At 56.4% G+C, this 57,671-nt stretch carries 52 protein-coding genes and 1 tRNA gene (1 of these 53 running past the window's edge); 46 read left to right on the top strand and 7 right to left on the bottom strand.

The features are described from left to right. Positions 1-71 precede the first annotated feature (71 nt). A complete protein-coding gene (locus tag ACZRMS_RS20255; RefSeq protein WP_463996778.1) occupies positions 72-713 on the top strand; it encodes a hypothetical protein in 642 nt (213 codons plus the stop codon). Positions 714-746: 33 nt separating this feature from the next. On the opposite strand, the gene ACZRMS_RS20260 is transcribed toward ACZRMS_RS20255, so the two are convergent. Continuing rightward, the gene (locus ACZRMS_RS20260; protein ID WP_463996779.1) at positions 747-1,664 is read right to left on the bottom strand and encodes a hypothetical protein; all 918 of its coding nucleotides are present in this window, start codon (positions 1,662-1,664) and stop codon (positions 747-749) included. A 1,274-nt stretch (positions 1,665-2,938) separates the two neighbouring features. Further along, a tRNA-Leu gene (locus ACZRMS_RS20265) sits at positions 2,939-3,023 on the bottom strand. Between the two features lie 106 nt (positions 3,024-3,129). Between ACZRMS_RS20265 and queA the strand changes: the two genes are divergently transcribed. The 6 genes from queA to ACZRMS_RS20295 all read left to right on the top strand — a co-directional run bounded on the left by queA (position 3,130) and on the right by ACZRMS_RS20295 (position 9,208). After that, a complete protein-coding gene (gene queA / locus ACZRMS_RS20270) occupies positions 3,130-4,191 on the top strand; it encodes a tRNA preQ1(34) S-adenosylmethionine ribosyltransferase-isomerase QueA (RefSeq protein WP_463996780.1) in 1,062 nt (353 codons plus the stop codon). A gap of 11 nt (positions 4,192-4,202) precedes the next feature. Next, positions 4,203-5,318, top strand: a complete 1,116-nt coding sequence (tgt, locus tag ACZRMS_RS20275; protein ID WP_261742376.1) for a tRNA guanosine(34) transglycosylase Tgt — start codon at positions 4,203-4,205, stop codon at positions 5,316-5,318. Positions 5,319-5,360: 42 nt separating this feature from the next. Continuing rightward, positions 5,361-5,699: a preprotein translocase subunit YajC gene (yajC, locus tag ACZRMS_RS20280; protein ID WP_048359121.1), complete on the top strand. Its 339-nt coding sequence runs from the start codon at positions 5,361-5,363 to the stop codon at positions 5,697-5,699. 67 nt (positions 5,700-5,766) lie between these two features. Beyond that, the gene (gene secD, locus ACZRMS_RS20285) at positions 5,767-7,635 is read left to right on the top strand and encodes a protein translocase subunit SecD (protein ID WP_463996781.1); all 1,869 of its coding nucleotides are present in this window, start codon (positions 5,767-5,769) and stop codon (positions 7,633-7,635) included. A 9-nt stretch (positions 7,636-7,644) separates the two neighbouring features. Further along, the gene (secF, locus tag ACZRMS_RS20290; protein ID WP_463996782.1) at positions 7,645-8,559 is read left to right on the top strand and encodes a protein translocase subunit SecF; all 915 of its coding nucleotides are present in this window, start codon (positions 7,645-7,647) and stop codon (positions 8,557-8,559) included. A 121-nt stretch (positions 8,560-8,680) separates the two neighbouring features. Beyond that, positions 8,681-9,208, top strand: a complete 528-nt coding sequence (locus ACZRMS_RS20295) for a glycine zipper 2TM domain-containing protein (protein ID WP_463996783.1) — start codon at positions 8,681-8,683, stop codon at positions 9,206-9,208. Positions 9,209-9,365: 157 nt separating this feature from the next. On the opposite strand, the gene suhB is transcribed toward ACZRMS_RS20295, so the two are convergent. Then, a complete protein-coding gene (gene suhB, locus ACZRMS_RS20300) occupies positions 9,366-10,181 on the bottom strand; it encodes a type III secretion system regulator SuhB (protein WP_048359117.1) in 816 nt (271 codons plus the stop codon). 144 nt (positions 10,182-10,325) lie between these two features. Here suhB and trmJ point away from each other — a divergent pair, with 144 nt between their 5' ends. The 21 genes from trmJ (at position 10,326) to ACZRMS_RS20405 (ending at position 29,053) form a co-directional block, all read left to right on the top strand. Further along, positions 10,326-11,096, top strand: a complete 771-nt coding sequence (gene trmJ, locus ACZRMS_RS20305) for a tRNA (cytosine(32)/uridine(32)-2'-O)-methyltransferase TrmJ (protein ID WP_463996784.1) — start codon at positions 10,326-10,328, stop codon at positions 11,094-11,096. Between the two features lie 2 nt (positions 11,097-11,098). Then, positions 11,099-11,875 carry a serine O-acetyltransferase gene (cysE, locus tag ACZRMS_RS20310; protein ID WP_463996785.1) on the top strand — a complete coding sequence of 259 codons (777 nt, stop codon included), beginning with the start codon at positions 11,099-11,101 and terminating at the stop codon, positions 11,873-11,875. Positions 11,876-12,065: 190 nt separating this feature from the next. Further along, entirely contained in the window at positions 12,066-12,557 is a 492-nt protein-coding gene (gene iscR / locus ACZRMS_RS20315) for a Fe-S cluster assembly transcriptional regulator IscR (protein WP_048359114.1), read from the top strand. A 49-nt stretch (positions 12,558-12,606) separates the two neighbouring features. Next, positions 12,607-13,821, top strand: a complete 1,215-nt coding sequence (locus tag ACZRMS_RS20320) for an IscS subfamily cysteine desulfurase (RefSeq protein WP_048359113.1) — start codon at positions 12,607-12,609, stop codon at positions 13,819-13,821. 96 nt (positions 13,822-13,917) lie between these two features. After that, on the top strand, positions 13,918-14,304 hold the full coding sequence (iscU, locus tag ACZRMS_RS20325) for a Fe-S cluster assembly scaffold IscU (protein WP_003443374.1): 387 nt from the start codon (positions 13,918-13,920) through the stop codon (positions 14,302-14,304). A 66-nt stretch (positions 14,305-14,370) separates the two neighbouring features. Beyond that, positions 14,371-14,694, top strand: a complete 324-nt coding sequence (gene iscA, locus ACZRMS_RS20330) for an iron-sulfur cluster assembly protein IscA (protein WP_048359112.1) — start codon at positions 14,371-14,373, stop codon at positions 14,692-14,694. A gap of 8 nt (positions 14,695-14,702) precedes the next feature. Continuing rightward, a complete protein-coding gene (gene hscB, locus ACZRMS_RS20335) occupies positions 14,703-15,224 on the top strand; it encodes a co-chaperone HscB (RefSeq protein WP_261742377.1) in 522 nt (173 codons plus the stop codon). A 50-nt stretch (positions 15,225-15,274) separates the two neighbouring features. Further along, positions 15,275-17,137 carry a Fe-S protein assembly chaperone HscA gene (gene hscA, locus ACZRMS_RS20340; protein ID WP_463996786.1) on the top strand — a complete coding sequence of 621 codons (1,863 nt, stop codon included), beginning with the start codon at positions 15,275-15,277 and terminating at the stop codon, positions 17,135-17,137. Positions 17,138-17,140: 3 nt separating this feature from the next. Beyond that, on the top strand, positions 17,141-17,482 hold the full coding sequence (gene fdx, locus ACZRMS_RS20345; RefSeq protein ID WP_003443365.1) for an ISC system 2Fe-2S type ferredoxin: 342 nt from the start codon (positions 17,141-17,143) through the stop codon (positions 17,480-17,482). 12 nt (positions 17,483-17,494) lie between these two features. Further along, positions 17,495-17,695 carry a Fe-S cluster assembly protein IscX gene (iscX, locus tag ACZRMS_RS20350; protein ID WP_048359109.1) on the top strand — a complete coding sequence of 67 codons (201 nt, stop codon included), beginning with the start codon at positions 17,495-17,497 and terminating at the stop codon, positions 17,693-17,695. Between the two features lie 94 nt (positions 17,696-17,789). Further along, on the top strand, positions 17,790-18,215 hold the full coding sequence (gene ndk, locus ACZRMS_RS20355; protein WP_003443361.1) for a nucleoside-diphosphate kinase: 426 nt from the start codon (positions 17,790-17,792) through the stop codon (positions 18,213-18,215). 28 nt (positions 18,216-18,243) lie between these two features. Beyond that, positions 18,244-19,392 carry a dual-specificity RNA methyltransferase RlmN gene (rlmN, locus tag ACZRMS_RS20360; protein ID WP_463996787.1) on the top strand — a complete coding sequence of 383 codons (1,149 nt, stop codon included), beginning with the start codon at positions 18,244-18,246 and terminating at the stop codon, positions 19,390-19,392. A 12-nt stretch (positions 19,393-19,404) separates the two neighbouring features. After that, the gene (pilW, locus tag ACZRMS_RS20365) at positions 19,405-20,163 is read left to right on the top strand and encodes a type IV pilus biogenesis/stability protein PilW (RefSeq protein WP_463996788.1); all 759 of its coding nucleotides are present in this window, start codon (positions 19,405-19,407) and stop codon (positions 20,161-20,163) included. Continuing rightward, the gene (locus ACZRMS_RS20370; protein ID WP_463996789.1) at positions 20,163-21,143 is read left to right on the top strand and encodes a RodZ domain-containing protein; all 981 of its coding nucleotides are present in this window, start codon (positions 20,163-20,165) and stop codon (positions 21,141-21,143) included. Before pilW ends, ACZRMS_RS20370 begins: the two co-directional genes overlap by 1 nt. A gap of 3 nt (positions 21,144-21,146) precedes the next feature. Further along, positions 21,147-22,256 carry a flavodoxin-dependent (E)-4-hydroxy-3-methylbut-2-enyl-diphosphate synthase gene (gene ispG, locus ACZRMS_RS20375; RefSeq protein ID WP_463996790.1) on the top strand — a complete coding sequence of 370 codons (1,110 nt, stop codon included), beginning with the start codon at positions 21,147-21,149 and terminating at the stop codon, positions 22,254-22,256. Between the two features lie 22 nt (positions 22,257-22,278). Then, a complete protein-coding gene (hisS, locus tag ACZRMS_RS20380; protein ID WP_463996791.1) occupies positions 22,279-23,568 on the top strand; it encodes a histidine--tRNA ligase in 1,290 nt (429 codons plus the stop codon). A gap of 40 nt (positions 23,569-23,608) precedes the next feature. Beyond that, positions 23,609-24,250 (top strand): tetratricopeptide repeat protein, encoded by a 642-nt coding sequence (locus ACZRMS_RS20385; RefSeq protein ID WP_463996792.1) that lies wholly within the window; start codon positions 23,609-23,611, stop codon positions 24,248-24,250. Further along, a complete protein-coding gene (gene bamB / locus ACZRMS_RS20390; RefSeq protein WP_463996840.1) occupies positions 24,243-25,394 on the top strand; it encodes an outer membrane protein assembly factor BamB in 1,152 nt (383 codons plus the stop codon). Before ACZRMS_RS20385 ends, bamB begins: the two co-directional genes overlap by 8 nt. Before the next feature lie 138 nt (positions 25,395-25,532). Continuing rightward, positions 25,533-27,002, top strand: a complete 1,470-nt coding sequence (gene der, locus ACZRMS_RS20395) for a ribosome biogenesis GTPase Der (RefSeq protein ID WP_261741065.1) — start codon at positions 25,533-25,535, stop codon at positions 27,000-27,002. Positions 27,003-27,125: 123 nt separating this feature from the next. Next, on the top strand, positions 27,126-28,274 hold the full coding sequence (locus tag ACZRMS_RS20400) for a pyridoxal phosphate-dependent aminotransferase (RefSeq protein WP_463996793.1): 1,149 nt from the start codon (positions 27,126-27,128) through the stop codon (positions 28,272-28,274). Continuing rightward, positions 28,262-29,053 carry an amidohydrolase gene (locus ACZRMS_RS20405; protein WP_463996794.1) on the top strand — a complete coding sequence of 264 codons (792 nt, stop codon included), beginning with the start codon at positions 28,262-28,264 and terminating at the stop codon, positions 29,051-29,053. Before ACZRMS_RS20400 ends, ACZRMS_RS20405 begins: the two co-directional genes overlap by 13 nt. A 224-nt stretch (positions 29,054-29,277) precedes the next feature. On the opposite strand, the gene leuA is transcribed toward ACZRMS_RS20405, so the two are convergent. Further along, the gene (leuA, locus tag ACZRMS_RS20410; RefSeq protein WP_463996795.1) at positions 29,278-30,957 is read right to left on the bottom strand and encodes a 2-isopropylmalate synthase; all 1,680 of its coding nucleotides are present in this window, start codon (positions 30,955-30,957) and stop codon (positions 29,278-29,280) included. A gap of 578 nt (positions 30,958-31,535) precedes the next feature. Between leuA and ACZRMS_RS20415 the strand changes: the two genes are divergently transcribed. The 7 genes from ACZRMS_RS20415 to ACZRMS_RS20445 all read left to right on the top strand — a co-directional run bounded on the left by ACZRMS_RS20415 (position 31,536) and on the right by ACZRMS_RS20445 (position 39,961). Then, positions 31,536-32,297 carry a fimbrial biogenesis chaperone gene (locus ACZRMS_RS20415; protein WP_463996796.1) on the top strand — a complete coding sequence of 254 codons (762 nt, stop codon included), beginning with the start codon at positions 31,536-31,538 and terminating at the stop codon, positions 32,295-32,297. A gap of 62 nt (positions 32,298-32,359) precedes the next feature. Further along, on the top strand, positions 32,360-32,884 hold the full coding sequence (locus tag ACZRMS_RS20420) for a CS1 type fimbrial major subunit (protein ID WP_463996797.1): 525 nt from the start codon (positions 32,360-32,362) through the stop codon (positions 32,882-32,884). Positions 32,885-33,031: 147 nt separating this feature from the next. Further along, positions 33,032-35,539, top strand: coding sequence for a TcfC E-set like domain-containing protein (locus ACZRMS_RS20425; RefSeq protein ID WP_463996798.1), 2,508 nt, complete (start codon positions 33,032-33,034; stop codon positions 35,537-35,539). Between the two features lie 98 nt (positions 35,540-35,637). Then, a complete protein-coding gene (locus tag ACZRMS_RS20430; protein ID WP_463996799.1) occupies positions 35,638-36,918 on the top strand; it encodes a hypothetical protein in 1,281 nt (426 codons plus the stop codon). Positions 36,919-37,015: 97 nt separating this feature from the next. Beyond that, a complete protein-coding gene (locus ACZRMS_RS20435; RefSeq protein ID WP_463996800.1) occupies positions 37,016-38,269 on the top strand; it encodes a hypothetical protein in 1,254 nt (417 codons plus the stop codon). A gap of 355 nt (positions 38,270-38,624) precedes the next feature. Continuing rightward, positions 38,625-39,443, top strand: coding sequence for a winged helix-turn-helix domain-containing protein (locus ACZRMS_RS20440; RefSeq protein WP_463996801.1), 819 nt, complete (start codon positions 38,625-38,627; stop codon positions 39,441-39,443). Next, on the top strand, positions 39,440-39,961 hold the full coding sequence (locus tag ACZRMS_RS20445; protein WP_463996802.1) for a hypothetical protein: 522 nt from the start codon (positions 39,440-39,442) through the stop codon (positions 39,959-39,961). Before ACZRMS_RS20440 ends, ACZRMS_RS20445 begins: the two co-directional genes overlap by 4 nt. Here the strand turns inward: ACZRMS_RS20445 and ACZRMS_RS20450 are convergent. Together ACZRMS_RS20450 and xseA are read right to left on the bottom strand one after the other, a co-directional pair. Beyond that, positions 39,958-40,782, bottom strand: a complete 825-nt coding sequence (locus ACZRMS_RS20450) for a peptidoglycan DD-metalloendopeptidase family protein (RefSeq protein ID WP_463996803.1) — start codon at positions 40,780-40,782, stop codon at positions 39,958-39,960. The genes ACZRMS_RS20445 and ACZRMS_RS20450 overlap by 4 nt on opposite strands. 3 nt (positions 40,783-40,785) lie before the next feature. Further along, positions 40,786-42,165, bottom strand: coding sequence for an exodeoxyribonuclease VII large subunit (gene xseA / locus ACZRMS_RS20455; RefSeq protein WP_463996804.1), 1,380 nt, complete (start codon positions 42,163-42,165; stop codon positions 40,786-40,788). Positions 42,166-42,246: 81 nt separating this feature from the next. Between xseA and ACZRMS_RS20460 the strand changes: the two genes are divergently transcribed. The 5 genes from ACZRMS_RS20460 (at position 42,247) to ACZRMS_RS20480 (ending at position 48,145) form a co-directional block, all read left to right on the top strand. Next, positions 42,247-42,993: a sulfite exporter TauE/SafE family protein gene (locus ACZRMS_RS20460; protein ID WP_463996805.1), complete on the top strand. Its 747-nt coding sequence runs from the start codon at positions 42,247-42,249 to the stop codon at positions 42,991-42,993. A gap of 172 nt (positions 42,994-43,165) precedes the next feature. Continuing rightward, positions 43,166-43,714, top strand: a complete 549-nt coding sequence (locus tag ACZRMS_RS20465) for a sugar ABC transporter ATPase (RefSeq protein WP_463996806.1) — start codon at positions 43,166-43,168, stop codon at positions 43,712-43,714. Positions 43,715-43,934: 220 nt separating this feature from the next. Beyond that, on the top strand, positions 43,935-45,404 hold the full coding sequence (gene guaB, locus ACZRMS_RS20470) for an IMP dehydrogenase (protein WP_463996807.1): 1,470 nt from the start codon (positions 43,935-43,937) through the stop codon (positions 45,402-45,404). 103 nt (positions 45,405-45,507) lie between these two features. Then, positions 45,508-47,085 (top strand): glutamine-hydrolyzing GMP synthase, encoded by a 1,578-nt coding sequence (guaA, locus tag ACZRMS_RS20475; RefSeq protein ID WP_463996808.1) that lies wholly within the window; start codon positions 45,508-45,510, stop codon positions 47,083-47,085. Positions 47,086-47,488: 403 nt separating this feature from the next. Further along, entirely contained in the window at positions 47,489-48,145 is a 657-nt protein-coding gene (locus ACZRMS_RS20480) for a trypsin-like peptidase domain-containing protein (protein ID WP_463996809.1), read from the top strand. Between the two features lie 133 nt (positions 48,146-48,278). On the opposite strand, the gene treR is transcribed toward ACZRMS_RS20480, so the two are convergent. After that, positions 48,279-48,983, bottom strand: a complete 705-nt coding sequence (treR, locus tag ACZRMS_RS20485) for a trehalose operon repressor (protein ID WP_463996810.1) — start codon at positions 48,981-48,983, stop codon at positions 48,279-48,281. Between the two features lie 207 nt (positions 48,984-49,190). Between treR and treP the strand changes: the two genes are divergently transcribed. From treP to ACZRMS_RS20515, 6 genes are all read left to right on the top strand, one after another. Then, positions 49,191-50,633 (top strand): PTS system trehalose-specific EIIBC component, encoded by a 1,443-nt coding sequence (gene treP, locus ACZRMS_RS20490; RefSeq protein WP_463996811.1) that lies wholly within the window; start codon positions 49,191-49,193, stop codon positions 50,631-50,633. Positions 50,634-50,695: 62 nt separating this feature from the next. Beyond that, positions 50,696-52,342 carry an alpha,alpha-phosphotrehalase gene (gene treC, locus ACZRMS_RS20495; protein ID WP_463996812.1) on the top strand — a complete coding sequence of 549 codons (1,647 nt, stop codon included), beginning with the start codon at positions 50,696-50,698 and terminating at the stop codon, positions 52,340-52,342. A 142-nt stretch (positions 52,343-52,484) separates the two neighbouring features. Then, positions 52,485-53,708 carry a carbohydrate porin gene (locus tag ACZRMS_RS20500; RefSeq protein WP_463996813.1) on the top strand — a complete coding sequence of 408 codons (1,224 nt, stop codon included), beginning with the start codon at positions 52,485-52,487 and terminating at the stop codon, positions 53,706-53,708. 59 nt (positions 53,709-53,767) lie between these two features. Further along, entirely contained in the window at positions 53,768-56,293 is a 2,526-nt protein-coding gene (ptsP, locus tag ACZRMS_RS20505; RefSeq protein ID WP_463996814.1) for a phosphoenolpyruvate--protein phosphotransferase, read from the top strand. Between the two features lie 2 nt (positions 56,294-56,295). After that, positions 56,296-56,571 carry a PTS transporter subunit EIIB gene (locus tag ACZRMS_RS20510; protein WP_463996815.1) on the top strand — a complete coding sequence of 92 codons (276 nt, stop codon included), beginning with the start codon at positions 56,296-56,298 and terminating at the stop codon, positions 56,569-56,571. A 184-nt stretch (positions 56,572-56,755) separates the two neighbouring features. Continuing rightward, on the top strand, positions 56,756-57,671 hold the 5' portion of the coding sequence (locus ACZRMS_RS20515) for a multicopper oxidase family protein (RefSeq protein WP_463996816.1). The gene runs 461 nt beyond the window's last position; the window shows 916 of its 1,377 coding nt (coding positions 1-916); its start codon is at positions 56,756-56,758; its stop codon lies beyond the right edge, outside the window.

Consider the following 57,671-nt stretch of genomic DNA (forward strand, 5'->3'; position numbering starts at 1 on the left):
GAAGTCATGGGAGAGGTGATGCAGGAAGCCTTGGCTATGCGGCATGATGCTCCGGCTTCAATTCAATAACCGTGTTGCACTCAGCTCCTGCAACCGCCGGATATAAACCTACTCAACAAGACTTGAAAGAGCTAGAACAAAGAAAAGCTGACTATGAATTACAAGCTCAAAAATGGAAGGCCAAGAAAGCCGTAGAAGAGCCTAAGCCAGTCGAACCTGCCATCGTAGCACCAGCCATGCCTACACCGGTTCAAACCGCACCAGAGAAGCCTGCAGAGCCTGCAAAGCAGGTTGAACAAGAACTGGTTGGACCTGCCAGTGACGACTTGATTGACGATTTGATGAAAGAGTTCGAGCCTATCACACAGGACTCATCTACACATGAGCATCAAGAGGAACTTATCGCCGCACATGTTAAAAATGTAGAAAGTGATTTCCATATATTTATTGATGAAATGATTAATAAGCATGACAATTACAAAGAAATTGAAATATTGAAATATGTTCAAGATATTTTAGAGCAAAATGGAAATGTTATAGCTGACGCGGTTCTTTACTTTGATATTGCTGAAAAGATTGACCAGTTGGATGACGTTGAGCGTGAGATATGTTCAGCTTATGTTAAAAGATTAATTGATGATGATGGTTCAGGTGCTCCAATTGATGGAGAGTTGAAGCAGACAACCAAAAGAAAATTCAAATTGAAAATGTAAAAATAAAGCCCATCAGGGCTTTTTTTATCTACGTTAAAATGGCAGTTCTTCATCGCATAACGATAAGTCAGCAGTGATATTTTTCTCTTTCTCTTTCTCTTTCTCTTTCTCTTTCTCTTTCTCTTTCTCTTTCTCTTTTGGCTCAGTCAATGGTTTTCCTCTTCTTTTTTCAAATTCAATTTCATACCCTGCTAGCTCACGTCCATTTTTAATTGGCTTTACACTTTTCAAAAAACCAATGCTTATAAGTTGCTCATGGGCTTTCTTGATGTTTTTTAAGACCTCCTTTCTATCGTACTCCTCGGAGTTCAGTCGTTTCATTATGCTTTCAATTTTAAACTCTACTGCAGCTTCGTATTTGTTTGTGAAGTAGAACATGTAAAGCATTTTTGCATAGTCGCCACTTATTTCTTTGAATTGGTCAAGTTGAAGATTAAAAATCAAGTCCGGGTCATGCTTGTAGAAATTTTCAAAAAACTTACTGAAAGTTATCTTTATCTCCTCTCTATTTTCTTCGTTTTCTTCAACGTGGGTTAATAAATGGCATTTGTATGTTTTAGGGCCGTATGAAAATTTTAAGTAGAAATCAAGCATGTTATCAAGCGACAGCTTTAATTTCTCTATGTAAACCTTTTTGTTGCTCGGGTGAACCTTGTGGAACTTCATAAATAGATTGAGGTCGATTGTGAATGAAAGTTTTTCGGATTTTATCTTTTTTTGAAGAATGTAATAAAATACGTCAAAATCAAAGCCCACTGACAAAGGGTAAAAACGCATCTCAACATTTTTATAACCATAAAGGCTGTCAATTTTTAACTCGGTTCTTTTGCGTTCGCCATTTTTAACTGATTGAAATATTGGTAAGTGAAGGATTGACTTGGCAAACGTCATGTATGCGTCTTGTGCGTAAATCTTTTTTTTGGTTTCAAGATGGTTAAATATTAACTCCATTTAGGCTCCTTTTGTTATTCTGTTAATACTATCTAATCATAGATTTTGAGTAAGTCAATAGAATAACGGACACCTAGTATTTTAATGCTACATATAACGACCACCTTATACTTCATAGAACGACCCCCTTATCACCATATAACGCCCCCCCTATCTGCATATAACGACCCCCTCAGGCACTTGAAAATTTGCTTATTCTCAACCTAAAACAGCCCCCTTAAATACTCTTAATTACTTTTAAATACTTTTACAATCAAAATCAAAAGCCAAGCCCCGTTCGGGGCGGAAAGTCAAAAGCATCTGGGAAAGGCGAACGAAGTTCGTAGATTTGAGCAGCGAAGCGAAGCAAATCATAAAACGAAGTTTTTCCAGTGCTTTACTACCGTGTGTGTGACACTTTGAAAATTATAAACCCTTTGCCCTATCGGGTTGAACTGGGAATTAAATCAAAAGCATCTGGTAGCTTCGCTTTTAGAAAAGCAACGAAATGCTCTTAAAAAATACAGCTCACGCAAATGATGTTTTTAGAGTGGTTGAGCGGTTTACGCCACCATAATATAAATTGATTGAAATAATGAGTTTTATGGTCGTTTTCGTAAGTTGTGCTTTATTTTGAAATCGAGTGGTAGGGTTTGAAAATTTTCATTCTCGGAGGTGGCCCACCCCCACGCTCTTTGGTGAAATTAAACTGGGAGCGATTTTTAAGTGTGTCGATGATTTTTATTCGGGTGGTTAGTTGCAAAATCTAATTAAGTAAAATGTGAATAGAGTTGACCGGTAAATGTGAATAAGGTCGGACTATAAATTTATTTTTGTTTTGCTATTGACAATGTTTCTTGCCGTATTTAAGCCATTATTTGATAGTCGGAAGAATTGAAATATCAATAATTTGGCATAAAGTTATAAAAAATTTTGGAGTTTTTTTTTGAAAAAGCATTTTAATGCTTGCAGAGCGAAGATGAGATTTTTGGTCGAAAAAGAGTTGTTTTTGATTTAGCACAAATTTCACTTATAGAATTTCTATGTGCTCAATTTTTATGCTTGAACAAGTTCAACCACAAAAATCGACCTTGCCTGAGGTGCGAAGGGTTTTGGAATCGCTGAAAAGATCTTGACTTTTCTGGTTTCTTGATGATTTTTCTTGGTTGGGGGTGCTGATGAAAGCCGCATTTTCCGGGGAAAAGGGTAGAGAATGGATAGATTTTTTGGATAGAAAAAGGGGTAGAAATTTCTTTCTACCCCTTCTCTAAGTCCTTGATTTACAAGGAAAATTATGGTGCCCCGAGGGAGACTCGAACTCCCACTTCTTTCGAAAACGGATTTTGAATCCGCCGCGTCTACCAATTCCGCCATCAGGGCTCAATGGCGGCGAAGTATAGAGATGAGGTTTAGGTCGGTCAACAACTTATTGGTCTATTTTTACTAAGTCCGTTAAACTCCCCGGCCCTGCTAGACGAAACCTATCATGCGCGTTGCTGACTTTACTTTCGAACTCCCTGATTCGCTCATCGCACGCCATCCTTTGGCGGAGCGCCGTAACAGTCGCCTGCTGACCCTGGACGGGGAGAGCGGCGTACTGGCACATCGTCAATTCACTGATTTGCTTGAGCATTTACGCCCGGGCGACTTGATGGTGTTTAACAATACCCGGGTGATTCCGGCTCGCCTTTTTGGTCAAAAAGCCTCGGGCGGCAAGCTGGAAATTCTGGTTGAGCGAGTGCTCGACAGTCATCGGGTGCTGGCGCATGTGCGTTCCAGCAAGTCGCCAAAACCAGGGTCGAAAATCCTGATTGATGGCGGTGGTGAAGCCGAGATGCTGGCACGCCACGATGCGCTGTTTGAACTGGCCTTTGCTGAAGAAGTTCTGCCGCTGCTGGACCGCGTCGGGCATATGCCATTGCCGCCTTATATCGATCGCCCGGACGAAGGTTCGGACCGCGAGCGTTATCAGACGGTCTACGCGGAGCGCCTGGGTGCGGTAGCCGCACCGACGGCGGGGCTGCATTTTGATGAGCCGCTGATGCAGGCCATCGCAGCCAAGGGCGTCGAAACGGCGTTTGTGACGTTGCACGTGGGCGCTGGTACGTTCCAGCCGGTGCGGGTCGAGCGCCTCGAAGATCACCATATGCACACTGAATGGCTGGAAGTCGGCCAGGATGTGGTCGATGCCGTGGCCGCGTGCCGCGCGCGCGGCGGTCGGGTGATCGCCGTGGGCACCACCAGTGTGCGTTCGCTGGAGAGTGCGGCCCGTGATGGCGTGCTCAAGCCATTCAGTGGCGACACCGATATTTTTATCTTCCCGGGCCGACCGTTTCATGTGGTCGATGCACTGGTGACCAATTTCCATTTGCCGGAATCCACGCTGTTGATGCTGGTTTCGGCGTTCGCCGGTTATCCCGAAACCATGGCGGCCTATAAGGCTGCGGTTGAGCATGGGTACCGCTTCTTTAGTTACGGTGATGCAATGTTCATCACCCGCAATCCTGCGCCGACGGCTCCTGCCCCGGCCCCAGAGGATCAAGCATGAGCAACTGTCGTATGTCCTTCGAGCTGCTGGCCACTGATGGCAAGGCTCGTCGCGGTCGCCTGACCTTCCCCCGTGGCGTGGTTGAAACCCCGGCGTTCATGCCGGTCGGTACCTACGGTACGGTCAAGGGTATGTTGCCGCGCGATATCGTCGATACCGGCGCGCAGATGATTTTGGGCAATACCTTTCACCTGTGGCTTCGTCCTGGCACTGAAGTGATCAAGAAGCACGGCGACCTGCATGACTTCATGAAGTGGCAGGGTCCGATCCTGACGGATTCGGGTGGTTTTCAGGTGTTCAGCCTGGGGGCCATGCGCAAGATCAAGGAAGAGGGCGTGACCTTTGCTTCCCCGGTTGATGGCGCCAAGGTGTTTATGGGCCCGGAAGAGTCGATGCAGGTTCAGCGTGACCTGGGTTCCGACGTTGTGATGATTTTTGACGAATGCACCCCGTACCCGGCCGATGAAGACGTTGCGCGTATCTCTATGGAGCTGTCGTTGCGCTGGGCCCAGCGTTCGAAAAATGCCCATGGTGACAACACCGCGGCGTTGTTCGGTATCGTTCAGGGCGGCATGCACCAGGAACTGCGCAAGCGTTCGCTGGACGGTCTGGACAAGATCGGCTTCGACGGCTTGGCTATCGGCGGTTTGTCGGTGGGCGAGCCCAAGCATGAAATGATCAAGGTGCTGGATTACCTGCCGGCGATGATGCCGGCTGACAAACCTCGTTACCTTATGGGGGTTGGCAAGCCAGAAGATCTGGTTGAGGGTGTGCGCCGCGGTGTGGACATGTTCGATTGCGTGATGCCAACCCGCAATGCCCGCAATGGGCATCTGTTTATTGATACCGGTGTAATCAAGATCCGCAATGCGTTCCATCGCCATGATGATTCGTCGCTGGATCCGACCTGCGACTGCTACACCTGCCAGAACTTCTCCCGCGCTTACCTGCATCATCTGGACAAGTGCGGCGAAATGCTGGGGAGCATGCTCAATACCATCCATAATTTGCGGCACTATCAGGTGCTGATGGCTGGTTTGCGCGAGGCTATTCAACAGGGTACATTGGCCACCTTTGTCGACGCCTTCTACGCCAAGCGCGGGCTTCCTGTGCCGCCTTTGGACTGAGTTTCGGACCTTTAAGAAACAATATTGCAACTGGAGTGCTTAATGAGCTTTTTCATCTCTTCCGCTTTCGCGGACGCTGCTGCACCTGCCGCTGCTGGCCCTATGGGTGGTGGTTTTGAATGGATTTTCCTGGTCGGCTTTCTGGTCATCTTCTACCTGATGATCTGGCGTCCACAGGCCAAGCGCGCCAAAGAGCAGAAAGCCCTGTTGGGTAATCTGCAAAAAGGCGACGAAGTTGTAACTACTGGTGGTATCGCCGGCAAGATCACCAAAGTATCCGATGCTTTCGTTGTAATCGAAGTGTCTGACACTGTTGAGCTGAAAATTCAGAAAGGCTCTATTGCAGCCACGTTGCCTAAAGGCACGCTGAAAGCGATCTGAAGTTTCAACTTTTAACAATCGACGGGGCGCGCAAGGCGCCCCGCGTTTTAAGCGGGCGGCGTGATTGATGCTGAACAAATACCCTCTGTGGAAATACCTACTGATCCTGGCAGTGCTGGCGATCGGTTTTATTTATTCCGCTCCCAATTTGTACCCCGATGATCCGGCTATCCAGGTGTCGGGCGCGAGCACGGCCCTGCAGGTCACTCAGGCTGATCTGGATCGTGCAACCAAGGCGCTGGCGGATGCAGGTATTGCTGTCAAGGGCGCTTCCCTGGCCCAGAATGGCAAAGGTGGTTTGCTGCGTCTGGTCAAGAAAGACGACCAGTTGCCGGCCAAGGATGTCGTGCGCAAGGCCCTGGGCGACGACTATGTCGTAGCGCTCAACCTGGCACAGACCACGCCTCAATGGTTGCGTAGTCTGGGTGCTCACCCGATGAAACTGGGTCTGGACTTGTCGGGCGGTGTGCACTTCCTGCTGGAAGTGGACATGGACAAAGCGGTTGACGCGCGGATGAAAGTCTACGAAAGCGACGTCAAAAGCCTGTTGCGTAAAGAGAAGGTGCGTTACCGCAGCCTGCCGCAGCTTAACGGTGCCATTCAGTTGGGTTTCACTGATGAAGCCGCACGGGAGCAAGCGCGTAGCCTGATTCGCAAGAGCTTCAACGATTTTGACATTACCGCTGCAGACCTGAACGGTCAGCCGGTTCTGCGTCTGGCGATGACCCCGGCCAAGCTGGCGGAAATCCGTGAATATTCCATCAAGCAAAACCTGACAACGGTCCGTAACCGGGTCAACGAGTTGGGTGTTGCCGAGCCGCTGGTTCAGCGCCAGGGTGCAAACCGCATCGTGGTTGAGCTGCCAGGCGTACAAGACACCGCCGAAGCCAAGCGTATCCTGGGCAAGACGGCCAACCTTGAGTTTCGTCTGGCCGCTGAGCCGGGCGCTTCCAAAGCCACTTCCGAAACCTTCGAGTTCCGTGAAGGCAACCGTCCAACCGCCCAGATCGAGCGTGGCCTGATCATCACTGGCGACCAGGTTACCGACGCGCAGGCGGGCTTTGACGAGCACGGCCGTCCACAAGTGAACATCAAGCTTGATGGTCATGGTGGCGAGCTGATGAGCCGTTCCACTCGCAGCAACGTTGGCCGCAGCATGGCGGTAATCTTCATCGAGCAGAAGCCGGTGACGACTTACACCAAGAAAGTGGTTGATGGTGTCGAGAAGGACGTGCCGGTTCAGACGTTCAAGGAAGAGAAAAAAATCATCAGCCTGGCGACCATCCAGTCGCCGCTGGGCAGTCAGTTCCGGATTACCGGTCTGAACGGTCAGGGTGAGGCTTCCGAGCTTGCGCTGCTGTTGCGTGCCGGTGGTCTGGCTGCGCCAATGTACTTCGCTGAAGAGCGCACCATTGGCCCGAGCCTGGGTGCTGACAACATCACCAAGGGTATCGATGCGTCGCTGTGGGGCATGCTGTTCGTGTCGATCTTCATCATCGCCATCTACCGTTTCTTCGGTGTGATCGCGACGGTGGCGCTGGCGGGCAACATGGTCTTGCTGCTGGCGCTGATGTCGGTGCTGGGCGCAACCCTGACCCTGCCGGGTATTGCCGGTATCGTTTTGACTATGGGTATGGCGGTCGATGCCAACGTACTGATCTTCTCGCGGATTCGTGAAGAGATCGCCAATGGCATGACGGTACAGCGCGCTATCAATGAAGGTTTCAGTCGTGCCTTTACGGCGATTGTCGACTCCAACCTGACAACCCTGCTGGTCGGCGGGATTCTCTTTGCCATGGGTACCGGGCCGGTTAAAGGCTTTGCGGTGACCATGTCCCTCGGGATCTTTACCTCGATGTTCACGGCCATTATGGTGACCCGCGCAATGGTCAACCTGGTGTATGGCGGTCGGGACTTCAAGAAGTTGTGGATTTAAGGGGCTGCCATGTTACGTACAATCAACTTCATGGGCGTTCGCAACGTTGCGTTCGGCGTCACTGTAGTGCTTACCGTGCTGGCTTTGTTCAGCATGTTCCACAAGGGCATGAACTACGGTCTGGACTTTACCGGGGGTACGCTTATCGAGCTGACCTACGAGAAGCCTGCAGACCTGACCAAGGTGCGTACCGAGCTGGCTACGGCCGGTTTCCACGATGCTGTGGTGCAGAGCTTCGGTGCAACCACCGACCTGCTGGTGCGTATGCCGGGCGATGATCCGTTGCTGGGTAACAAGGTAGCGGCTGCGCTGGGTCAGGCAGACACCGCCAACCCGGCCGTCATCAAGCGCGTCGAGTTCGTGGGCCCGCAAGTGGGTGAAGAGCTGCGCGACCAGGGCGGCCTCGGCATGCTGATGGCGCTGGGCGGCATCATGCTGTACCTGGCTTTCCGCTTTCAGTGGAAGTTCGCGGTCGGTGCGATCGTGTCCCTGGTTCACGACGTGATCGTGACCATGGGCATTCTGTCCTGGTTCCAGATCACCTTCGACCTGACAGTGTTGGCGGCGGTGCTGGCGATCATCGGTTACTCGCTCAACGACACCATTGTGGTATTTGACCGGGTTCGCGAGAACTTCCGGGTGCTGCGCAAGGCCAGCCTGATCGATAACATCAACATTTCGACCACGCAAACCCTGTTGCGCACCATGGCGACGTCGATTTCCACGTTGCTGGCGATTGCGGCGCTGCTGATCTTTGGTGGCGACAATCTGTGGGGCTTCTCGATTGCGCTGTTCGTGGGTGTTCTGGCAGGTACTTACTCGTCGATCTACATCGCGAACGTTGTGCTGATCTGGCTGAACCTCAGTGCAGAGGATTTGATTCCTCCTGTGGCGAGCGAGAAGGAAGTTGACGACCGTCCATAACGGCTAGTCATCTTCGAGTGTTGCCTAAAAAGGCGCGAGTATTGAACTCGCGCCTTTTTTTGTGCTCCAAGGCTGGGAGTAGCGTGGGACTGTTCCCACTTGTGATGGTCTGGAGGTTCACGTGAACAAGTCTTTGCTGGTTGGTGCTGTCCTGGGTGCTGTCGGTGTTACTGCCGGAGGTGCTTTTGCTACCTACAGCTTGGTTAAATCCCCTGATGCTGCGCAGGTGCTGGCCGTTGTGCCGGTTAACCAGCAGGTCAAGACGCCGCGTGAGGTGTGCAAGGATGTGACCGTGACGCGACAGGCGCCGGTCAAGGATCAGCATCAGATCGTCGGCAGCGTGATTGGTGCGGTGGCGGGCGGTTTGTTGGGTAATCAGATCGGCGGCGGTACCGGCAAGAAAGTTGCCACGGTAGCTGGTGCGGTCGGTGGTGGTTACGCGGGTAACAAGGTTCAGGAAGGCATGCAGGAGCGTGATACCTACACCACGACCCAGACGCGCTGTAACACGGTCAATGACATCAGCAACAAGGTTGTCGGGTACGACGTGCGTTATTCGCTCGATGGCAAGGAGGGTAAGGTGCGTATGGATCACGAGCCGGGCAATGAAATTGCCGTGGACAAGCAGGGCAAGCTGATTCTGAATTGATGTAAGTGTGGGGGCGGGCTTGCTCGCGATGCAGGCAATGCGGTATGTCAGGCAGATCGCGGTGATGCTATCGCGAGCAAGCCCGCTCCCACACTAATTAAATACTGCCCAAAAAAAAGCACCCCGAAGGGTGCTTTTTTTTGTCTGCGGCTTTCGCTTAGCGTTTCAGCGAAGGCGGCAGGTGTGGCTGGATTGCGGTCAGTACAGCTTTGAAGCACTTGGTGTTACCGGCAACGATATGGCCTTTTTCAAGGAAGTCGTGGCTGCCGGTGAAGTCGCTGACCAGGCCGCCTGCTTCTTGAATCAGCAGTGCGCCTGCAGCCATGTCCCACTCGGACAGGCCCGACTCCCAGAATGCGTCAAAACGGCCAGCGGCAACGTAAGCCAGATCCAGGCTGGCAGCGCCGGCGCGGCGGATGCCCGCAGTCTGGCCAACCAGGCTGCGGAACATGCCCAGGTAGTTGTCCAGGTTGTCCATCTGGTTGTCGCGGAACGGGAAGCCGGTACCCAGCAGGGCGCCTTCAAGGCTGGTGCGACCGCTTACGCGCAGGCGGCGACCGTTGAGTTGGGCACCACGGCCACGGCTGGCGGTGAATTCTTCCTGGCGAACCGGGTCGAGAACCACGGCGTGCTCAAGACGGCCGCGGTATTTGCAGGCGATGCTGACGGCGAAGTGTGGAACGCCGCGCAGGAAGTTGGTGGTGCCATCCAGCGGATCGATGATCCACAGGTAGTCTTCACCTTCACCGCTGCCAGGGTGCATGCCGGTTTCTTCACCAAGGATGCCGTGTGTAGGGTAAGCCTTGCGCAAGGCGTCGATGATTTTCTGTTCAGCAGCACGATCGACTTCAGAGACGTAATCCTTGGCGTCTTTTTCGTCAACCTTGATGGTATCCAGGCGCTCGATGGAGCGGAAAATCAATTCACTGGCGCTGCGGGCGGCGCGCAGCGCGATATTCAGCATGGGCTGCATGGACGTTTCACCTAAGGTTGTTAAAGAAAGCCGAATATTCTATCAGAAAACTTTGTGAGATGAAGGTTTGCGTTAGCTTTCGTAGCTTATGGCGTTTCCCTTAGGTAAGATTTGCTCCCTTTTGCTGGTCTGTGAGCGCTTCCTTTGCTGCCTAATATTCGTGTCGTTCTGGTCAATACCAGTCATCCCGGGAACATCGGTGGTGCTGCACGTGCCATGAAAAACATGGGGTTGTCGCAGCTGGTTCTGGTGGAACCGAGGGTGTTTCCGCACCATGAGGCCGACGCGAGGGCGTCCGGGGCGGGCGACATTCTTGAAAATGCGCGAGTCGTCGCCACGCTGGAAGAAGCCCTGGTCGGCTGCAATCTGGTGTTGGGCACCAGCGCCCGTGACCGTCGTATCCCCTGGCCACTGCTGGACCCGCGCGAATGTGGGCAAAAAGTGGTTGAGGAGGCAGTGCAGGGCGCTGAAATCGCATTGGTGTTTGGTCGTGAAGACTCCGGCCTGACCAATGACGAGCTGCAGCGCTGTCATTTTCACGTGCATATCCCTTCGGATCCGGAATTCAGCTCGCTGAACCTGGGTGCGGCCGTGCAGGTGCTGAGTTATGAAATTCGCATGGCCTGGCTTGCAGCTCAGGGTCAGCCGAGCAAGATCGAGAAGGAAGAAGTGGCGTCCACTAAAAGTGGCGAGCTGGCGACCACGGATGAGCTGGAGCGCTTTTATGAGCATCTGGAGCAGACGCTGGTGGCTATCGAGTTTCTTGATCCGGAAAAGCCGCGTCACCTGATGGCGCGCCTGCGTCGACTGTACGGGCGCAGCTCTGTCAGTCGCGCAGAGATGAACATCTTGCGTGGCATTCTCACCGAAACCCAAAAAGCAGCCCGTGGCGAGCTGCTCAAGCGCAAGGATTAATGATGTTCGAGCGTCTGCGTGAAGATATCCAGAGTGTGTTTCATCGTGATCCTGCGGCGCGCAATGCTTTTGAGGTGCTGACATGCTATCCGGGGATGCATGCGATCTGGATTCACCGTTTGTCGGCGCTACTGTGGCATGCCGGCTGGAAGTGGCTGGCGCGGCTGGTGTCGAATTTCGGGCGCTGGCTGACAGGGATTGAAATTCATCCGGGGGCCAAGGTGGGGCGTCGTTTCTTTATCGATCACGGCATGGGCATTGTGATTGGTGAAACCGCTGAAATCGGCGATGACGTTACCCTGTACCAGGGCGTTACCCTGGGCGGCACTAGCTGGAACAAAGGCAAGCGCCATCCGACGCTGGAAGATGGCGTTGTCGTGGGGGCGGGCGCCAAGGTGCTCGGCCCGTTCACGGTCGGCGCTGGGGCCAAGGTCGGTTCCAATGCGGTGGTGACCAAGGCAGTGCCGGCTGGCGCGACAGTTGTCGGTATTCCGGGGCGCATCATCATCAAAAGTGATGATGAAACCGAGGCCAAGCGCAAGGCGATGGCCGAGAAGATCGGTTTTGATGCCTATGGCGTCAGTGAGGATATGCCCGACCCTGTGGCGCGCGCCATCGCTCAGTTGCTGGACCACCTGCAGGCCGTCGACGGCAAGCTCGATGGTATGTGCGGGGCGCTCAAAGATCTGGGGAGCACCTACTGTGCCAAGGACTTGCCCGAGTTGCGCGAAGAAGACTTTGCCTGCGTCAAGGGCAAGGACGAAAGCGGGGTGGTCTGATCGGGGCGTAATTTTGTGGTGCGGTTTCGCATTGAGGCTGGGCAGCCCGTGTGTCACTGCGCCGCAGACCCTGCTACAATGCGCGCGCTGTTTTGCGGGTAATCCCGACTAAAGTACTAGGTCTAATAGTTGACTTAAATAGTCGGGAATAGCATACTCGCCTCCATTCCGAATTCCGTGGTACCTGTCCATGAGACTGACTACAAAAGGCCGTTACGCCGTAACTGCAATGCTTGATTTGGCGTTGCATGCACAGCACGGGCCGGTGTCCCTGGCCGATATTTCCGAGCGCCAAGGCATCTCTCTTTCCTACCTTGAGCAACTGTTCGCCAAATTGCGCCGCAGCAGTCTGGTTTCCAGCGTGCGTGGCCCGGGTGGCGGCTATCAGCTGTCGCGCGACATGCATGGCATTCAGGTAGCTCAAGTCATTGATGCCGTGAACGAGTCAGTTGACGCAACGCGTTGCCAGGGCCTTGGCGATTGCCATGCCGGCGACACGTGCCTGACCCACCACTTGTGGTGCGATCTCAGCTTGCAAATCCACGATTTTCTCAGCGGTATCAGCTTGGCTGACCTTGTCACTCGCCGTGAGGTACAAGAAGTAGCCCAGCGTCAGGATCAGCGCCGCTGTAATGGCAAGGCGCCGCACCTGGATAAGATCGAAGCGTCCGCCGTCGATTGATTGCATAAAAACGACGGTGCGCCAGCCAGCCTGATTTAGGAGATAGTCCATGAAATTGCCAATTTACCTCGATTACTCAGCCACTACCCCGGTTGATCCGCGTGTTGCTCAAAAAATGAGCGACTGCCTGTTGGTTGACGGGAACTTCGGTAACCCGGCTTCGCGTTCTCACGTGTTTGGCTGGAAGGCTGAAGAAGCGGTCGAGAATGGTCGTCGTCAGGTTGCAGACCTGGTTAATGCCGACCCGCGTGAAATTGTCTGGACCTCCGGTGCGACCGAGGCCAACAACCTGGCAATCAAAGGTGCTGCGCATTTCTATGCCACCAAGGGCAAGCACCTGATCACCGACAAGATTGAACACAAGGCCGTCCTCGACACCATGCGTCAGCTGGAGCGCGAAGGCTTTGAAGTGACCTACATCGAGCCGGGCACAGACGGCCTGGTGACGCCAGCGATGGTTGAAGCAGCCATGCGCGACGACACCATTCTGGTTTCGATCATGCACGTGAACAACGAAATCGGCACCATCAACGATATCGCTGCCATTGGTGAGCTGACTCGCTCGCGCGGCGTGTTGTTCCATGTTGATGCGGCACAGTCCACCGGCAAGGTCGAGATTGACCTGGCCAAGCTGAAAGTCGACATGATGTCGTTCTCGGCTCACAAAACCTACGGCCCTAAAGGCATTGGCGCGCTCTACGTGAGCCGCAAGCCTCGCGTACGTATCGAAGCAGCCATGCACGGCGGCGGTCACGAGCGCGGCATGCGTTCGGGCACCTTGGCTACCCACCAGATCGTGGGCATGGGCGAAGCGTTCCAGATTGCCAAAGAAGAGATGGCGGCGGAAAATATCCGTATCAAAGCGTTGAGCGATCGCTTCTTCAAGCAGGTTGAACACCTTGAAGAGCTGTACGTAAACGGCAGCATGACTGCACGCGTTCCGCACAACCTGAACCTGAGCTTCAACTACGTTGAAGGCGAGTCGCTGATCATGGCGCTCAAGGATCTGGCAGTGTCGTCCGGTTCGGCCTGTACCTCCGCTTCCCTTGAGCCGTCCTACGTTTTGCGCGCCCTGGGCCGCAATGACGAATTGGCACACAGCTCGATCCGCTTCACCTTCGGCCGTTTCACCACCGAAGAAGAAATCGATTACGCCGCGCAGAAGGTTTGCGAGGCTGTTACCAAGCTGCGCGCCTTGTCGCCGCTGTGGGACATGTACAAAGACGGCATCGACATTTCGAAAATCGAATGGGCGGCGCACTAACAATTTAAGTCGCCGTAAGTAGACGCTGTAAGCGTAGCGAACAGCAGCTTTTACAGCGTCTCAAGAGCGACTCTCTGATGAGTGAGGATTAGTACCATGGCTTACAGCGAAAAGGTCATTGACCACTACGAGAACCCGCGCAACGTCGGCAAGATGGACGCGGAAGACCCAGACGTAGGCACCGGCATGGTCGGTGCTCCGGCGTGCGGCGACGTGATGCGTTTGCAGATCAAGGTTAACGAGCAGGGCATCATCGAAGATGCCAAGTTCAAGACCTACGGTTGTGGTTCGGCAATTGCTTCCAGCTCCCTGGCAACCGAGTGGATGAAAGGCAAGACTCTGGATGAAGCAGAGACCATCAAGAACACTCAGCTGGCAGAAGAACTGGCCTTGCCGCCGGTAAAAATTCACTGCTCGGTACTCGCTGAAGACGCCATCAAGGCTGCTGTTCGCGATTACAAGCAGAAGAAAGGTTTGATCTGATCTTCGACCCCGTGCCAGCAACGGCATGAGCGTGGTGAAGATACTGGCGATATGTAAGGAGTCCTGATGGCTATCAGCATGACAGAAGCGGCGGCTCGGCATATTCGTCGTTCCCTTGATGGGCGCGGCAAAGGTGAGGGGATTCGTCTGGGTGTTCGCACCACGGGCTGTTCCGGTCTTGCCTATGTGCTTGAGTTTGTTGACGAGGTTGGCAGCGACGATCAAGTCTTTGAGAGTCATGGCGAAAAAGTGATCATCGATCCTAAAAGCCTGACTTATCTGGACGGGACCGAGCTCGATTTCGCCAAGGAAGGGTTGAACGAAGGTTTCAAGTTCAACAACCCCAACGTGCGCGGTGAATGTGGCTGCGGCGAAAGCTTCAACATCTGAGGCTATTCGTGGGTACTCCTTGTCATTTCGCACTATTTGAACTGCAGCCGGGCTTTTCGCTCGACCTCGAGCAGTTGGCTACGCGCTACCGAGAGTTGGCGCGTGGTGTTCATCCAGACCGGTTTGCTGATGCTTCCGAGCGTGAGCAGCGGCTGGCGCTAGAGCAATCCGCCAACCTCAATGAGGCCTACCAGACGCTCAAGAGCCCACCCAAGCGCGCGCGTTACTTGCTTGCGATGAATGGGCGTGAGATGCCGCTGGAAGTGACGGTGCATGATCCCGAGTTTCTGATGCAGCAGATGCAATGGCGCGAAGAACTTGAAGATTTGCAGGACAGCGCCGATATGGCAGGTATTGCAGCCTTCAAGCGTCGGCTTAAAGTCGCTCAGGATCAATTGAACGACAGCTTCGCTGCTTGCTGGGATGATGCTGCGCAACGTGAACAGGCCGAACGCCTGATGCGGCGCATGCAGTTCCTCGACAAGCTCACTTACGAAGTGCGCCAGTTAGAAGAGCGCCTCGACGATTAACCCCGTGCTGCCCTGGTTGCACGCCTGATTACAGATAAGCCCTGATTACGATGGCCCTACTGCAGATCGCCGAACCCGGCCAAAGTCCTCAACCGCACCAGCGACGTCTGGCTGTGGGGATCGACTTGGGCACTACCAATTCGCTGGTTGCTGCATTGCGCAGCGGTCTTTCCGAGCCTCTGGCTGATGCTGAAGGCAAGGTCATTTTACCGTCTGCGGTGCGTTATCACGCCGATCGCATCGAGGTGGGTGAGTCTGCTCGTCTGGCGGCTTCCAGTGATCCTTTCAATACCGTGTTGTCGGTCAAGCGCTTGATGGGTCGTGGTCTGTCCGACGTCAAGCAATTGGGCGAGCAGCTGCCTTACCGCTTTGTTGGCGGTGAGTCGCATATGCCGTTTATCGACACCGTGCAGGGCCCTAAAAGCCCGGTAGAGGTGTCGGCTGATATTTTGAAGGTATTGCGCGAACGTGCCGAGAAGGCCCTGGGCGGCGAATTGGTGGGGGCGGTGATTACCGTTCCGGCCTATTTCGATGATGCTCAGCGTCAGGCCACCAAGGATGCTGCGCGCCTTGCCGGGCTCAATGTGTTGCGTCTGCTTAATGAGCCAACGGCAGCTGCCGTGGCCTATGGCCTGGATCAGCACGCCGAAGGCGTGGTTGCTATCTATGACCTGGGTGGCGGTACGTTCGATATCTCGATCCTGCGTTTGACCGGTGGTGTGTTTGAAGTCCTGGCGACCGGCGGCGATACCGCGCTGGGTGGTGATGACTTTGACCATGCGATTGCGAGCTGGATTGTCGAGCAGGCGGGCTTGTCCGCTGATCTTGATCCGGGCACTCAGCGCGAACTGCTGCAAATTGCCTGTACGGCCAAAGAAGCTCTGACGAGCTCGTCTTCTGTATCGGTTGCCTTTGGCGACTGGCATGCAGAGCTGACCCGTGACGCCTTTGATGCCCTTATCGAGCCAATGGTTGCGCGCAGCCTCAAGGCTTGCCGTCGTGCGGTGCGCGACTCCAACGTTGAGCTGGAAGAAGTCCAGGCAGTGGTGATGGTTGGTGGGTCTACCCGAGTACCTCGCGTGCGCGAAGCTGTAGCCCAGATGTTCGGCCGTCAGCCACTGACCGATATTGACCCGGATCAAGTGGTCGCCATTGGCGCGGCGATCCAGGCTGATACCCTGGCGGGCAACAAGCGTGACGGTGGCGAACTGCTCCTGCTTGACGTTATTCCGTTGTCGCTGGGTCTTGAGACCATGGGCGGGCTGATGGAAAAGGTCATCCCGCGCAACACCACGATTCCGGTGGCGCGTGCTCAGGACTTCACCACTTATAAAGACGGTCAGACGGCCATGATGATTCATGTGCTGCAAGGCGAGCGCGAGCTGATCAGCGATTGCCGTTCCCTTGCACGCTTTGAATTGCGCGGTATCCCGCCGATGGTGGCCGGTGCTGCGAAGATTCGCGTGACCTTCCAGGTCGATGCCGATGGTTTGCTGAGTGTGTCGGCTCGCGAACTGGGATCAGGCGTTGAAGCCAATATCCAGGTCAAGCCGTCCTACGGTCTGACCGACGGCGAAATTGCCAAAATGCTCAAGGATTCGTTCCAGTACGCCAGTGACGACAAGGTCGCCCGCGTATTGCGTGAGCAGCAGGTGGATGCCCAGCGCCTGATCGAGGCCGTGCAAGCGGCCCTTGAGGTCGATGGTGAGCGTCTGCTGGACGCTGAAGAACGCATGGTTATTGAGCTGCAAATGCAGGAATTGTCCGAATTGTTAAAAGGCACCGATGGTTATGCCATCGAGCAGCAGACCAAGCGTCTGTCGCAAGTGACTGATGCCTTTGCTGCCCGTCGCATGGACTTGACCGTCAAGGCCGCCCTGGCGGGTCGCAACCTGAATGAAATCGAGGAATAACTGATGCCGCAGATCATTTTTCTGCCACACGCCGAGCATTGCCCGGACGGTATGGTTGTAGAGGCTGAGACCGGCAAGACCATTCTCGAAGTGGCCCACGATAATCACATCGAAATCGAAAGTGCCTGCGGCGGTGTTTGCGCCTGCACCACGTGTCACTGCGTGATTCGCGAGGGATTTGACTCGCTGAACGAAGCTGACGAGCTGGAAGAGGACTATCTTGATAGAGCATGGGGTCTGGAAGCCACTTCGCGCCTGAGCTGTCAGGCCCGCGTCGGCACCGAAGACATCACCGTCGAGATTCCGAAATACTCACTCAACCATGCTGCCGAAGCGCCGCACTGATAAGGAGTTGTCATGAGCCTTAAATGGGTTGATGTGCAGGAAATCGCCATACAACTGGCTGAAGCTCACCCGGATATCGATCCGCTGTCGGTGAATTTCGTCACGCTACGCAATCTGGTCATGGCGCTGCCTGAGTTCGATGACATCCCTGATCGCGGCGGAGAGAAGGTTCTCGAGGCCATCCAGGGGTTGTGGATCGAAGAAGCCGACTAAGCTTGTAATCGACGTAATTATGAAATACCCAAGAACCCGCGTATAATTCGCGGGTTTAATTTTTCGCTTAAATCACTGTTTCTGGAGTTACACCATGGCTGTTCAACGCACTTTCTCCATCATCAAGCCTGACGCTGTTGCAAAAAACGTTATCGGCGAGATCACCACTCGTTTTGAAAAAGCCGGCCTGAAGGTTGTAGCTTCCAAACTGAAGCAACTGTCCAAAGCTGAAGCTGAAGGCTTCTACGCTGAGCACAGCGCTCGTGGCTTCTTCGGCGACCTGGTTGCTTTCATGATCTCCGGTCCAGTTGTTGTTCAGGTTCTGGAAGGCGAAAACGCTATCGCTCTGAACCGCGAACTGATGGGCGCTACTAACCCTAAAGAAGCAGCTGCTGGCACTATCCGTGCTGATTTCGCTGAATCCATCGACGCTAACGCTGTTCACGGTTCCGACTCTGAAGCAGCAGCTGCTCGTGAAATCTCGTACTTTTTCGCAGCTACTGAAGTAACCACTCGCTAAGTATTGGCTCGTGAGTGAGGGTGAAGACATGATTGCAACGACTGGCAAAACAAACCTGTTGGGTCTGACTCAACCGGAGATGGAGAAATTCTTCGACTCAATCGGGGAGAAGCGTTTCCGTGCCGGTCAGGTCATGAAGTGGATTCACCACTTTGGCGTCGATGATTTCGACGCCATGACAAACGTCAGCAAGGCCTTGCGCGACAAGCTCAAGGCCATTGCTGAAGTTCGTGGGCCTGAAGTCGTCAGCGAGGACATCTCAACCGATGGCACCCGTAAGTGGGTGGTTCGTGTCGAGTCCGGCAGCTGCGTCGAGACCGTTTATATCCCCTCGGGCAAGCGTGGCACCTTGTGCGTTTCGTCCCAGGCAGGCTGTGCCCTGGACTGCAGTTTCTGCTCCACCGGCAAGCAAGGCTTCAATAGCAACCTCACCGCCGCCGAAGTGATTGGCCAGGTGTGGATTGCCAACAAATCCTTTGGTAGCGTCCCGGCAACCATCGACCGTGCCATCACCAACGTGGTGATGATGGGCATGGGCGAGCCGCTGCTCAACTTCGACAACGTTATCGCCGCCATGCATCTGATGATGGATGATTTGGGCTATGGCATCTCCAAACGCCGGGTGACCCTGTCTACCTCGGGCGTGGTGCCGATGATCGATGAGCTGGCAAAGCACATCGACGTCTCTCTGGCGTTGTCGCTGCATGCACCCAATGACGAATTGCGCAGTCAATTGGTGCCGATCAACAAGAAGTACCCGCTCAAAATGCTGCTTGAGTCCTGCCGTCGCTATATGTCGACCCTGGGCGAAAAGCGTGTGCTGACCGTTGAGTACACCATGCTCAAGGACGTGAACGACCATGTTGATCACGCCCGCGAAATGATCGAGCTGTTAAAAGACACACCGTGCAAGATCAACCTGATCCCGTTCAACCCGTTCCCGCATTCGGGCTATGAGCGTCCAAGCAATAACGCCATCCGCCGTTTCCAGGAGCTGTTGCAGCAAGCTGGCTACAACGTGACCGTGCGTACCACCCGCGGTGAGGACATTGACGCCGCTTGCGGTCAGCTGGTTGGCCAGGTAGATGATCGGACGCGCCGCAGTTCGCGTCTTATAGCGGCACGTGAACTCAGTGCCGACGCCGAATCAGCGCAAAACGCTGCCTCTGCGCCCTGAGAGAGGACATCCATGATCCTGCGCGCCGCGCTTTCTGTCGTGTTGGTCAGCCTTCTGGCTGGCTGTGTGTCATCGGGCGATTCAAGCTCGATGACTACCGACAAAGGGCGTAACGAGGCGCGTCAGGCATATGTTCAGCTGGGTCTGGGTTATCTCCAGCAGGGGATGACCGAGCAAGCCAAGGTTCCATTGCGCAAAGCCCTCGAACTCGACAAGTCTGACCCGGACACCAACGCCGCACTGGCCTTGGTGTTTCAGTCCGAAATGGAGTCCGGGTTGGCGGAGCAGGCGTTTCGCACCGCGCTTGACGGGCGGCCTGATGATGCCCGTATCCTCAACAATTACGGCAGTTTCCTGTTTGAGCAGCAGCGCTATCAGGAAGCCAGTGCCCAGTTTCAAAAAGCGGCGGCAGACACCCTTTACCCGGAACGTTCCCGGGTTTACGAGAATCTGGGGATAACCTCGCTCAAGCTCGGCCAGCGTGATGCCGGCCGTGCGCAGCTCGAAAAAGCCCTGCGCCTGAACCGTCAGCAGCCCCGAGCGTTGCTCGAAATGGCTGAGTTGTCTTACGAAGACAGGCATTATGTGCCTGCACGTGACTATTACGATCGTTTTAGCCTGCTTAGCGGGCAAAATGCACGTAGTCTATTGCTCGGTGCGCGACTGGCGAATGTTTTCGAGGAGCGCACCGCAACTGCCAACCATGGCCAGCAACTAAAACGACTCTATCCCGGCACGCCGGAATATCAGCAATACCTGTCGGAGCAATGATGAAAGCGGCGCAACCCGAAGTTCTAGCAGCGACTCGTGTCAATCCCGGTGAGACCTTGCGTCAGGCCCGTGAGAACAATGGATGGACGTTGGCTGAAGTCGCCCTGAAACTCAATCTTACGGTCAGCTCCCTGAGCAACCTTGAGACGGGGGCGTTCGATAAGCTGCCAGGGCATACCTTCGCCCGTGGCTATATCCGGGCCTATGCCAAATTGCTTGGCATGGACCAGGCCAGCCTGGTCCGTGAGTTCGACTTGTACACCGGCACTGATGCCAACGGCAGCAATGTGCACAGCCTGGGCCGCATAGAAGAGCCGGTTCGGGTGTCCCATACCATTTTGCGTATTGTCAGCCTGTTGCTGCTGATCGCCGTGGTCGGTGGCGGTTTTATCTGGTGGCAGGACCAGACGTCCATGCGGGCCAAGGACCTGGTCGGTCTGACGCCTGAGCACGTCGAAGTTGAAGGCGCTGACGGCACAACCCGGATCCACCCGATCGACGAACCGGAAGACCAGGCCGTGGCCGAAGCCAGGGCTGAAGGTGACGCAGCGGCAGTTGAGCCTGCTGCCGAACCGGCCGGGACGACTACGCTGGAACTGCCTGCAACTGCACCCGGCGCTACTGTGGTGCCAGCTGCAGCCCCTGTGGCTCAACCGGCTCCGGCTGTTGTTGCACCAGCCGCTGCGATTGTTGCGCCGGCTGCCACACCTGCCGCCGCCACTGCGGCACCGGTCGCCGGTGCGGGTAAAGTGAGCGTGCAGTACACCGCTGATTGCTGGACTCAGGTCACCGACGGCACGGGTAAAGTGCTGTTTGGTGGGCTCAAGCGCAAAGGCGAAAATCTAGAAGTGAGCGGCAAGCCTCCACTGACCCTGCGCCTGGGCTATGCCCGCGGTGCGCAGGTGGCCTACAACGGTCAGGTAGTGGATGTGGCTCCTTTCACCAGTGGCGAAACTGCTCGCCTGAAGTTGGGTCAATAAGTCATGCACGGCGAATCACCAATCAAACGTCGCGAATCGCGCAAAATCTGGGTCGGTAATGTGCCGGTAGGTGGCGATGCCCCTATCGCTGTGCAGAGCATGACCAACAGTGACACCAATGATGTCGCTGCAACCGTTGCCCAAATCAATCGGCTGGAAGCTGCGGGCGTCGATATCGTGCGGATTTCCGTCCCGGATATGGACGCGGCAGAAGCGTTTGGTCGTATCAAGCAGCTGGTCAAGGTGCCATTGGTTGCTGATATTCACTTCGACTACAAGATCGCCCTGCGCGTTGCAGAGCTGGGTGTGGACTGCCTGCGCATCAACCCGGGTAACATCGGTCGTGAAGACCGTGTGCGCGCGGTGGTCGATGCAGCGCGTGATCGAGGTATTCCGATCCGTATCGGCGTTAACGCCGGCTCGCTCGAAAAAGACCTGCAAAAGAAGTATGGCGAACCGACGCCTGCTGCTCTGGTCGAGTCGGCCCTGCGCCATGTTGAGCACCTTGAACGTCTGAACTTCAAGGATTTCAAGGTCAGCGTGAAAGCATCCGACGTGTTTATGGCCGTTGAGGCCTACCGTCTGCTGGCCAAGGAAATCGTCCAGCCGCTGCACCTGGGCATTACAGAAGCGGGTGGTTTGCGTTCAGGCACAGTGAAATCTGCCGTTGGCCTAGGTATGCTGCTTGCCGACGGGATTGGCGATACTATTCGCATCTCTTTGGCCGCAGACCCGGTAGAGGAAGTAAAAGTCGGTTACGACATCCTCAAGTCCCTGCATCTGCGTTCGCGAGGCATCAACTTTATCGCGTGCCCAAGCTGCTCCCGGCAGAATTTCGATGTGGTGAAAACCATGAACGAACTTGAAGTTCGGCTTGAAGACCTGCTGGTACCGCTGGATGTAGCGGTGATCGGTTGTGTGGTCAATGGTCCTGGCGAAGCCAAGGAAGCCCATGTGGGGCTCACCGGTGGTACGCCCAACCTGATTTACATCGACGGCAAACCGTCGCACAAATTGACGAATGAAAACCTGGTGGATCATCTCGAAAAGTTGATTCGGCAGAAGGCGGCCGAAAAGGTCGAAGCTGACGCAGCAGTTATCGCGCGCGGCTAACCAGACGAATAAAGGATTTTTTGTGAGCAAGTCTTTGCAAGCCATTCGTGGCATGAACGACATCCTGCCTGAGCAGACGCCCCTGTGGCGCTACTTTGAAAGCAAGGTTTCGCGGTTGCTGGATAACTACGGTTACAAGCAGATCCGCATGCCTATCGTCGAGTTCACCGAGCTGTTCAAACGCTCGATCGGCGAAGTGACCGATATCGTCGAAAAAGAGATGTACACCTTCGAAGACCGCAACGGCGATTCGCTGACGCTGCGTCCTGAAGGCACTGCGGCGTGTGTGCGTGCCGTACTCGAACACGGCATCACTGGCGGTGGCCAGGTTCAAAAACTGTGGTACATCGGCCCGATGTTCCGCCACGAGCGCCCGCAAAAAGGCCGTTATCGTCAGTTCAATCAGATCGGTGTCGAGGTGTTCAACCTCGATGGTCCGGACATCGATGCAGAACTGATCGTGCTGACCTGGCGCCTGTGGGGCGAGCTGGGCATCCGTGATGCGGTCAAGCTCGAACTCAACAGCCTCGGCACCAGCGAAGCTCGTGCGCGCTACCGTGCTGCTCTGGTCGAGTACTTGTCCTCGCGTCTGAGTGAACTTGACGAAGACAGCCAGCGTCGCCTCAAATCCAACCCGCTGCGGGTACTCGACACCAAAAATGCCGATACCCAGGCTGTTCTGGTCGATGCGCCGAAGCTGGTGGATTACCTGGACGAAGAATCCCGTGTGCACTTCGAGGGCCTCAAGGCTCGCCTGGATGCTGCCGGTATTCCGTACACGATCAATCCCAAGCTGGTTCGCGGGCTCGATTACTACAGCAAGACCGTATTTGAATGGGTCACCGACAAACTGGGCTCCCAGGGCACCGTATGTGCCGGCGGTCGTTATGACGGTCTGGTCGAACAAATGGGCGGCAAGCCCACCTCGGGCGTTGGTTTCGCCATGGGTATCGAGCGTCTGATCCTGATGCTCGAAACCCTTGAGCAGATCCCTGAAGAAATCGCGCGTCAGGTCGATGTTTACCTGTGTGCTTTCGGTGAGGCCGCTGAACTGGCTGCTCTGGCTTTGAGTGAACGTGTTCGCGATCAGCTACCGAACTTGCGCTTGCAGATCAATGCGGGCGCAGGCAGTTTCAAAAGCCAGTTCAAAAAGGCTGACAAGAGCGGCGCACTGTATGCGCTGATCCTGGGTGAGGACGAATTGGCCCAGCAAGTGGTAGGTGTCAAACCCCTGCGTGGCCAGGGCGAACAAGAAACGATTGCCTGGGATGCTCTAGCCGAGCACTTGGCCACCTGCGTTGTGCAGGGTTGAAGCTGTAAAACAGCCGATTTAGCGAATAAGGAGTGTTGGGGTGTCGAGTAACGAAGATGATCAGCTGGGCGAGTTGAAAGACTGGTGGCAGCGCAACGGCAAACCCCTGCTCACTGGCGGCTTGTTGGCGCTGGTGGTGGTGTTCGGTTGGCAGGCTTGGCACAAATATCAGAGCAATCAGTCGCAAGGTGCGTCGATGCTCTACCAACAATTGCTTGAAACCACGCTTACCCCTGACGGTCAGCCTGATACTGCCCGTGTGGCCGATCTGGCCAACAAGCTGAAAAGCGAGTACGCAGGTTCTGCCTACGCGCAATTTGGCGGTCTGTTTGTGGCCAAGGTGGCTGTGGACAACGGCAAGCTGGATGACGCAGCCACCGAGCTGCAAGTCATAGTTGCAAAGCCTGCCAACCTCACTCTGGGTGAAGTGGCACGTCAGCGTCTGGCTCAGGTGCTTGCAGCACAGGGCAAGCTGGATGATGCACTGAAGCTGCTTGAAGGCGATTCGGACAAGGCATTCCTGGCCAGCCGTGAAGAGCTCAAAGGCGACTTGCTGGTACAGAAGGGTCGTACCGAGGACGCACGTGCAGCCTACGAAAAAGCCAAGGCGGCATTGTCGGATGAGGCAGCGGTAGGTGGGTTGCAAATCAAGCTCGATGACCTGGCCAAAGGGGATGCGTGACGTGATGCGTTGGAAACATGCAGCATTGCTGGCTCTGGTCGTTTTGGCCGCGGGTTGCAGCAGCAACAGCAAAAAAGAACTGCCACCGGCCGAGCTGACAGACTTCAAAGAAGAAGTCGTTCTGCAAAAGCAGTGGAGTCGCTCGATTGGTGACGGCCAGGGTAAAACCTACAACATGCTGGTTCCGGCTGTTGAAGGTAGCCATATCTACGCCGCTGACGTAACGGGTGTAGTAATGTCTCTGGACCGCATGGACGGCGACGTTCAGTGGAAAAAAGACCTCGAGTTGCCTGTTTCCGGCGCGGTAGGCCTGGGCTATGGCCTGGTCCTGCTCGGCACGCTGCAAGGTGACGTGGTGGCCCTGGATTCCAGCACCGGTGAAGAAAAATGGCGTTCTCGCGTTAACAGCGAAGTGCTGGCACCCCCTGCGACCAATGGCGATATCGTCGTGGTTCAGACCCAGGACGATCGTCTGATCGGTCTGGATGCTGATACCGGCAATCAGCGTTGGGCATATGACAGCACGCCGGGTGTATTGACCCTGCGTGGTACAGGTGCACCGCTGGTGACCAATCACCTGGCAATTGCGGGTCTTTCGACCGGTAAAGTGGTTGCCCTCGATACGCGTAACGGCGTACCTGTGTGGGAGCAACGAGTTGCTATCCCTCAAGGCCGTTCCGAGCTTGAGCGTATTGTCGATATCGACGGTGGCCTGCTGATGTCTGGCGGTACGCTGTATGTCGCCAGCTACCAGGGCCGCATGGCGGCGCTTGAAATGGAAAGTGGTCGCGTGCTCTGGCAGCGCGATGCTTCCAGCTATTCAGGTGTCGCTCAAGGTTTTGGCAGCGTCTACGTCAGCCTGGCGTCGGGCACTGTAGAAGGCGTTGACGAACGCTCGACCACCTCGCTGTGGAGCAATGACGCTCTGGCTCGCCGTCAACTGTCGGCTCCGGAAGTCTTCTCCAGCTATGTGGCTGTCGGTGACATGGAAGGCTATCTGCACCTGCTAAGCCAGGTCGATGGTCGTTTCGTGGGCCGTACCCGCATTGACAGTGATGGCCTTCGGGCGCGTCCGCTGGTGGTCGGTGACATGATTTACGTGTTTGGTAACAGCGGCAAACTGGAAGCCCTGACCATTCGCTAAGGCGTCTATGCTTGAGGCTTCAGGGCCTCGGGCAGCCTTGCTCTGGCAAGGTTTGCGGCACATTTGTGCTGTTCCGAACTCTGGCCGCTGCCTTGCAGCGGCTTTTGTATTTTCTGAAATAACGAAGTGGAGAGCCGCATGGTTCCCGTAATCGCCCTGGTGGGCCGACCAAACGTCGGCAAGTCCACCTTGTTCAACCGCCTGACCAGGACTCGTGACGCCATTGTTGGTGACTTGTCCGGTCTGACCCGTGATCGCCAATACGGTGAGGCCAAGTGGCAAGGGCGTTCCTACATTCTGGTCGACACCGGCGGTATCTCCGGTGACGAGCACGGTATGGACGAAAAGATGGCCGAGCAGTCGCTGCTGGCTATCGAAGAAGCTGACGTCGTTCTGTTCCTGGTAGATGCAAAAGCGGGTTTCACAGCCGCTGACCAGATGATCGGCGAGCACCTTCGCAAACGTAACAAGCGTTCTTATGTGGTTGCCAACAAGGTCGACAACATCGATCCGGAACTGGCGCGTGCAGAATTTGCACCGTTGGGCATGGGCCATGCGATCCCGATCGCAGGTGCTCATGGCCGTGGTATCACCCAGATGCTGGAAATCGCCTTGAGCGACTTCCCTAAAGATCCGGAAGAGGAAGAAGAAGGCGAAGCCGAAGTCGTTCTTGAAGGTCAGGAAGCCAAGCGCATTCCCGGCCCAAGCGAAAAAGACGGCATCAAGATCGCCATCATCGGTCGTCCTAACGTCGGCAAGTCGACCCTGGTCAACCGCATGCTCGGTGAAGACCGGGTTATCGTTTATGACGAGCCAGGCACCACCCGTGACAGCATCTACATCCCGTTTGAGCGTAACGACGAGAAGTACACGCTGATCGACACCGCCGGTGTGCGCAAGCGCGGCAAGATCCACGAAGAAGTCGAAAAATTCTCCGTGGTCAAAACCCTGCAAGCCATCAAAGACGCCAACGTGGTGATCTTCGTGATGGATGCCCGTGAAGGCGTGGTTGACCATGACCTGAACCTGTTGGGCTTTGCGCTGGAGGCCGGTCGGGCTCTGGTCATCGCGATCAATAAGTGGGACGGCATGACCCCAAGCGAGCGCGATTTCGTCAAAGTCGAGCTGACACGTCGCCTGTTCTTCGTCGACTTTGCTGACATCCACTTCATCTCGGCGCTTCACGGCACTGGCGTGGGTAACCTGTACCAGTCAGTGCAGAACTCATTCAAGTCGGCGGTTACCCGCTGGCCGACCAACCGTCTGACCCAGATCCTGGAAGATGCGGTTGGCGAGCACGCGCCACCGATGGTCAACAGCCGCCGGATCAAGTTGCGCTATGCCCACTTGGGTGGTGCTAACCCGCCGATTATCGTGATCCACGGTAACCAGGTTGAGAAGGTTCCGAAGTCTTACGTCCGTTATCTCGAAAACACCTACCGTCGTGTCTTGAAGCTGGTCGGTACACCGATTCGCATCGAGTTCAAAGGTGGCGAGAACCCGTACGAAGGCAACAAGAATTCGCTGACTGACCGTCAGGTAAACAAGAAACGCCGCATGATGTCGCACCACAAGAAAGCCGAGAAGAACCGCAAAGACAAGCGCTAATCTCGCAAGCTAAAAGCGTAATGAGAAAGGGTCCGAAAGGGCCCTTTTTCGTGTCTGACGTTTGGGCTATCCTCGACGGGTCCTGTGCCGCAGTCAGTGCCGGGAACTCAACAGGGAACGGCCATGATCACCAGCAAGTTGCCGAACGTCGGCACCACCATCTTCACGCGTATGTCGCAGCTCGCGACGCAAACCGGCGCCATCAACTTGTCTCAGGGCTTCCCTGATTTCGATGGCCCGCAGGCGTTGCGCGATGCTGTTGGCCAGCATATCGCCAGTGGTCATAATCAATACTCCCCCATGACCGGTTTGCCCGCCTTGCGCCAGCAGGTGGCGGCAAAAATCGCCCGCAGCTACGGTGTCCACGTCGATGCCGACACCGAGGTGACGATCACCCCCGGTGCCACTCAGGCCATCTTCTGCGCGATTCAGGCGGTGGTTCATGCCGGTGATGAAGTCATCGTGTTTGACCCCTGTTACGACAGCTACGAGCCCTCGGTCGAGCTGGCCGGTGGCCGTTGTGTGCATGTGCAGTTGGGGCTGGATGATTTCTCCATCGACTGGCAACAACTCGAAAAGGCACTGAGCCCGCGCACACGCATGATTATCCTCAACAGCCCGCACAACCCGAGTGGTGCCCTGATCAGCCGCGCTGAACTGGACCAGTTGGCCAGGCTCATTGCCGACCGCGATATCTACCTCATCAGTGATGAGGTGTATGAACACCTGGTGTTCGATGGCGTGCCCCACGTCAGTGTTTTGTCCCATCCCGAGTTGTACCATCGTGCCTTTGTTGTCAGCTCTTTCGGCAAGACGTACCACGTGACAGGCTGGAAAACCGGTTACGTTGTCGCGCCGCCGGCCCTGACGGCTGAGATGCGCAAGGTTCACCAATACGTCAGTTTTTGCGGTGTTACGCCATTGCAGTATGCGTTGGCCGACTTTATGGCGGCTCATCCTGAGCACGTTGAAGAGTTGCCGGCGTTTTACCAGGCCAAGCGTGACCTGTTTTGTGATTTGCTGAGCCCATCGCGTTTTACCTTCAAACCGGTGGCAGGGACCTATTTCCAGTTGGTGGATTACTCCCTGATTCGTCCGGATCTCAATGATGTCGACATGGCCGAATGGCTGACCCGCGAGCATGGCGTGGCGACTATCCCGGTTTCGGTGTTCTACCAGACCCCACCCCAAGGGCAGCGGCTGGTTCGCCTTTGTTTTGCCAAACGCGAGGAGACGCTGCGTGCAGCGGCAGAAAAACTATGCGTGATCTAAGTGGTGTACCCGATTTAACCGTAGCCTTGGTGCAGACCACGCTGGTCTGGCACGACCGCGAGGCCAACTTTGCGCACTTTGAAGAGTTGCTGGAACAGGCTCAGGGGGCAGATCTGGTGGTCTTGCCCGAGATGTTCACCACCGGCTTCAGCATGGACTCCAAAACCCTGGCAGAGCCCGAACACGGCCCTGCCAGCAAGTGGTTGCAGGCGCAGGCCAAAAAGCTCAACGCGGTAATCACCGGCAGCGTAATTGTGAAGGCGGCCGATGGCAGTCACCGCAACCGGCTGTTATGGGCGCGTCCTGACGGCGAAGTATTGCACTACGACAAGCGCCACTTGTTTCGGATGGCGGGGGAGCACGAGCACTTCACCCCTGGTGAGCGCCAGGTGCAGTTCGAAGTCAAAGGCTGGCGCATTCGCCCACTGATTTGCTATGACCTGCGCTTCCCGGTGTGGAGCTGTGACCCGCACGACACTGACCTGCTGCTGTATACCGCCAACTGGCCGGGCGCGAGGCGGTTGCACTGGAACCGTTTGCTGCCTGCACGGGCGATTGAGAACCTGTGCTATGTCGTGGCGGTTAACCGGGTGGGGACGGACGGCAAAGGTCTGGTCTACACAGGGGACAGCCAGATACTCGACTTCCAGGGCGAGTCGTTGTTGGGTGCAGGGGAGGCGGACGGCGTGTTCACCGTGAGCCTGAGTGCGACGGAGCTGAGCGCTTACCGCAAGCGTTTCCCGGCGAACCTGGATGCGGACGATTTCGAGCTGCGCTGATGTGTGGAAGCCGTTATCAGACGTTGTGTACGACGTAAAACCTGTGGGCGCGTGGCTTGCCCGCGATGGGATCACCGCTGTCTGCCTGCCTGCCAGACCGCACCGCCTGAATCGCGAGCAAGCCCGCTCCCACAATTGCCCTTGAGGTTATACAGCTTTGTACACATGCCATAAAAAGCCCCCAAGGCTCTCACCTTGGGGGCTTTTGTGTTTCTGGCAATCGCTTACGCGGCTTTCGCCTCGGTTTCGCTCAGGGAGCGGTTCAGGGCGCTGAAGAGTGCCTTGAAGCTTGCCGTGGTGATGTTTTCATCAATACCCACACCGTGTACGGCACGTCCGCCATTAACCCGCAGTTCAATGTAGGCCGCCGCTTTGGCGTTGGTGCCAGCGCCAATCGCATGCTCGTTGTAGTCCATTATCTCGGCATTGACCGGCAGACCAGCTACCAGCGCTTCCAGCGCGCCGTTGCCCTTGCCGCTCCAGCGCAGGTTGGTTTCGCCATCGCCCTTGGCCGACACTTCAACTTCGACTGCGCTATGGCCGTTCTCTTCCTGCAAACGGTGGCTGACCAGCGCGTAAGGGGTATTGGCCTGCAGATACTCGGTGCGCAGCAAGTTGTGGATCTGCTGAGCCGTCATTTCCAGGCCCAAGCGGTCGGTTTCGCGCTGAACGACCTGGCTGAACTCGATCTGCATGCGGCGCGGCAAGCTGATGCCGTATTCCTGCTCCAGCAGGTAAGCAATCCCGCCTTTACCCGACTGGCTGTTAACCCGGATCACGGCTTCGTAGCTACGGCCGATATCAGCCGGGTCGATTGGCAAGTACGGCACTTCCCACAAGGCGTCCGGCTTTTGCTGGGCGAAGCCCTTGCGGATGGCGTCCTGGTGCGAGCCGGAGAACGCGGTGTGTACCAGATCGCCGACATACGGGTGACGTGGGTGAACCGGGATCTGGTTGCACTCCTCGACGACTTTGCGCACGCCGTCGATATCGGAGAAATCGAGCTCAGGGTTCAGGCCCTGGGTGTACATGTTCAGTGCCACAGTCACCAGATCGACGTTACCGGTGCGCTCGCCGTTGCCGAACAGGCAGCCTTCAACGCGATCAGCGCCGGCCATCAGGCCCAGCTCGGTGGCGGCTACGCCGGTGCCGCGGTCGTTGTGGGTGTGCAGGCTGATCAATACGCTGTCCCGGCGATTGATATGGCGACCGAACCATTCGATCTGGTCGGCATAGATGTTCGGGGTGGCGCACTCAACGGTCGCGGGCAAGTTGAGGATCATCTTGTGTTCAGGTGTCGGGTTCCAGACCTCGATCACCGCGTCACACACTTCCTTGGCGAACTCCAGTTCAGTTGCGCTGAAGGTCTCTGGCGAGTACTCGAACGTCCACTGGGTTTCTGGCTGCTGGGCGGCGTATTTGACGAACAGCTTGGCTGCGCTGACCGCGATTTCTTTAACGCCGTCCTTGTCCTGGTTGAACACGATGCGCCGGAACGACGGGCTGGTGGCGTTGTACAAGTGGACGATGGCTTTTTTCGCGCCACGCAACGATTCAAAGGTACGCGCGATGAGGTCTTCACGGCCCTGGGTCAGCACCTGGATGGTGGTGTCGTCCGGGATATGGCCGTCTTCAATCAGGGTGCGCACGAAGTCGAAGTCAGTTTGCGATGCGGCCGGGAACGACGCCTCGATTTCTTTAACGCCAACACTGACCAGTGTCTTCCAGAAACGCAGCTTCTTCACCGCATCCATCGGCTCGATCAGCGACTGGTTGCCGTCGCGCAAATCGGAACTGCACCAGACAGGCGCGCTGGTGATGGTTTTCGAAGGCCAGGTGCGGTCAGGCAGGTCAATGACCGGGAAGGCGCGGTATTTGGAAGACGGGTCTTTGAGCATGGTCATCAGGCAATCCTTATTGTGCAAGCCGTACACGGGGCGGCTAGCCGAAAAAATACAAAGCAAAAGGGCGAGGCACCGCAATTAGCTTTGCAGTCGTGCACTGACTAGGCAAAGGCTGCGATGTTGACGAAGCAGGATGAGGGTATGTGATGTGTTCATGACCTCAACCCTAACCATTGGTGAGAAGGATGGCAAGCAGGCAAAAAACATTGAGAGGAATGCTCGAATATGGCGAATATTCGGGTTTTTATCGCGAATTTTATATGAGGTTGTCTCATTAATTGCGCACCTTTAGCGCTTGGCATACATCTGGTGCTTCTTGAGGCAGGCCGTGTCAGTCAGCCCTGGTTGAACCTGATGAGTGCGCTTGCAAGCAGTCAGAAATTTCAGCGCCGAAAAACTGTGACCGGTCAGTATCACAAACCGTGAAAACCTATGAAAAGCCTTGTGTTTCGGTGCTTAGGCATGAGCATTGATGAGGCTTTTCACTTCATCGCACCAATCGCCGTAATACTTGATTCCACTTCCACAGCAGCTTCACAGGCTCTGTAGAAAACAGTGATCAGCAGCCGAGTATTACCATGCGAATTTATAGCTATCTCTTTCTGATGATGGGGTGCGGTTGGGGTTTGACTGCGCCGGCAATCGCCTCGCCAGCCATCAATCCGGGGTCGATGTTCGGCTTTCTGGATGACGGTAAAAGCGCGGTCCTGAAGCGCATTTATAACTCTGGAACCAGTACCGCATTCGTGAAAGTGGTGGTTCAGGAAATTATCTACGACGCCCAGGGCAAACCCGTCGAACTGCCACCCAAAGCGCTCTCTGATGCGCCGCTGGCCGAGCAGAACACGCTGCTGGCGAGCCCGGCCAGGATGATTATTCCAGCCAATGGCATGCAATCGACCCGACTGTTGTTTATGGGCGGTCGTGACCATGAACGGTATTACCGGGTTCGATTTATTCCTGTGTTGCCGTCCAGTGCGGACACTTTTGATCAGAGTGCCGATGATCAACAGACCTACAAGAACGATCTGGCTGCGCAAGTAACCCTGTTGACGGGGTTCGGCACGCTTATGTTTGTCAGGCCGGACAAGGTCAAGTTTGATACACGACTTAAAGATGAAAAGACGACCTACAGCGTCCATAACGCAGGCAATAGTGTTATTGCCCTGGATTTCGTTAAAAGTTGCCATGTCGAAAAAACTACCGAGTGTTCGGCCATCGCTCAGCATTACGTATTGCCCGGTAAAACCTATACGTTTACCAAAACACAAAACAAGATTCACAGCTTTGTGCTTCAAGAAGGCAATGCTGAACGCAAGGTATCGTTTACCAGTGCTTGAATTTTAATTGCATATAAATGATGTATCACCCCCTGACTATAAACCTGAAGAAGGAAGCAAAAATGCAACGCACTTTTATGGCTACTGTTAGCCCACTGGCCCTTGCCTTGTTAGCCACCCTGGGTACGGCACAGGTCTCTGCGGCTGATCCAATCGAAGTACAAGTTCAATTGGTTGCCAGTGTTCCATCCACCACGTTTCATGTTGTACCGGCAGAAACCGGCTGGATCGGTGTGGCGCAACGTATGGAGTGGACGCCTAATCCCGCTACCGGGCGTGGCGAGCTAAGCACCCTGCGTAAAGCCTTTGACGTCAGAAACAGCTCGGGTGCCATTGCCGCACGCATTACCGATGCCAACGGAGCTTATCTGTTCAATGGCGCTGCCATGATTCCGCTCGACGTTCATTTCAATAACAAGGAGCTTAATAGCTTCAGTCAGGAGTTTATCAACGCCACTGAAGCGGCTGCCGGCAAACGCGTAGACCTGACGATTGCGGCCGTAGAGACAGGCAATGATTTTGTACCGGGTGAATACAGTGGCATCGTCAACATGACCTTCGATGCGGTGCCTCCTGTTACGCCTTAAGCCGTCTTTAGTAATGCCTGAGCTCTAAGACTCTCTTTCCTGGCGGTCGAACAACGATCGATGCTCTCGGCCGCCTGGAAAGTGGAGTTGTGCGGGTTTTACATAAACGATGTCAGTTTGTCTGGATAATAACTATTGAACTCTTTAATGGGTCGTGCCCTGATTGTTGGCTACTCGATTATTCTGTCGACGGGCCTTAACGCTGAGGTTAATTCACCGTCCAAGTTGGGTGTGTTAAGTCAGGCAGCGTCTTTACCTGATGGTTTTCAGGAACATTTTTTCGATGTGCCTTTAGCCGTGCGTATCGATGTAAACGCAAAGTTGCTTGGCGATGCCCTGGTCATTCTCGGTCGTGATGAAAAAATTCGATTATTGAGTTTTACCGATACGCAAGAAAGTGCATTGCCTGAGGCCGAGCGTGCCCAATGGCTGGATCAGTTATCCACACCTGTAGCGCTGGGTAGCTGTACTGACAATTGTGCAAACGGCTTGGTCGCCTTGCATTACAACCTGCAAGACTCACAGCTTTCGATTTTGACGGATAACGCCGAGCATGAAGGCGATTCTGCCCAGTACCACAGCCTGCCCGTAGGCGGCAGTGCCGGTCTGATTCTGCACAACCAATTGAACATTGCCCGCAGTGGTGGCTCCGAAGCCAGCATGGCGGCGCGTTATAACGTCCAGGCCAACAGCAGCATCGGCAACTGGACACAGGTTGCTTCGGCCGAACTGGCACGTACCGGTGAGCCCGACTCTCCCACCTATCACTCTTTGAACCAGCTCTACGGCCAGCGCGAGTTTGCCGGCAACTTTTTCCGTCTGGGGTATTTCACGCCGGATGCGCTAGGGGTTTATCGACGACCGCGCAATTTTGGCGCCAGCCCTGATACCACCCTTGGTTTCATGTACGGAACCAGCGACAGCCTTGCCGTCAACAGCGCAAGCCCCAGCACCTATCCCGTCTATGTCACGCCTAGTCGCCAAGGGCTTGTGGAGGTATATCGCGATGGTGTCCTGATTTACAGCCAGGCCGTTGCCAGTGGTTTGCAGACACTCGACACAAGGCGCTTACCCGGGGGGATTTACCCCGTACAGGTGCGCTTGATCGAGGATGGCCAAGTCACTTCCACGACCGAAGAGGTGATCTATAAACCGAACAACTGGCGCAATGCCGATCAACCCTGGCGCTACAGCGTGTTCGGTGGCAAACGACGTCAGTTGTTCAATAACTGGGGCGATGACGTTCAATATGATCAGGGTTTGACCTACGGGGTTCTGCTCAATTACCTGGTGCATCCCCGAGTCATTCTGGGGGCTGACGCCCAGCGTGTTGCGCAAAAAATGCAATACGGCGGGTCAATAGACTGGAGCCTGTCAGACAAGATCAGTCTCTATAGCAACGTGTATCAAACGTCTGACTACGGTACAGGAATGGATATTCAGGCCCGTTATCAATATCACAGCGGCAGCGTGATGTTTTCTCACTCGCGTTCCTGGCTTGATACCCGAAATGATATCGACTACCTGGACACCGTCGCGATTCGCCCAAAAAACCGCTTCAACGGCCGTACTCAAAACACAGCGCTGTCGGTTACTCAGCGTTTGAGCCTGACCAGCAGCCTCACGGGTCGGGTCAGCCACAGTAGCGGCAATACCAACGGCACCGGGGTTGATCTGAGCTGGTTACGCAGGAGCACGCTGTTTGGCAGCGATGTGAACTGGCAGGTATCGCTGTTTGACCGCCCCGCGAGCATCAGCACCGGGAGCCAGCGTAATCGCGGGATCGACCTGAGCATCAACCTGGCGCTGGGCAACCCGGGCGGCAGCTTCTCGGCCAGTATCGGTAGTCGCACCTCCCGTGATGGCGAGCGCGAACTTAATGGTTCATTGGGTTACAACAAGGTCCTGGACGGTGATTTTTTCAAAAGTTACTCCACCAGCCTGACGGCCGACAGTTACGGCGCGGGCTTGAGCGGCGCCACTCAATTTGAAACCCGAGTGCTTGATGGCGACGCCTACGCACAGCGCTCTTCCTATAACGGAGAGGTCAGCGGTGGCTTGAACCTCAGCAGTACCGTGGCCGTCGGGGCAGGGACTGTGGCTGCCAGCGGCAATTTCTATGGTGATGACGGGGCAATGATCGTCGACCTGGATTCGGACATCGACAACCTGGTATTACGCGCCGACGACATGAGTGGCAGTTATGGCGCAGAGCTCAAACCCGGCAGAAATATTGTGCCGGTGGGCGCATATAAAAGTGGCACGGTGCGCTTCGATTTCAATGGCAGTGATGCCTATGCCGCGTCGATACAACCTCCCCAGACGCGCTACCACCTCAATAAAGGTGGCGTGATGTATCAGAAAGTGCGCGTACTCAAAACCTTGTCGGTACTGGGACGTCTTGTCGACCCCCAGGGCAGACCCATGGCAGGCGCACATATCCTTAATCATGCCAGCAGCGGTGTAACAGAGGCCGACGGTTTTTTTGTGCTGGAAATGAGCGAAGCGTCACCCAGCCTGGAAATAAATCATCGGGGGCAGCCTGCATGCAGTGTCGTCCTGGAACCGGGCAAACATAAACGTGAAAACAATGTGTTGCTGGTCGCCGATATCGTCTGTCACCCAACATCAGTGGGCGTTGCGAAAGGGCCGTGAATGGACAGGTCACTTGAATACGGATGCTCTGTTAAATAGCAATGAATACACGGGGCACAAGGAGCGTGTGATTCATAATTTTGAACTGAGTAATTATTATGCGCATGGCATTACTTTTTAACTCCCAAAGTTTTAGACGTTACCGGTTGGCGCTGGTATTGATGAGTTACGCGTTATCGACGTCAGCGTATGAAAAAACCATTGAGGCGGTGTATACGCCCGATCCGAACGGTTCAAGGAGCTCGGCCTTTGTCATCGTCACGCCTGGCGAAGGCAAGTGTTCGTCGCCTAGTTCCAGTTACTGTAACGGGGCACTGGGTATGATGTGGCCGGTTGTTTTTGAGTCGCCGGCGGGTATTGACGTTGCGGCAAATGCGAATGATCCAAGGCAGGGGGCGTACTTCAAGATCCCCTTGGGTTGGCGCAGTGTAATGTTGGTCAATAATAAAACCGGCTCACAGGCTGAATTAAAAGTTCGGGCAGTCGCAATGGGGGCTCAATACCATTTGATCCAGCCGGCGGCGGAACTGTCTCCGGGTGGTCCTACGGCACCCAACCTGGGGCATGGATTGCTCTGGCAAGGAGGAGCGTGGCATGAGGGGTTGGGGTCATGTTATTCATCAAGGCTGTGGTATTTAGCGCCCAAAGCCCATGAGTTTTTTTGGCACTACCGCAGCAATGACACCTGTACCAAAAAAGCGTTATTCGAAATCCCGGGTCCTTTTATTTATAACCATACCCAAACCGCGTTTGAATTTGTCATGCCTAACCCACTGGACATGGAGCCTGGGGAATATGCTGCCAGTACTGTTTACAACGTGGGGCCGGGCCAGGATTTTGACCTCGGTGAGTTGATGTTGCCTTCTGATAGTGTCCTGGCCCTTAACTTCAGGTTTTCCGTAAACAGTGCGTTAACGGTGGACTTTCCACCGGGTTCACAACGGGCGGTCTTGCAACCCAGAGAAGGTTGGCAAGGTTGGCTTAACTCGGGACGCAAACCTCCCGGTTTGAGTGCGTTTCAGAATTTTAAACTATCGACTTCAAGCCACTTCAAAATGTACCTGGACTGTCAATATTCGATTGACGCGGACTGCGGTATTTACGCCGAGTCAGCCACGAAAAATGCCCGGGTGGCGGTGGATACAACGGTGAGTTTTCCGGCCGGTATCACGTTAAGCCCGGGCAGGCGTACGGCGATTAAAGTTCCCTTGGCCCAGGGCATGCACAATGCAGTAAGTTTTGAAGTTGACGGGGTTCAACTGTCGCGGGCGGCGAGCATGAATTATGAAATACAACCCGAGGTGACAGCACTCATGGTTGAAAATCCGGGCAGTACTTACAGTGGCGTGGTCACGATTATATTTGATGTCACTACTTAGCGGGCCGTTCTATATAAAGGTCGTTGCGGCTGTTTCAGCGCGACGACGTGATTATTTATAAGGCCTGCATCGCTATTCACTATCGGGGAGACATACCGTGCGGTTGTTTATTTTTTTTGAGTCGTCAGCTTTTTTTTTGGCAGGTCTGATTTTTTTGTGTGCGCAGGGACTGTTCAGCGTTCAACCGTTGAATGCAGCAGAGCAGGAAATTACGGCAGTGTTTATGCCCGACCCCGCAAATCCTTCACATAATAAGTTTGTTAATACAACACCGGTGACGGGCTATTGCCTGATACTGCCAGGTCAATGCGAAGCCAATAACTTTTCGAGTGTTGACTTCCCGATTGATTTCGATGCGTCAAAGGGGCTTGACCCGGACGAGGCGCTGGCAGACAGGCGAAAAGCGGCTTACATGCTAATCCCGTCGACCTTTCGCACCGTGCCCATTACCAATGATCAAACCGGAGCGAGTTCCGAGGTGCAATGGCGGATCTCGGGTTTCGGCGGGCGCTATATTTTGAGCAGCGGCACCTGGCATGGTCACTTGTGGGGATCGACCTGGGTAACGGCGCCCAGCCCTTGCACCTATGGCGGCGTGGGCAGTGGCAATGCCACTTTTTATGATTACTTCTGGAAGGTACCGCAGAGTGCAACCACGGCTTGCGTGAAAATGCCCAAAGTCGAGATTCCGGCGCCTTTCAGGTACCGCAACATGAACATCAGTTACGAGATGCTCACGCCAAACCCTTTGGCCATGGAAATGGGCACTTACTCCGGTAGCATCACCTATGGCATAGGCCCTGGTCAGGATTTTGACTTTGGCGACATCATGCTGGCGAGCGATGATCACATCACCTTCAACTTCAAGCTGTCGGTTAACCACTTGCTCAATGTCGAGTTCCCGCCCGGCGCAAACCGTGTGGTACTGCAGCCTGAAGGCGGCTGGCAAGGATGGTTCGATACCGGGCGACTACCGCCATCCTTATTCGCCAACCATGACTTTAAAATATCCAGCTCCGGCAAGTTTAAAGTCTATCTGGAGTGCCAATACGTCGTGGAGAGCACCTGTGGCATTCGCCCGTTAGCGCACGAACAACCCGTCGTGGGGGTTGATATTGCACTCACTTTGCCCGCCGGTATCGTGGTCGATTCAGGGGGGCAGCCTGCGCATCGAGTGCCGCTCGGTAGCGGGGAGCAGAGTGCGGTGGTGTTCAGTACGCAAAGCAGCCAGTTTTCTCGAAAGGCTACCCTGCACTACGTCATTCCCGGCGTAGCGAGCGCATCCATGCTCAATTATCCAGGCACTACGTTTACCGGCAGTGCCACGATTATTTTTGATGCCGATATTTAAGCGCCTGGGCCTGATTAATATTACTGTCCCTTGAGCGACTTACCCCCGATAACAATAAGACTGGTGGGCGATAAACAGCGGCCCTGCTTATAAGTGGGCGGGTTGTTTTGTTTAAATATTAAGGTGTTGAAAATTCCTACTTTAAGCCTGGATTAAAACGCTGAGTTGACAAGTTTATTGTGGGCGTTTGTTCGACGTGTGTATTGATCAAGAGGGTGTTTATGCTTGATTGTGCATGGGCAGGCCTCGCGCTATGTCGCTGTGTTAAGTGATTGATGTAGAGTGTTATTTAATTCGGCATTTGAAATGGCGGAACATTACACTCCGTCTACTCATTTTATAAGGCTGTAATACCATGGCCCGTTACTTGATAGCTGGCGTAATGTTATTTGATGATGAGTTGTATGAAGTGTCAGGTGCGGGTGACGTTGTTCAGTCCGTTATGCTCGGGGCGGCAGCCAGCCGTTGTTTTTCGACGTTACTTGAGGCTCAGGGCTCCATCGTTACTAAAAAGGAGCTGTTGCATGCGGGGTGGGAACGCTACGGGCAGCAGGTGTCGGCCAATAGCGTCAACCAGTCCATTGCGCAAATCCGCCGTTGTTTATCCTCCGTGGGGCACTGCGATTACGTGGTCACAGTGCCGCGCATTGGCTACAAAGTCAGCGATGCCTTGTCAATTGAGAAACTGGGTGATTGTACGCAGCCTGTTGCAGGTGATGAATGCAGCGCCGGGCGCGATATCAAACCGTTACTGGTCATGTTGGGTGATCAGGTTGCCGTACCTGCGGACAAAAAGCACAGCCGGCGCAAGTATCTGTTTCTGGGCGGGTTGTTGCTGTTCAACATGCTCCTGGCCTTTGGCTGGCAAGCGATGAAGTTGAGTTCGCCCCTGTCATCGGCCATCGAACTCAGTTACTTGCCGGTACCTGGGGAGCGCAGCCTGCATTTGTTTTCGGCGCCGGGTTTAAACGCCAACCCTGAGCGCGTTAATGCCCATTTGCTCAAGTTGAAGGAGAAGCCTCCAGCCTTCACGGCGTTGGCGAGTTATCCATACGTGTATTTGAATGGTGCGCTAAGGGATGACGTTTATGGATATTTCTTATGCCGGGACCCGATAGAAATCAGTGTGTCGGGGTGTATTTCCTATTTTGTCGTGGATGGGCCCGAATCATGATGGCTGCAAAGTCGAGTGCGCCGGGGGTTCTGTTTATTACGCTAATCCTTTTACCTTGGCTGGTCGCGACCTGGCTTTACTCTGCTGGTCGAGTGGTATGGGAGTGCCATCTGGATTTTGAAATGCTGGTAACGTCATCCGATCAAACAGCCGAGCGAACGTTGGGTTCATACAGTCAGTTTTTTTATGGCAATAACCAGGGCTTCTCACGGATCAGCGGCCGCAAAGTGCAGCTCGTGAAAAATGACCAGACCCAGGTACACAACTTTCATCGCTTTATTGATTTCAAGTATGTGCAGGCGGGGCCTTATCTGAAAAACAGGGTCACCAAAATGACGCGCAAGCAGGGAGACACGCTCAGTGATGACAAGCCACTGGTATTCATGAGTGCGCCGGGGGAGGACGTTTATCTCCAAGTGTTGAAACTGGGCCCCAACACTTATTCGTTTGGCCGCCTTGGCATGCCACGCCAGATCTGCCAGGGCAGGCAAGGGTGGTTGATGCCGCGTTTACGTTAAGGCTTAAAGGCACCGATAAAGATCGCCGGGTCGACCCGGGCATCATTCAGGCTGATGTTCCAGTGCATATGCGGGCCGGTGGCACGGCCGGTTGAACCGACTTTGCCGACCACATCGCCGCGCGCCAGTTGCTGGCCCACTTTGGTATCAATCTTCGACATGTGGCAGAACATGCTGATAAAGCCCTGGCCGTGGTCGACAAACACGGTGTTGCCATTGAAGAAGTAATTGCCGATCAAGATCACCTTGCCTGCAGCCGGGGTCTTGATGGGCGTGCCTGCCGGAACGGCGAAGTCCAGGCCCGCGTGGGGGTTACGCTCTTCGCCATTGAAAAACCGGCGTACACCAAACTTGCTCGACAGCGGCCCGTTGACCGGTTTGTCCAGCAGCAGGTTGCTTGGCGTGTTGGGACTGAAGGTGCGGTAGGCCTTGATCTGGATCGCCAGTTCGTTGTCGATGCGCTTGATGTCCGCCGGGTTGGGATTGACCTGGCGCTGGTTCTTGAGCGTGATCCGCTGCTCGGGGTATTTCTTGTTGCCCACGGTGAAACTCAGGTCGCGCCCGTCGCTGCTGATGCGCTGGTTGCCGGGTTTTACGCTCAACGGGATACCGACAATGGCGCGCCAGGTGTCCTGCTCCTTGATCACCAGTACCGGCTTGCCGTCATAGGTAGCCTTGGGGGCCAGGGTTGCGGTGCCCAGCTCGATCACGGCAACCCCGCCCGGCACCGGTTTATTCAGTTGGCGGGTGATGTAGCTGTCGGCGGCGTGAGCATTGAGGGTCAGGCAGAGCAACAATACGGCAGGGAGAAAGCGCGACATCAGTTAATCCAGTAAAGAAAGGGTGACGGGCGTGAGGTGGTTGTCCTCGACGCGTACTTGCAGTTCGCCTTCACCCAGTCTGGCCTTGAGGCGCTGGCCGTTTTGGGTTTGATCGGCACTGCGAATGGCGTTGCCGCGTTCATCGAGCAAGATGCTGTAACCACGCCCCAGGGTCGCCAGCGGGCTGACCACATGCAGGGTTTGCATCTGGCTTTGCAGTTGCAGTCGACGACCTTTGAGGCCTTCGCGCATGGCTCTTGGCAAGCGCTCGGCCAGGCTGTCCAGGCGCTGGCGCAACATGGCCAGCTGGCGCCCCGGATGCTGGGCGGCCAGACGGGTTTCGAGGCGGATCAAGCGTTCGCGGCGAGTGTTGAGGCTGCGCTCGAATGCCCGGCGCATGCGCATGTCCAGGTCATCCAGGCGCTGGGCTTGCTGGCGCAGGCGCTCGCCGGGGTGGCGCAAGCGACGGGCCAAACCATCCAGGCGCAGGCGGTCGCGCATCAAGCGGTCGTGGATGCGCATCACCAGACGGCGGTGCAGGCTGTCGATACGGCGTTGCAGGTCGCTGGAGTCCGGTGCCAGCAACTCCGCAGCAGCCGACGGCGTTGGCGCCCGTACGTCAGCCACGAAGTCGGCGATGGACACATCGGTTTCGTGACCCACGGCACTCACGATTGGCGTGATGCAGGCATCAATGGCACGGGCCACGACTTCTTCGTTAAAGCACCACAGGTCTTCGAGCGAACCGCCGCCCCGGGCCAGGATCAGCGCATCAAAACCCCGGGCATCGGCAAGCTTGAGAGCCCGCACAATCTGCGCCGTGGCTTCGCGGCCTTGTACGGCGGTGGGGATCAGGGTCAGTTCGACTTGCGGTGCCCGGCGGCGAAACACGCTGATGATGTCGCGAATCACCGCGCCCGTGGGCGAGCTGACAATCCCGATTCGTTGCGGGTGAGCGGGGAGGGCGACCTTGCGCTCGGGGCTGAACAGGCCTTCGGCGCTGAGTTTCTCTTTCAGGGCGTCGAAGGCCAGGCGCAGCGCACCATCACCGGCGGGCTCTACAGTGTCGAGAATCAGCTGGTAATCGCCACGGCCTTCAAACAACGAGACCTTGCCGCGCACCTTGACCGCCAGGCCGTCTTTCAGGGCCTGACGCACCCGCGCCGCGTTGTTGCGAAACAGCGCGCAACGCACCTGGGCACCGCTGTCCTTGAGGGTGAAGTACACATGGCCAGAAGCCGGACGGGCGAGGTTGGATATTTCGCCTTCGACCCAGATGTTGCTGAACACGTCTTCGAGCAACACCCGCGCCCGGCCATTGAGCTGGCTGACGGTCAGGACTTCTCGGTCGAGGTTGAGTCTTGCAAAGGGGTCTTTAATCATGCGGGCCATCATAAGGGTGGATTGTTCTGTCTGCACCTGCCCGGTTAAAGTCCGCGCACAAAAAAACAGGGAAGCGAAGCAATGGATTTGCCATTTACCGGTGGAGAGTGGGTGTTGCTGGAGCTGGCCATTGCGCTGGCGTATATCGTGTTTGGAGTTGCCGGGTTCGGTACTGCACTGGTTGCGGGGCCACTGCTGATCCTGTGCTTGCCCTTGTCGAAAATCATCCCGTTGCTGGTGCTGCTGGATTTTGTCGCGGCGTTTGGTAACTGGTTGCCATCGCGCCGGGATGTTTCACGGCCGGAGCTGTTGCGATTGCTGCCGTGTATGGCCATTGGCTGTGTCATCGGTGTGGTGTTCTTGCTCAACCTCAAGTCCGACCTGTTGTTGCTGTTGATGGGGATCTTTATCAGTGCCTACGCGCTGTACAGCCTGGCGGTGAAGGTGCGACCGACCGAAGTTGCACCCGTCTGGGCGATCCCGACCGGCGTCACGGGCGGGCTATTTGGCGCATTGTTCGGCAGCGGTGGTTTTTTGTATGCGCTGTATCTGAATGCACGCTTGCCCAAAGACGCGGCGCGCGCCACCCAAAGTGCGTTGATCAGTTGCAGTACCGTGGTGCGCTTGAGTTTGTTCGTGATTGCGGGTGTGTATGCCGATGGTACGCTGCTGTTGCTGGCCGCCTGTCTGTTGCCGGCCATGGCGCTGGGGCTGTGGACAGGCCGTCGTCTGACCCGCAAATTGTCCCGCGAGGCCTTTGTGCGCCTGGTGACCTGGCTGGTACTGGCCAGCGGGATTGCGCTGATAGCGCGCTATCTGAGTGCTTGACCTCGCGGTGTGAGGCTTTAAGCTGCGCGCCTGATCCAACTCTGTGGGAGCGGGCTTGCTCGCGATGCAGGCACTGCGGTGCGGCAGCCAGATCGCGGCGATATGATCGCGAGCAAGCCCGCTTCCACAGTTTCAGTGTGTTGCCCTTATCCCACGTACACGTGCCGTATCCATGAACTCGCAAAGCATCATCGTTCCTAAAATCTCCACCTTGCCGGTTCACGAACCCCGGGCCCGGGCGATCGTGCGCTGGCTGGTGCGCAAGAACATCATTGCGCAAGAGCTGACCACCTGTGGCCGCACCGGCAATGGCATGGCCTACGCCATCGCACCGGGTGCCCGGGACGTGGTGCTGAACCCCGAGGCGTTGCCGTTCGGCCAGCCGGTCAATGGTCTGGAGATCATCACCAAGCGCTGCATCTACACCCCGTCCAGGGGCTTTCTTGAAGAAGCCGGCTGCGCCGAGTGCCGCAAGGAAGTGGGGGAGGCGTTGTTCGACAGCCTTGAAGACTGGATGCCGGGGCGTACCGACAACTTTATTTGCCCGCTGTGCACCCATGAAGACGACATCAACGGCTTTCTGTTTTTGCAGCCGTGTGCGTTTTCCAATCTGGGTTTCATTTTCAACAACTGGGCCGAAGCAGGCTTCAAGCAAAGCTTCCTCGACGAGTTCGCCGACTGGCTTGATCAGCCGGTGGCGTGGGTGAAAGTCGAACTCTAAAACTGTGGAAGCGGGCTTGCCCGCAATGCGGGCGGCTCTGTTCAGCTGCGTTGCGCGGTGATGCCTTCGCGAGCGAGCCCGCTCCCACACATGTAAAACTGCCCTGTGGGTCAATAAATCATGGGCCTTAGCGCAAAACTCTCTAAAGGTTTACGTTGAGAGACGCAGGTGTTTTGAGTACAATGGCGCGCTTCCATTTTCCCGCTCGGGAGCCCCAGCGATGCTGCGTATCAGCCAAGAAGCACTCACATTCGATGACATCCTTCTCGTCCCCGGTTATTCCGAGGTTCTCCCGAACGAAGTCAGCCTAAAGACTCGTTTGACCCGTGGCATTGAACTGAATATTCCGCTGGTTTCCGCCGCAATGGACACCGTAACTGAAGCCCGTCTGGCAATCGCCATGGCTCAGGAAGGCGGTATCGGTATCATCCACAAGAACATGACCATCGAGCAGCAAGCTCACGAAGTTCGCAAGGTCAAGCGTTTCGAAGCCGGTGTGGTCAAAGAGCCAATCACCATCGAGGCTGATGCCACGGTACGTGAACTGCTTGAACTGACCCACCAGCACAACATTTCCGGCGTACCCGTACTGCACAATGGCGACCTGGTCGGCATCGTGACGTCCCGTGACGTGCGCTTTGAAAACCGTCTGGAAGCTACCGTCCGTGACGTGATGACGCCCAAAGAGCGTCTGGTCACGGTCAAGGAAGGCGCCGACAAGGAAGAAGCCCGCGAACTGTTGCACAAGCACCGCATCGAGCGCGTGCTGATCGTTGACGACAAATTCGCCCTCAAAGGCATGATGACCGTCAACGACATCGAAAAAGCCAAGGCTTACCCGCTGGCCAGCAAGGACGATCAAGGTCGTCTGCGCGTAGGCGCTGCGGTCGGTACTGGCAAGGACACCGCCGATCGCGTAGCCGCCCTCGTGGCTGCCGGCGTTGACGTGGTAGTTGTCGATACCGCTCACGGTCACTCCAAAGGCGTGATCGATCGCGTACGTTGGGTCAAGCAGAACTTCCCTGAAGTTCAGGTCATTGGCGGCAACATCGCCACTGGCGCTGCTGCCCTGGCGCTGGCTGAAGCTGGCGCTGACGCGGTCAAGGTCGGTATCGGCCCAGGCTCGATCTGCACCACCCGTATCGTTGCCGGTGTTGGCGTTCCGCAAATCAGCGCGATTGCCAATGTTGCTGCTGCGCTTGAAGGCACTGGCGTTCCGTTGATTGCCGACGGCGGCATCCGTTTCTCGGGTGATCTGTCCAAAGCCATCGTCGCCGGTGCTTCCTGCGTCATGATGGGTTCGATGTTTGCCGGTACTGAAGAAGCACCGGGCGAAATCGAGCTGTACCAGGGCCGTTCGTACAAGGCTTACCGCGGCATGGGTTCGCTGGGTGCGATGTCGCAATCCCAGGGTTCTTCTGACCGCTACTTCCAGGACTCCTCCGCGGGTGCCGAGAAGCTGGTGCCGGAAGGCATCGAAGGTCGCGTGGCATACAAAGGCTCGCTGACTGCAATCGTGCACCAGCTGATGGGCGGTCTGCGTTCTTCGATGGGTTACACCGGCTGTGCCGACATCGAACAAATGCGCACCAAACCTGAATTTGTACGTATTACCGGTGCCGGCATGGCTGAATCCCACGTCCACGACGTGCAGATCACCAAAGAAGCGCCAAACTATCGCGTAAGTTGATAGTGGTCGCCCCCAGGCCAAAACCTGGGGGCGATACGAATTAAGTCACCGGGGCTGTTTGATTCAGCCCCGTGTTGTTTCTGAAATTAATCGAGATTTTGTCATGGCCCTCGACATTCACGCTCACCGCATTCTGATCCTCGACTTCGGTTCCCAGTACACCCAGCTGATCGCCCGCCGCGTTCGCGAAATCGGCGTTTACTGCGAACTGCACCCGTTCGACATGGACGACGCAGCGATCCGCGAATTCGCACCTAAAGGCATCATCCTTGCCGGTGGTCCGGAATCCGTGCACGAAGCTGGCAGCCCGCGCGCGCCGCAAGCCGTGTTTGACCTGGGCGTACCGGTCTTCGGCATCTGCTACGGCATGCAGACCATGGCTGAACAGCTGGGTGGCAAGGTTGAAGGTTCCGAGCTGCGTGAGTTCGGTTATGCCCGCGTAGACGTAGTCGGCAAAAGCCGCCTGCTGGACGGCATCGAAGACCATATCGACGCTGACGGCCTGTTCGGTCTGGACGTGTGGATGAGCCACGGTGACAAGGTCACCAGAATGCCATCCGACTTTCACGTTCTGGCCAGCACTCCAAGCTGCCCGATCGCCGGCATGTTCAGCGACGAGCGTGGCTACTATGGTGTGCAGTTCCACCCGGAAGTGACCCATACCAAGCAGGGCGGCCGCATCCTGTCGCGCTTTATCCTCGACATCTGCGGCTGCGAAGCCCTGTGGACACCGTCGAAAATTGCTGAAGACGCAATCGCCAACATCCGTGCCCAGGTTGGCACCGACAACGTTTTGCTGGGCCTGTCCGGCGGCGTTGACTCTTCGGTTGTTGCGGCGTTGCTGCACAAGGCCATCGGCGACCAGTTGACCTGCGTATTCGTGGACAACGGCCTGCTGCGCCTGCACGAAGGTGAGCAAGTGATGGCCATGTTCGCTGAGAACATGGGCGTCAAAGTAATCCGTGCCAACGCTGCCGAGCAGTTCCTCGGCAACCTGGCTGGCGAAAGCGACCCGGAAAAAAAGCGCAAGATTATCGGCCGTACCTTCATCGACGTGTTCGATGCCGAATCCTGCAAGCTGGACAACATCAAGTACCTGGCCCAGGGCACTATCTACCCGGACGTGATCGAGTCGGCTGGCGCCAAGAGCGGCAAGGCTCACGTCATCAAGTCGCACCACAACGTGGGCGGCCTGCCGGACGAGATGAACCTCAAGCTGGTTGAACCCCTGCGCGAGCTGTTCAAGGACGAAGTCCGCCGTCTGGGCCTGGAACTCGGCCTGCCGTACGACATGGTCTACCGTCACCCGTTCCCGGGCCCGGGCCTGGGTGTGCGCATCCTGGGTGAAGTGAAGAAGGAATACGCCGACATCCTGCGTCGTGCTGACCACATCTTTATCGAAGAGCTGCGCAAGGCCGACTGGTATCACAAGGTCAGCCAGGCATTCGTAGTGTTCCAGCCGGTTAAATCGGTTGGCGTTGTAGGCGATGGCCGTCGTTACGCCTGGGTTGTTGCCCTGCGTGCCGTAGAAACCATCGACTTCATGACCGCACGTTGGGCGCACCTGCCTTACGAGCTGCTTGAAACTGTCAGCGGTCGCATTATCAACGAAATCGAAGGCATCTCCCGCGTGACGTATGACGTGTCGAGCAAGCCGCCGGCAACGATTGAGTGGGAATAAGTCTGGCCGGTTAACCGGTTTGATTTAACAAAAGGCGGTCAACACCCAGTGTTGACCGCCTTTTTTATTGAGTGCCTGCATCGCTGGAAAGTCAGCCCCCACAATGACTTGATAAAGTTCAAGCCAGCACGCACTAAGGTCCTGTCTTTAATTAAGGGACTTATAGTCACTTTTGCAACTTCCCCTTGTGCATGACATTTTTCCGACGCCAATTATTTGAACTTTTAGATGGTTCAAAAAGCAATTGCCGTTAGTTCAATTCATTCATACGCGTCATTAAAACATCAGCCATACATAGTGGAGTGTCTAGCCAGAACAGTCGGTTAGGTGCGCTGATTCAGTCGCAGTCAAAATACTGACAACAAAAACAATCGCACTCTCCTTATTAAGTCGGTGATACATCATGATCAAGATCATGGCCTACTTGTTAATAGGAGTTGTACTTGCAGGATGCAACGGTTTTGTGAAGCCCGATCTTTCGGGGCCTGCCAATGACTCATACTTTTTAGTCTTCTCGGGCTTTCCCATGCCGTTCATGTACATGGCCTCGGCCGTGCAGTGGAATGAGGATTATGCGGTCACGACCCGGCACACTCCGTTCATCGCCAACGTTGCCTACAGTTGCAGCACTCACTGCGATCTGGTCTTTATCCAGCACAAGGCTAACGGCCATTTCCCGAGATGGCGCGCACCCCGTGTGGGCGAGAGCATCACTGCCGTGGGGGCGAGCCCTTACTTTGTGACCACCACGGGTAAAGGCAAGGTGTTTCAAACGCCCTTCCTCAATACTGAAGAACACAGCGGTGACCTTTATGGCATCCATGATGCCCCGCTGGTCAAGGGGATGTCGGGCGGGCCGGTGATTGCCAGTGACGGCAGCATTGTTGGCATCAACGCCGGTTTCTACTCAACCACGCTGAACAGCGTGATCACCCAGCCGGGCTTGAAGGATGCCGAGAGGGTCAGCATCTTTATCCCTTACTCGATCATTCAGCGTGAGTGGGGGATGTTGCAGGCGCAATTGAACGGCCCGCACGGCTCGAAGTATGCGGCGAAGTAAGCCCAAAGGGCCTCAGTCCGAGGTGGGGGCGAGCCTGCTTGCGAAGGTCTCAGAGCCCCGGTTGCTGACGCCCTTCGCCCTGCCTGGCAAAATTTGACCCGGCACGCGGCTCACAACCAAACGTCAACAGACCCTAGCGCCGTGCCACATCCGAAAAGTAAAACTTGTCCAGGGTATGCCGTGACTCGGTGTACTCGAACTGGCGTCCGTCCTGCAAAAATGTCTGGTTGCTCACCACGATCACATGGCTCTGGCCGTCCAGGTCAAGATGCTGCTGGTCGTCCTTGCTGCGCGGCACCGCTTCGATGGTGCGCTGGGCGTAGCTGATCTGCAGGTTCAGGGTTTGCTCGATGTAGGCATAAATCGAGTGCTGGGCAATGTCCTCGTCCAGGCCGGGTATCAAATCGCTCACGAAGTGGTTGATGTCCAGGATCACCCGCTTGCCATCAATGTGACGCACGCGTTTGATACGGGTTATCAGGCTGCCGGGCTCAACGTGGAACTTCTCGCACAATGTACCTTCGAGCGGGAACCGGGTGAACTCGACCACGTCCGTTCTGACGTTCTCCCCCAGGCGCGGGTGGGTTTCCTGGAAGCTGACAATGCCGCCCAGCTGGAACTCAATCGGGCTGGAGGAGAGTACAAAGGTGCCTTTGCCATGAATCTTTTGCGCAAAGCCACGCTCTTGCAGTTGCTCTATGGCCTTGCGCACGGTGCCACGGCTGGCCGCGTAACGGGTCATTAGCTCGGCTTCGGATGGCAAGCGTGCACCGCGTGCCAGGCGTTCGGTGGTGATGCTGGCAAGCAGATCGGTGTAGATCTGATTGTATTTAGTCATGGCGAGGGCTCTATGCCGTTGGGCTCAGGGCCCGAACCATAAGGGTGGGGGTACAGGCAGCGCAAGCCCTGGCGCATGGGCAGCAGGCAAAAATAATCAAACTCGTCTGTACCAGTTATTGCTTTAACTCGTACAGACGAGTATTTTTCGTTTCTGCGTGCTGCCAAAACGACGCTCCATAATAAAAATTCAAGCGGAAGACAACGCATGAGCCACGACTATTCCCTTATCGCCAGCGAGTTGCTGCACAGCCTCGGTGGCGCCGAAAACGTTGAGCAGGCCGCGCATTGCGTCACGCGTTTGCGCCTTGCACTCAAAGACCCGAGCCTGGTGGACAGCGCCACCCTTAACCAGATCGATCTGGTCAAGGGCTCCTTCTTTACGGGCGGCCTGTACCAGGTGGTGATCGGCCCCGGCGAAGTCGAAAAGGTCTATGCCGCCTTGCGCGAGCAGACCGGCCTGGCCGCTGCCACCATCGCCGACGTCAAACAAAAGGGCGCCGACAAGGCCAACGCCATGCAGCGTCTGGTGCGGGTGTTCTCCGATGTGTTCATGCCCATCCTGCCCGCGTTGATCATTGCCGGCCTGCTGATGGGGGTTAACAACCTGCTCGGCGCCAAAGGCATGTTCATTGCCGATAAAACCCTGCTCGATGCCTACCCGTCACTGGACGGTGTATGGAGCCTGATCAACCTGATGGCCAACACTTCGTTTGTGTTCCTCCCGGCGCTGGTGGGCTGGTCGGCAGCCAAGCGTTTTGGTGGCAGCGAGATTCTCGGCATCGTGCTGGGCCTGATGCTGGTTCACCCCGATCTGCTCAATGCCTGGAACTACGGCAAGGCCGTTGCCGGGCTGGACGGGCAGAGCCTGCCGTACTTCGACATCCTGGGCCTGTTCCAGATCGAGAAGGTGGGTTACCAGGGGCAAATCCTGCCGATCCTGATGGCCGCCTACGTCATGAGCGTGATCGAAAAATGGCTGCGGGCACGGGTGCCCAACGCCATTCAACTGCTGGTGGTGCCGATTACCACCATCGTCATCACCGGGGTGCTGGCGCTGGCAATCATTGGCCCGGTGACCCGTCACCTGGGGATCCTGATTACCGAAGGCGTGGTCCTGCTGTTTGATCTGGCACCGGTACTCGGCGGGATGATTTTCGGCCTGCTGTATGCGCCGCTGGTGATTACCGGCATGCACCACATGTTCCTCGCCGTCGACCTGCAACTGATTGCCAACCATGGCGGCACGTTTATCTGGCCGATGATTGTCATGTCCAACCTGGCCCAGGGCAGCGCCGCGCTTGGCGTGTTCTACATGAGCCGCAATGTGCGCGAACGCAGCATGGCGTCTACTTCAGCTGTTTCCGCCTATTTCGGTATCACCGAGCCGGCCATGTTCGGGATCAACCTGCGCTACAAATTTCCGTTCTATGCGGCGTTGATCGGCTCGGCGCTGGGCAGCATCTTCCTGTCGCTGAACAAGGTCCAGGCTTCGGCGATCGGGGTCGGTGGCTTGCCGGGCTTTATCTCGATCATCCCGCAGTACATCCCGATGTTTGTGATCGGCATGTTGGTGGCGATTGTCGTGCCGTTTGTCCTGACCTGTGCCCTGAGCCTGAAAATTGTACGGCCCGGGTACCGCGTCGCCTGAATAACCTTTCCCTGTAGCCGCTGCCGCAGGCTGCGGCTACAAAGACAATGCAAGGACCCTCCATGCAAGACTGGCAGCGTTCGGTGATCTACCAGATCTACCCAAAAAGTTTCTACAGCCACGCCGGCAACGCCACGGGCGACTTGCTGGGGGTGGTCGACAAGCTCGACTACCTGCAATGGCTGGGCGTTGATTACTTGTGGCTGACACCGTTCCTGCGCTCCCCCCAGCGTGACAACGGCTATGACATCAGCGACTACTACGCCATCGACCCCAGCTACGGCAGCATGGCCGATTGCGAGCTGTTGATCGGCGAAGCGAGCGCCCGTGGCATCAAGTTGATGCTCGATATCGTGGTCAATCACACCTCCATCGAGCACGAGTGGTTCCAGCAGGCGCGCAGCAGCCTCGACAACCCGTACCGCGACTTCTACATCTGGCGCGACCAGCCGAACAACTGGGAATCCAAGTTTGGCGGTTCGGCCTGGGAGTACGAGGCGCAAACCGGCCAGTACTACCTGCACCTGTTTGACCACACCCAGGCCGACCTCAATTGGGACAACCCCAACGTGCGGGCCGAGGTGTACAAACTGATGTGTTTTTGGCGGGACAAGGGCGTGGGCGGCTTCCGCCTGGACGTGATCAACCTGATCTCGAAACCGGCCCACTTCCCGCAAGACAGCAGCGACGGGCGCCGTTTTTACACCGATGGCCCCAACGTGCACGAATACCTGCAAGAGATGCACCGCGAAGTGTTCGCCGGGCACGATCTGGTCAGCGTCGGCGAAATGTCGTCCACCAGTCTTGAGCACTGCATCCGCTATTCACGGCCTGACAGCCAAGAGCTGTCGATGACCTTCAACTTCCATCACCTGAAAGTCGATTACCCGAACATGCAGAAGTGGGTGCGGGCTGACTTCGACTTTTTGCAGCTCAAAGGCATTTTGTCGGACTGGCAGGTTGGCATGCAGGCGGGGGGCGGCTGGAATGCCCTGTTCTGGTGTAATCACGATCAGCCGCGCGTGGTTTCGCGCTTTGGCGATGACAGTGAGCATCGCGTGGTGTCGGCCAAGATGCTGGCCACCGCGCTGCACGGCCTGCAAGGCACGCCCTATGTGTATCAGGGCGAAGAAATCGGCATGACCAACCCCGGGTTTGAGCGCATCGAGCAGTACCGCGATGTAGAAACCCTGAACATCTACCGCCTCAAGCGCGAAGCGGGTGTGTCGCACGAAGAATGCATGGCGGCGATCAAGCAGAAATCGCGGGACAACGGCCGCACGCCGATGCAATGGAATCATCAGCCCAATGCCGGCTTCAGCAGCGTCGAGCCGTGGATTGGTATCCCCGCCAACGCGGCGTTTATCAACGTAGAAGAGCAGCGCAATGACCCGGCTTCGGTGCTGCATCACTACCGTCACTTGATCGCCTTGCGTCGCGCAGAACCGTTGCTGCAACACGGTGAATACCGTCTGTTGTTGCCCGAGCATAAGCAGGTGTGGGCCTATGTGCGTGAGGGCGATGGCGAGAGTTTGCTGGTGATCAACAACTTCTACGGCACGCCGTGCGATATCGAACTGCCGCAAGGGGTGATTGACGCGGGCATGAGCCAGCGACTGCTGATCAGCAACTACAACGACTGCCCGGTACGCAGTCACAGCATCTCGCTGCGCCCGTATGAGTCATTCGTGCTGCACCTGAAAACCTGAAGCTGGATTGCTCTGTGGGAGCGGGCTTGCTCGCGATTCAGGCAACTCGATAGGCCTGAATCAACGCGGTGTGACCATCGCGAGCAAGCCCGCTCCCACAGAAATATGGCTGTAATCACATAAAAATAAAAAAGGTCGTGCAATGAAATCATCACTCAACTACAGCATCTGTATCGCCAGCCTGTGCCTGCTGGCGCCACTTTCCGTCAATGCCCTGGAGTTCGCCGGGTATTTGCGCAGCGGCGTGGGCAACTCGCTCAATGGCGGCAAGCAATCGTGTTTCCAGTTGCCAGGTGCCGAGTCCAAATACCGGCTGGGCAACGAGTGCGAGCAATACGCCGAGCTGGAACTGCGCCAGGATGTATACAGCTTCGACGATGGCTCGGTGCTGAGCGTCGATGGCATGGCTTCGCTGTACAACCAGTACAATCGCGAGCTGACCTTTCAGGGCGACAACGGCGCGGCCCGTCTGCCGCAGCTGTATGCCCAGTGGTCCAACCTGCCGGCCCTGAACGGCGGTTCGGTGTGGGCCGGGCGCCGTTACTACAAGCGTAACGACATCCATATTTCCGACTTCTACTACTGGAACCAGAGCGCCACCGGTGCCGGGATCGAGGACGTGCTGATCGGCGGCTTGAAATACAGCTACGCCCTGTCGCGCAAGGACAACCTCTATCAGGAAAACTACTTGAACCGACACGACTTTAACGTGGCCGGTTTCAATACCAACCCAGGGGGGCAGCTGGAGTTTGGTCTGAGCTACCTCGACAAGCCCGAGCGCACCGATGCCCACAGTGGCTGGGCCATTACGGCGCAGCATGTGCAAAGCGACTTTTTGGGCGGCAAGAACAAACTGGCCCTGCAATACGGGGAAGGCTCGGGCACCGGGCTGGGCTATACCGGCGACTTCAAACTCGATAACAGCAGCAAGCGCTACCGGATCGTCGAGTTCTTTGACTGGCAAGTGACGCCGCGTTTCGGCGGGCAGATCGAGGCCGTGTATCAGAAGGATTTTCGGCCTGACGGCGGCAATCAAGAGTGGCTCTCCCTGGGCGTGCGCCCGACCTACGCGATCAGCGAGCAGTTCAAGCTGGTCACCGAGCTGGGCCATGATCAGGTCAAGGCTGCGGACGGCACGCGCAAGCTGAGCAAGTTCACGTTCGCGCCGACCTGGTCACCCAAGGGGCCGGGCTTCTGGACGCGTCCTGAAGTGCGTCTGTATTACACCTATGCCAGCTGGAACGCCGCTGCACAGCGTGCGGCCAATGAGATAGATGCCGGGTCGGCGCTGTCCGACAGCGGTGCATTCGGTTCGGCGCGGCATGGTTCGAACGCAGGTTTGCAAGTCGAGTACTGGTGGAAGTAAGCGAGCTGTCGGGGCGCGCGCTCCATCGGCATTTAACCGAATCAATTGCAGGTGAAGTCATGGTCACATCCCAACAACTGGAACTGCTGGCGCCTCTGGCCGGTGTGCTGCTGGCGCTCGATCAGGTCCCGGACCCGGTGTTTTCCAGCCGCCTGATTGGCGACGGTCTGTGCATTGATCCCACTTCCCAGGTGCTGTGTGCACCGTTGGCCGGGGTGATCAGCAACCTGCAACACACCGGGCACGCCATCAGCATCACCGGGGACAACGGGGTGCAGGTGTTGCTGCATATCGGGCTGGATACGGTGAACCTGGGAGGCAAGGGCTTCACGCCCCTGGTCGAAGCGGGGCAGCGGGTGACGGCGGGGCAGGCGTTGATCGAGTTCGACGCAGACTCTATCGCCCTGCATGCCCGCAGCCTGCTGACCCTGATGCTGGTGGTCAGTGGCGAAAGCTTCGCCCCCTTGGTGCCGGGCAGCGATCTGGTTGAGAGCGGTCAGCCATTACTGCGTTTGCAACTGACTGAAACCGGGGATGTGACAGAGGAGCAGGCCGGCGCCGCGCAGCTTTCAGCGCCGCAACGGTTGCCCAACCCCAACGGCCTGCACGCCCGCCCGGCAGCGGTGCTGGCGCAGGCCGCGAAAGGGTTTGCAGCGACGATTCACCTGCACACGGCGCAGAGCAGCGCCAATGCCAAGTCACTGGTGGCGATCATGGCCTTGCAGACGGTGCACGGTGACAGTGTGCACCTCAGTGCGGCAGGCCCGGATGCGGGGCAGGCTCTTGAAGCCCTGTCGGGGTTGTTGGCCTCGGGGTGTGGCGAAGGCGGCAGTGCGCCGGTGGTCGAGTCGTCACCCGTGGTAGCGCCGGCAGAGGTCGCAACCGATGTGCTGCGCGGGGTGTGTGCCTCCTCGGGTTCGGCATTCGGCCAGGTGGTGCAGATGATCGAAAGCACGCTGGAGATTGCGGAGTTTGGGGCGGCCCCGGGCCATGAGCGTGCACAGCTGCAGGAGAGCCTGGCCGAGGCCGCTGCCGGGTTGCAGACTTTGTGCGACAACGCGCCGGGCGCGGCCCAGCGTGAGATTTTCAAGGCCCATCAGGAATTACTGGAAGACCCGGGCCTGCTGGAGCAGGCGTTTGAGCTTATCGAGCAGGGCAAGAGCGCAGCTTTCGCCTGGCAAAGCGCCACGCAGGCAACCTCGCAGCTGTTCAAGGGGCTGGGCAGCCGCTTGTTGGCCGAGCGTGCGCTGGACCTTGAAGACGTCGGCCAGCGGGTGCTCAAGCTGATGCTCGGAATGCCGGACAGCGCACAGGAGTTGCCCGACCACGCCATCTTGATTGCCGAACAACTGACACCGTCCCAGACCGCGGCACTGGATACCCGCAAGGTGGCGGGCTTTGCCACCGTGGGTGGCGGCGCCACCAGCCATGTGGCGATTCTGGCCCGGGCACTGGGCTTGCCGGCGATGTGCGGGATGTCGCCGCAAGTGCTGGCGCTGGCCAATGGCACGCCGGTATTGCTCGATGCCGACGCAGGGCAATTGCATCTGCAACCGGCCCCGGAGCGCATCAAGCAACTCGATCTGCAGCGAGCCCGGCAGCACGAACGCCAGCACCGTGACCTGCAACAGGCAGCCCTGGCAGCCTGTACCCGTGACGGGCAGCGCATCGAAGTCAGCGCCAATATCGCGTCCCTGGCCGAAGCCGGGCAGGCCATGACGCTGGGGGCCGAAGGGGTGGGGCTGTTGCGGTCCGAATTCTTGTATCTGGAACGCAGCAACGCCCCCAGCCACGACGAACAGGTCGCAACTTACAGCGCCATCGCCCGCGCCGTAGGGGCTGAGCACAATCTGGTGGTGCGCACCCTGGATGTGGGCGGCGACAAACCCCTGGCCTACGTACCGATGGAGCACGAGACCAACCCGTTTTTGGGGATGCGCGGGATTCGTCTGTGCCTGGAGCGTCCGCAACTGCTGCGTGAGCAGTTCCGTGCGATTCTGGCCAGTGCCGATCTGGCCCGCCTGCACATCATGTTGCCGATGGTCAGCCAGTTGTCCGAGTTGCGCATGGCTCGTCAATTGCTCGAAGAGCAGGCGCAGTTACTGGGGCTCAAACAGCTGCCAAAACTGGGGATCATGATTGAAGTCCCGGCGGCGGCGTTGATGGCGGATCTGTTCGCGCCCGAGGTCGATTTTTTCTCGATCGGTACCAACGACCTTACCCAGTACACCCTGGCCATGGATCGCGACCACCCGCGCCTGGCCAGTCAGGCCGACAGCTTGCACCCGGCGGTACTGCGCCTGATCGCCACCACGGTCAAGGCGGCCCACGCCCATGGCAAATGGGTTGGGGTTTGCGGCGCATTGGCCTCCGAGACGCTGGCGGTGCCGGTGCTGCTGGGCCTGGGGGTTGATGAGTTGTCGGTGAGCGTACCGTTGATCCCGGCGATCAAGGCGCGGGTACGCGAGCTGGACTCTACCGAGTGCCAGGCCTTGGCACAGCGGGTGCTGGGGCTTGAAAGTGCCGAGCAGGTGCGTGCTGTTTTGCAGCCCTTGCAGCAGCCCATGACCGAGTTGGAGTACTGAACATGTTCGATAAAATGCAGAAAGCATTCTGGAAAGCCCTGACCCCGGACCTGGTGGCAGATGAACCCGGCAAGTCGGCCTCGGGCCTGGATGATGCTGTTTTGGCGGCCCTGGGCGGTGCCGGCAATCTGAAGTCCGAGCAGCGGGTGGCCCTGACCCGCATCCGCGTGGAGCTTGCCGATGTCACCCGCATGGACCCACAGGCCCTGAGCAAGGCCGGGGTGCCGGGGGTTATGGCGTTGCCGGGCGGGGTGCTGCATTTGTTGGTGGGCCTGTAAATACCCAAAACCCAAACCTGTGGGAGCGGGCTTGCTCGCGATTAAAGCGCCTCGGTTTACCTGACAGACCAAGGCGCCTGCGGCCCTTCGCCACCCCGCCCTTACGGTTTCGCAACTGCAGGTGTATCGTATTCGCCTTTTGCGGGCTTCACGCTCGCGCCGGATACGAGAGGTAGTTGAATCCATGTCCTTTACCCGTCGACAAATACTCGGTGGTTTGGCCGGCCTGGTAGTGGTGGGTGTTGGCGCAGGAGGCGCTTCGCGTTACTGGCTGGGCAAGGTGGCCGCCGATGAGGCCGGTCACGATTACGAGCTGATTGCAGCACCACTGGATGTAGAGCTGGTGCCCGGCCATCAGACCCAGGCCTGGGCCTTCGGCCCTTCGGCGCCTGGCACTGAACTGCGTGTACGTCAGGGCGAATGGCTGCGGGTGCGCTTTATCAACCACCTGCCGGTTGCGACCACCATCCACTGGCACGGTATCCGCCTGCCACTGGAAATGGACGGCGTGCCCTATGTGTCGCAGTTGCCGGTGTTGCCCGGTGAATACTTCGACTACAAATTCCGTGTGCCGGATGCCGGCAGCTTCTGGTATCACCCCCACGTCAACAGCAGCGAAGAACTGGGCCGCGGCCTGGTCGGGCCGTTGATTGTCGAGGAGCGCGAACCCACCGGGTTCAAGCACGAACGCACGTTGAATATCAAAAACTGGCATGTGGATGAAGAAGGCGGCTTCCTGCCGTTCAGCATCACTCGCGAAGCTGCACGGGGCGGTACGGCAGGGCGCCTGTCAACCATCAACGGCAGCCATGTGCCGACCATTGATTTGCCTGCGGGGCAGATCACCCGGGTGCGGATCCTCAATCTCGACAACACCCTGACCTATCGCCTGAACATTCCCGGGGTTGAAGCCAGGATCTACGCCCTGGACGGCAACCCCATCGAGCCGAGGCCGTTGGGCAAGGATTACTGGCTGGGCCCGGGCATGCGCATTTGCCTGGCAATCAAGGCGCCCGAAGCGGGCCAGGAGCTGTCGTTGCGTGACGGCCCGGTGCGCCTGGGCACCTTGCGCTCGGTCGCCAGCACCGATGCCCCGGGGG

This window comes from Pseudomonas sp. B424 (assembly GCF_055408345.1).

What these genes read in the sequence shown, in the direction of transcription:
- ACZRMS_RS20260 (WP_463996779.1), bottom strand. Translation starts at nt 1,664, where the DNA reads ATGGAGTTAATATTTAACCATCTTGAAACCAAAAAAAAGATTTACGCA.
- queA (WP_463996780.1), top strand. Translation starts at nt 3,130, where the DNA reads ATGCGCGTTGCTGACTTTACTTTCGAACTCCCTGATTCGCTCATCGCA.
- tgt (WP_261742376.1), top strand. Translation starts at nt 4,203, where the DNA reads ATGTCCTTCGAGCTGCTGGCCACTGATGGCAAGGCTCGTCGCGGTCGC.
- yajC (WP_048359121.1), top strand. Translation starts at nt 5,361, where the DNA reads ATGAGCTTTTTCATCTCTTCCGCTTTCGCGGACGCTGCTGCACCTGCC.
- secD (WP_463996781.1), top strand. Translation starts at nt 5,767, where the DNA reads ATGCTGAACAAATACCCTCTGTGGAAATACCTACTGATCCTGGCAGTG.
- secF (WP_463996782.1), top strand. Translation starts at nt 7,645, where the DNA reads ATGTTACGTACAATCAACTTCATGGGCGTTCGCAACGTTGCGTTCGGC.
- suhB (WP_048359117.1), bottom strand. Translation starts at nt 10,181, where the DNA reads ATGCAGCCCATGCTGAATATCGCGCTGCGCGCCGCCCGCAGCGCCAGT.
- cysE (WP_463996785.1), top strand. Translation starts at nt 11,099, where the DNA reads ATGTTCGAGCGTCTGCGTGAAGATATCCAGAGTGTGTTTCATCGTGAT.
- iscR (WP_048359114.1), top strand. Translation starts at nt 12,066, where the DNA reads ATGAGACTGACTACAAAAGGCCGTTACGCCGTAACTGCAATGCTTGAT.
- ACZRMS_RS20320 (WP_048359113.1), top strand. Translation starts at nt 12,607, where the DNA reads ATGAAATTGCCAATTTACCTCGATTACTCAGCCACTACCCCGGTTGAT.
- iscU (WP_003443374.1), top strand. Translation starts at nt 13,918, where the DNA reads ATGGCTTACAGCGAAAAGGTCATTGACCACTACGAGAACCCGCGCAAC.
- iscA (WP_048359112.1), top strand. Translation starts at nt 14,371, where the DNA reads ATGGCTATCAGCATGACAGAAGCGGCGGCTCGGCATATTCGTCGTTCC.
- hscA (WP_463996786.1), top strand. Translation starts at nt 15,275, where the DNA reads ATGGCCCTACTGCAGATCGCCGAACCCGGCCAAAGTCCTCAACCGCAC.
- fdx (WP_003443365.1), top strand. Translation starts at nt 17,141, where the DNA reads ATGCCGCAGATCATTTTTCTGCCACACGCCGAGCATTGCCCGGACGGT.
- iscX (WP_048359109.1), top strand. Translation starts at nt 17,495, where the DNA reads ATGAGCCTTAAATGGGTTGATGTGCAGGAAATCGCCATACAACTGGCT.
- ndk (WP_003443361.1), top strand. Translation starts at nt 17,790, where the DNA reads ATGGCTGTTCAACGCACTTTCTCCATCATCAAGCCTGACGCTGTTGCA.
- rlmN (WP_463996787.1), top strand. Translation starts at nt 18,244, where the DNA reads ATGATTGCAACGACTGGCAAAACAAACCTGTTGGGTCTGACTCAACCG.
- pilW (WP_463996788.1), top strand. Translation starts at nt 19,405, where the DNA reads ATGATCCTGCGCGCCGCGCTTTCTGTCGTGTTGGTCAGCCTTCTGGCT.
- ACZRMS_RS20370 (WP_463996789.1), top strand. Translation starts at nt 20,163, where the DNA reads ATGAAAGCGGCGCAACCCGAAGTTCTAGCAGCGACTCGTGTCAATCCC.
- ispG (WP_463996790.1), top strand. Translation starts at nt 21,147, where the DNA reads ATGCACGGCGAATCACCAATCAAACGTCGCGAATCGCGCAAAATCTGG.
- bamB (WP_463996840.1), top strand. Translation starts at nt 24,243, where the DNA reads ATGCGTGACGTGATGCGTTGGAAACATGCAGCATTGCTGGCTCTGGTC.
- der (WP_261741065.1), top strand. Translation starts at nt 25,533, where the DNA reads ATGGTTCCCGTAATCGCCCTGGTGGGCCGACCAAACGTCGGCAAGTCC.
- ACZRMS_RS20400 (WP_463996793.1), top strand. Translation starts at nt 27,126, where the DNA reads ATGATCACCAGCAAGTTGCCGAACGTCGGCACCACCATCTTCACGCGT.
- ACZRMS_RS20405 (WP_463996794.1), top strand. Translation starts at nt 28,262, where the DNA reads ATGCGTGATCTAAGTGGTGTACCCGATTTAACCGTAGCCTTGGTGCAG.
- leuA (WP_463996795.1), bottom strand. Translation starts at nt 30,957, where the DNA reads ATGACCATGCTCAAAGACCCGTCTTCCAAATACCGCGCCTTCCCGGTC.
- ACZRMS_RS20415 (WP_463996796.1), top strand. Translation starts at nt 31,536, where the DNA reads ATGCGAATTTATAGCTATCTCTTTCTGATGATGGGGTGCGGTTGGGGT.
- ACZRMS_RS20420 (WP_463996797.1), top strand. Translation starts at nt 32,360, where the DNA reads ATGCAACGCACTTTTATGGCTACTGTTAGCCCACTGGCCCTTGCCTTG.
- ACZRMS_RS20425 (WP_463996798.1), top strand. Translation starts at nt 33,032, where the DNA reads ATGGGTCGTGCCCTGATTGTTGGCTACTCGATTATTCTGTCGACGGGC.
- ACZRMS_RS20430 (WP_463996799.1), top strand. Translation starts at nt 35,638, where the DNA reads ATGCGCATGGCATTACTTTTTAACTCCCAAAGTTTTAGACGTTACCGG.
- ACZRMS_RS20440 (WP_463996801.1), top strand. Translation starts at nt 38,625, where the DNA reads ATGGCCCGTTACTTGATAGCTGGCGTAATGTTATTTGATGATGAGTTG.
- ACZRMS_RS20445 (WP_463996802.1), top strand. Translation starts at nt 39,440, where the DNA reads ATGATGGCTGCAAAGTCGAGTGCGCCGGGGGTTCTGTTTATTACGCTA.
- ACZRMS_RS20450 (WP_463996803.1), bottom strand. Translation starts at nt 40,782, where the DNA reads ATGTCGCGCTTTCTCCCTGCCGTATTGTTGCTCTGCCTGACCCTCAAT.
- xseA (WP_463996804.1), bottom strand. Translation starts at nt 42,165, where the DNA reads ATGATTAAAGACCCCTTTGCAAGACTCAACCTCGACCGAGAAGTCCTG.
- ACZRMS_RS20460 (WP_463996805.1), top strand. Translation starts at nt 42,247, where the DNA reads ATGGATTTGCCATTTACCGGTGGAGAGTGGGTGTTGCTGGAGCTGGCC.
- ACZRMS_RS20465 (WP_463996806.1), top strand. Translation starts at nt 43,166, where the DNA reads ATGAACTCGCAAAGCATCATCGTTCCTAAAATCTCCACCTTGCCGGTT.
- guaB (WP_463996807.1), top strand. Translation starts at nt 43,935, where the DNA reads ATGCTGCGTATCAGCCAAGAAGCACTCACATTCGATGACATCCTTCTC.
- guaA (WP_463996808.1), top strand. Translation starts at nt 45,508, where the DNA reads ATGGCCCTCGACATTCACGCTCACCGCATTCTGATCCTCGACTTCGGT.
- ACZRMS_RS20480 (WP_463996809.1), top strand. Translation starts at nt 47,489, where the DNA reads ATGATCAAGATCATGGCCTACTTGTTAATAGGAGTTGTACTTGCAGGA.
- treR (WP_463996810.1), bottom strand. Translation starts at nt 48,983, where the DNA reads ATGACTAAATACAATCAGATCTACACCGATCTGCTTGCCAGCATCACC.
- treP (WP_463996811.1), top strand. Translation starts at nt 49,191, where the DNA reads ATGAGCCACGACTATTCCCTTATCGCCAGCGAGTTGCTGCACAGCCTC.
- treC (WP_463996812.1), top strand. Translation starts at nt 50,696, where the DNA reads ATGCAAGACTGGCAGCGTTCGGTGATCTACCAGATCTACCCAAAAAGT.
- ACZRMS_RS20500 (WP_463996813.1), top strand. Translation starts at nt 52,485, where the DNA reads ATGAAATCATCACTCAACTACAGCATCTGTATCGCCAGCCTGTGCCTG.
- ptsP (WP_463996814.1), top strand. Translation starts at nt 53,768, where the DNA reads ATGGTCACATCCCAACAACTGGAACTGCTGGCGCCTCTGGCCGGTGTG.
- ACZRMS_RS20510 (WP_463996815.1), top strand. Translation starts at nt 56,296, where the DNA reads ATGTTCGATAAAATGCAGAAAGCATTCTGGAAAGCCCTGACCCCGGAC.